Below are 46,985 nucleotides of genomic sequence, written 5' to 3'. Positions count from 1 at the left end.
GAGACCGATGATGTAGCATTATTCATATCATTTTTATTGTTTTTTTAAAGGTATTCATATGTTCGCTGCACTTGGAACGCCTGCGTCGACCAAAATCACTTCATCTCGTTTTGCCCCCGCTCCATCCCGCACACTGCTCTCGCAGATGTCGCCCGGTCTTTCGGAAATGCTACGTCATCGCAGCGCTATGACAGATTGCCATCGGGATAGGATGAGGGGTCACTGGCCGATAACGCCGCTACGGCTTTTCAACGCAACATATCAATACGCTATATGCAATTTATTCACCGTTGCTTGCTTATTTTACGGGTGTTCATCGGTCGCTTTGCTCGGTGGTACACATGATTTTATTCCCAATATAGCCGAAAACAAAAAAATGTTTTCCCTATATTTCCATAAAATAACGTGGACTTCACATAGCGCTGCGTTGGCAATAATTTAAAAAAAATTACAATCAACAACTTAGTATTTTTAAACACATGAAATACTTCTCCGTAAATCTATATAGAAAAATGCTTGATTGTGCCAAAGAGGAAGGCATGTCTGGAGAAGATTTTATGGATTTATCAACACCAATTAATGCCCTAAATCATTTGCAAGTGGTTTCGGCAGAAGAATTCTTAACCTTACATGAATTACTTGCTGATAAACTTGGACGCGGTTTTGCTGTAAGAGTGGGCCAAAAAATGATAATCAAAGATTACGGCGTTTTAGGACTTTCATGGCGCACTTGTTCTAGAGTAGGTGAGATTTTTGAACGTAGTGAACGCTACTTCAAACTATTATCCAATACATTTGATTGGCAAATTAAGAAGGAAGGAAGTGTTTCTCATATAGTACTCAATCGTGAAGCAAATAGAAAAGGAATGGAACTTTCAACTGAAGCTAGCCTTTCTGCTACAGTAGTAGTGCTGAAAGCCATGTCTGAGAAAAACATTTCTCCTATTCAGGTAAGTTTCAAACATAAAGAACCTAAGGATCTTACAAGTCATAAAAAAGCTTTTAATTGTCCTATCTTATTTGAACAATCGCAATACTCCATAAGTTATAGAACAGAAGATTTAAATTTAAGAACTGCTAAAGCAGATGCCAGCATTAATAGTTACCTTTTACAGCAAGTAGATGAAAAAACGAAAGGCATTAAAATTCCAGGCTCAAAATTTGTCCGAGATATTGAATCTCTAATAAAAGACGCTCTACCGACAGGAATTCCAAGTATTCATCATATTGCTGATCTAACTGCTATGAGTAATCGAACGCTGACGAGAAGACTTTCTGAAGCTGGCGTTACGTATCGTGACTTAATTAAAAAGACTCAAGAAACCATTGCAAAAGATATGCTCCGTAATACTACACAAAGCATTGGTGAAATTGCCTTCTTAACTGGTTTTTCCGAGCAAAGTGCGTTCAATCGTGCTTTCAAAAAATGGACAGATCTAACACCTTCAGAATTTAGAAAACCCAACTAAAATTATCCATTTGGCGTAAAATGTCAAAAGGTTGTCTTTAAGTGTCAAAAAAACCTTTTGAACCCTTCTCACCTTTGTACCATCAAATTAAGTAACTCATTCTGATGATGGTAACAATTTTAAAAATCTTAATAGTAATTATTGCAACACTTTTAGTTAATTCAAAGGATACTTATAAATCAATTGAAGCAAATAAAGAAGTACTGCTTCGTACTACTTAAACTATTCAGGTAGAAACTCTGGGGAGAAAGTTTTTCAAATTTTAGAAAACAAATACAACGTTTGCCATCGCAAACGAAACAAAAGACGCGTATTTACTAAAGAAAATATGGATACTTGGGCTAATGACATTTATAAACAAGTCTTTGTAAAAAAACGCATGCCAAAAGGAAGCAAATAAAGCTCCCTTTTATAGAATATCAAGAATTATTAGCCTGGATTTGGACGACTAAAAAATAAACTAAATGGAACTAAATTTTAAACTAACCGTATTGACGCTCAGTATCTTATTTACTGGACTAACCGCAGGATTGTGCTTTACATGGTCTAATTCCGTAACACCTGGTTTAGGTCGATTAGATGACTTAGGGTTTTTAAAAGCATTTCAAGCGATGAACAGGGCCATACTTAACCCAAGTTTTTTAATTGTGTTTATCGGTCCATGTTTATTACTTTTTGTAAATGCATTTGTATTCAAAAACACAAATAAGTTCGCATTTACTTCTTATTTGATTGCTGCGGTTCTGTTTTTTATAGGCGTGGGTCTGGTTACTGTTTTTAAGAACGTCCCACTCAATGAAATATTAGACAAAACGGTATTAGATACTGCCTCTAATGTGGAGTTGGCAGAATTACGAAAAACCTTTGAGAAGGCCTGGAATCGCTGGCATATCATCCGTACCGCATGCTCTTTTACCTCATTTACATTACTGGTTACAGGTCTAATATTCAACAAATAAAAACGAACAATCATGAAAAAATTAAGAGCCATTAGTATTGGAATTATTATCTGGATTATTGGAGTATGTGTATTTACACTCTCATCATATATCTTCATTTTAGAAGATGTAGAACAACAAGCCAATATGCTACTTTTTATTTCGGTAATGCCATTGGTCTGGTATGGAGCTAAGCAGTATTACAAGCAAGATATGAAGACTCATGGATATTGGGTAGGACAAACGTTCTTTTTAACGGCAACAGCCCTGGATGCTTTAATAACGGTTCCTTTTTTTGTCATCCCAAATGGAGGCTCCTATTATCAATTTTTTACAGATTTAGGATTTTGGCTTATTGGTGTAGAAATTATAGCAATAACAGTATTGTATTGGTACATCAAAACGGGAATAATTAAGAAACAAAATCAAACTACATAAAACGCAAATAATATGAAACAGAATATTTTAATTATCGGAGGCACCGGAAAAACCGGTCGCCGAGTCGCAGAAAATTTAAAGCAATCTGGACACAATGTGCGTATTGTAGGTAGAAAAACGAACCCTGTATTTGATTGGGAAAATCCTGAAACCTACGATGCTGCCTTAAAAGATATGGATAGGGCCTACATCGTGTATTATCCTGATTTAGCTGTACCTGGAGCAAGGGATGCCATTAGGAAACTAACTGAAAAAGCTTTAAAAGCGGGATTGGATAAAGTAGTGTTGCTTTCAGGTAAAGGTGAAACTGAAGCTGAAGCCTGTGAGGACATTGTTGCCATCTCAGGATTAAATTACACTTTAGTCAGAGCGTCATGGTTTAATCAGAATTTTAGTGAAGGAGCCTTTTTAGAATTTGTGCAGAATGGTACTGTAGCTCTTCCAATGCCAGAGGCTGAAATTCCGTTTGTAGATGTTGATGATATTGCAGATGTGGTTTCCAAAGTATTGGTAGATGATACTTTTAACGGAAAAACCATAACCGTAACAGGACCTCAAAAAAGGACCTTTAAGGAGGTGGTAGGCATTATGGCCGACGCCATAGATAAACCCATTCAATTTGTACCCATTTCCATTGATGAGTTTAAGGAAGGCATGAGTAAGGCAGGATTGCCTGATTCTTATGTTTGGCTCTTTGGTTATTTATTTAAAGAAGTATTAGGAAATGCAGAAAATCAAGAAGTTTCAGATGATTTTGCCAAAGTACTGGGTAGACCGGCTAAAGATTTTGAAACCTTTGCTAAGGAAACTGCGGCAACCGGAATTTGGAATTAGTGCAAAAAAGAATCAAAATGATATTAAAAAAGAGTACAATCACATTCGTCATTCTTTTGTATGCTATAGCAGTTCCTTTTTTAGAAATTAACAATACCCATGTTTTTAATCCAGATTGGACACCACATGCAAAAATCCATGAGGTATGGCAACTCATTACCAATTCTGCAATAGGAGTTTTATGTTTATGGTTAGTGTGGGTGAAAAAAGAGTTCAGGTTAAGCACAATTTTGAGCATGCTCATAACTGGTGGGTTTTTATTGGCTTACTTAATACAGGATTTCTATGGTGGCTCAATGAAATATTTAGACGGAAGTGAGAAAACTATTCTGGGTATCAATATCGGTGTGCTGGGATTTGGAATCGGGTTTGTGCTTTTGACATTGCTTTATTTCAGAAGTAGAAAAGAAACAAGTTTACAATAATGAAAACAAATTTAAAATTAATAATGACACTCTTATTTGTTCTATCTGCTATTCATTTAGTTGGGCAAAACAAGAGTAATCCTATTAATATCCATCAAATAGGAACTAGAATCGATAGCCTTTTAAATCATTATAATGAGAATGAACCAGGTGTTTCCATTGGTATTGTCAAGAACAATCAATTGATCTATGAAAAATACTTTGGATTGGCTAATCTTGATTATGAGATACCGATTCACCAAGAAACTTCTTTTCATGTGGCTTCAGTTTCAAAACAATTTACCGCATTCGCTATTCTCTTGCTTGAAGATGAAGGGAAACTGTCTTTGGACGATGATATTAGGATCTATCTTCCTGAGATGCATGAATTTGAGCCTAAAATAACCATTGCCCATTTGCTAAATCACACAAGCGGACTTAAAGATAAGTATAACCTATTACGCCTCTCTGGCTGGACGCTGGATGATGTCATTACCAATGAACAGGTATTGGAGCTTATTTTTAATCAAAAGACCTTAAATTTTAAACCCAACGAAAAGCATATGTATAGCAATGCCAACTATGCCTTGTTGGCAGAAATCGTAGCCAGAGTATCGAAGATGTCTTTTGCAGAATTTACGCGTAAGCACATTTTTGAACCCCTACAGATGTATGACTCAAAATTTGTAGATCAAAAAGGACAGGTGGTTAAAAACAAAAGCCTTTCCTATTTCAAAGTCGATTCAACTTACGTAGAAGACCTGTTTAACAACTTCAGTGTGGGTGCTACCAATTTGAACACGACAATTACAGATTTAAGTAAATGGGCCATTAATTATAACACAAAAAAAGTTGGTAGTGACCTCATCTTTAATAAAATGCAAACCTTACAGCATTTGAATAATGGAGAACTCTATGGCTATGCCAATGGTTTGTTTATTAATACCTATAAAGGGTTCAAACGTATAGAGCACAGTGGTCAAGACGCAAGTTATCAGGCCTATTTGGCAACCTTTCCAGAATTGAACTTGAGCGTGATTTTCACAAATATCAATGGTGGAATCAATGGTGCCAGAATGGTGTATGACATCATGGACATTTGTTTAGAACAATATGTTACCGATGAAACGGCTAAAAAGCCAACTGCAGAAAAATTGACTCATCAAAAACCAATATCAAAAACACCTGCAGAGTTAACAAGTTATGAGGGACATTATTGGGATGAAGGAGACAGCTATTCAAGAGAAATAAAAGTAGAAAACGACACCTTGCGTTTTATTACCAAGAATGGCAACACTGCCTTAGTGCCCGTAGGCGAACATGCTTTTGAAATGGATATTCATGACTATGTGGGTATCTCCTTTGCAAACAACCAGATGATTATGACACTGGATGATGGCTATCATATCATTTCAGAAAAATATACTCCTGCACAATACAATGCAACTACTCTTGAAGAATTTACCGGAAGATATTACAGCTCTGAACTGAATGCCTATTACTCGTTTTATGTAAAAGAAAATCAATTGGTTGCAAAACACACAAGACTGGGTGATTTCAAATTAACAGCCATTAAAAATGACTATTTCATCGGCAATAAAGGATCATTTCTAAAAGTGGTTTTTGTAAGAAACTCCTTTAATGATGTCATAGGTTTTGAAGTATCCAGCAGCAGAGCCAAAAATGTAGCGTTCAAAAAAATAAAATAATGAAAACTATATACTATACTTTGCTAATCTTGGTCTTCCTTTGTTTTTCTTGTACGAAAGAAAATCAGTCTAATTTAATGCTTTTAGATGCAAAGATTCCAACAGATACCCCTTTGATTTTTAGAAAAGGAATTATCTCTACCAATAACTACGAGTTTGCTATCACCTTTACTCCAGAAATGGACGAACTCTATTTTACACGGAGAAAACCTGGAGAAAACAACACAATTTATAGCATGCAGTTAGTTGACGATAAGTGGTCCAGTCCAAAACCAGCATTTTTTACAGCAACCGAAGGATGGGATTTTGAACCTCATATCAACCCAAAAGGGGATAAACTGTATTTTGGAAGTACACGACCTCTAAACGATACACTTAAGCTATCTGGATTGCACCAATGGTATAGTAAGAAAGAATCAAAGGGTTGGAGTACACCAATACCCTTGGAAAAACCATTCGTAGATAAATCTATAATCATGTACTTGACATCTACTGAAGAAGGTAATTTATACTTCACAACTGGAGAGAAGGGAGATGCTCCTGAAGATTGGGTTATTTACAACTCGATTCAAGAAGATTGTCAATACAAAAGTATTGATAGAATGGGTAAAGAGATAAACGCAAAGGGCAAATGGATTGCTCATTCATACATAGCTCCAGACGAAAGCTATATGATTTATGATTTTAAGAGTGATTCAGGTTATGGCGAAAGTGATTTATACATCAGCTTTAACAAAAATGGTGCCTGGACAAAGCCTTACAATCTTGGGCCTAAAATAAACACAGATCAAACTGAAATGGCGGCAAGTGTATCACCCGATGGCAAGTATTTATTTTTTCATAGAGGAGATGATACTGAGGGTAACATTTATTGGGTAGAGTTTAAACCAATAAAAGAAAAAATTAAAGAAGATGTGGGAAATAGATAACATCAATAAAAATGAATATAAAGAGGTGGTAAAGCTTTGGGAAGCTTCAGTTCGAGCAACACATGATTTTCTCAATGAAGAGGATATTGAATTTTTTAAGCCTCTAATTTTAAATACTTATTTAGATGCTGTTCAATTAAAATGCATTAGAATTAATAATAAAATAATTGGTTTTCTTGGAGTAGCTGATCATAATCTTGAAATGCTATTTATTCATCCTGATTTTAGAGGGAAAGGAATAGGTAAGACCTTATTGGAGTATGCCATTGAAAATTTAAACGTCACTAATGTAGATGTCAACGAGCAGAATGAACAAGCTGTTTGGTTTTACAAACATTGTGGCTTTGAAACCATAGGGCGCTCTGAATTGGATGCCTCTGGAAAACCATACCCCATTTTACACATGGTGTTTGCTTCAATAAAAAAATAGTTCTCAAATATGAGAAAAATAATTGATTTTAATACAGCAATCCTTGCGACCTTATGTATTCTAGGAATTCTTGCTCTCTTTCATATTGCTATATTAATTGGGATACTATTTTTTGAATATGTAACGCTAGATTTTTTGTGGGGAGGAAAAATAAAAACAGAAGCACAATTATTAAATTTTGAAATAGTTTCATTGCTAACTTCAGTCATATTCTTTTTTCTATTATTAATACGAACCAAGTTGCTAAATATTCCTAAACTATTAGGAATCTCAAGCATTGCAATGTGGGTGTTATTTGTCTTTTTCTCATTAAATACAATTGGTAACGCACTGGCCGCAACTACAATTGAAAAAATGTTTGCAATTGTCTCTGGAGTGTTGGCCCTTCTTTTTTTGAGGATAGCAGTAGAAAAAAAACAGTAAGCTTGATAAAATCATTAAATAAAAAATGAATAAAATAACAGTATTAATACTTTCAATTTTCATCTTATTCTCTTGTAAAAACAGTGACCTTTTAATTTCATTAGAAAATGGGTTGGTTATTGAAAATGCCCGAATTATATCTCCAGAAAATCAAACCTTATCATCAGCAAGCTATATCGTAATCGATGGAGATGATATTGTATTTATAGGAATTTATAAGCCTAATCTCAAAGGGACATTTAAAACAGTAGACGCAAAAGGTAAATATATCATTCCCGGACTTATCGATAGTCATGTCCATGTTACAGTTACTGATGCTTTATCAGATAAAGAGGAATTAGAAAACCCTGAGATTGTAAAAAGCTTTAGAAACCAACTACCAAAAAGCTATTTATATTTTGGTTATACCACCTTAATTGATTTGGGGGCCGCCAACCCCGACAGGTTGGTCGATTTTCAAAAAATGGAAATACGACCAGAGCTATATTATGCAGGTGGCGGTGCTGTAATCGGAAATGGCTATGGGCTGTCCAACTGGAAAGATGAGGTTCCCAATTTTGTTTATCAGGAGAACGAGGCTTATCCCTTTCCGGATAATTACGTAAAAGAAAACCATACCCCACAGGCCGTAGCCAAAAGAATAGCTGAATCCGGTGCAATTGTTTTAAAAACCTATTACGAACCAGGATTTGATCCTACACAACCACGTTTTCCGACTCCTTCCCAAACATTGATGTCTAATTTGAAAAGGGAAGCTCACAAAAACAACTTGGTTTTGGCGGTTCATGGAAATTCGCTGGAAGCCCATAGATTTTTGGCAGAGGCAGAAGTAGATGTTGTGGCCCATGGGTTGTGGAACTGGGGCAGCCACAGGTTAGATTCCACAATGGTACTTCCTAAGGAGATAAAAGACGTACTGGATGCGGAAATTAAAGGCAAGGTCGGTTATATGCCAACCTTGCAAGTAATCAATGGTTTGAGGGAGCTTACGGATTCCAATTACCTGAATGATTCCGAGTTGGAGCATGTATTGCCAAACGAGTTGATTACATATTACAAGGCAAACACCAATATAATGTATGCCAATGTATTTGGTAATGCCCCAAAAAATAGTATTGCAACCAATTTCAACCGTATCTCTGAACAAGGTAAGCTCAGCATGAAATATATGCATGACAATGGAGGAAAGTTATTGTTCGGCACGGATACACCGTCCTCCCCTACCTATGGGAATCCTCCCGGGTATAATGGCTATTTGGAAATGTTAGAAATGGAAAGTGCAGGAATTCCCTTGAACAAAATTTTGGCTATGGCAACCATAGAAAATGCGAAGGCATTTAAACTTGAAAACCTCTATGGTACTGTTGAGCAGGGGAAAAAGGCTAATCTATTGATTTTAAACAAAAACCCGTTTCAAGATATCACAGCATATAATGACATTTCGCAAGTAATTGTTCATGGAAACCTAATAAATAGAAGCGCGTTTTCAGCAAAAGCAATGGAAGAGTAAAATTTAAAAATATCGAAACCATGAAATTCAGAAAGGCGACCTCAGAAAATGTTCAGGCTATTGTAGAAATGATTGCGGACGACCCCTTGGGCAGTAAACGGGAAAATTATACCATCCCATTGCCCAAAACCTATTATGATGCCTTTGAGCGAATCGATGCTGACCCAAACCAAGAACTTATCGTGGTTGAAAACGACATTGGACAGGTCATCGCTGTTTTTCAAATGACGTTTATCCCTTATTTAACGTACCAAGGGGGCATAAGAGCACAAATCGAAGGAGTTCGCGTACATAAAGATCATCGAGGGCTTGGTATTGGAAAAACCATATTCCACTGGGCCATCCAAAGAGCGAAGGAACGTAACGCCCATGTATTGCAGTTGACCACCGACAAAAAACGTCCCGATGCCATTCGCTTTTATGAATCCCTTGGATTCAACGCCAGCCATGAAGGCATGAAAATGCATTTTTAAATAGATAGGAAAACTTTTGCCAACATGGTATAACCGCATTTACTCACCAATGTTGTACATAATGTGGACTTAACCCGAAACTTGTAACAAAGACTTTATCTAGGCTACTTACAACAAAACTATTAAAAATGAAAAAAATAATTTGCCTTGTACTGTTTGTACTGGGGGCTTCTACTCAAGCCACTAGCCAAGAAATACCATTGAGCCCACGAAACAATCCTGCCGATATGAATCTGCTTAAGTCGGAAATTTCGAAAATGTCTTGGTTTATGATTAAGGATTCAATCGAAATTAAAATAGGAGACATCGACACCGAAATTAGGAAAGAAAAGGACAGTGTATTTTTCATAACTACTGTAGTTATGAAACAATCACCTGGTAAATGGGTTGACAGCACTGTAGTTAGAACGCACAACTTTGGGCCTATTTACCATTCCTCATTCAATCAGCAAAGAGATATGGTTTTAAAATTTGACGAGAAAATAACAGGTTATTATTTAGATAAACAATCCAGCACTAAAACACAGATATCCGAAGAAGCGCACAAGCCCTTTTTTGACAGTAATATGTATCCTCAACTTATAAGGCTACTTCCTTTAAAAAATGGTTACTCAAACACTATTTCTATTTTCGACTATAATCCAAAATCAAAAATTGGAGTCATTACAGCAACAATAAAGAATACCGAAAAATCTACCACGGAACACAATGGAGAGTTAAAGCAGGTGTGGAAGGTTGAAACAACAGATGAGATTTCAGACAATTCCACTACAAGTACTTATTACATTGATATGTCAACAAGAAAAATACTAAAACAGGAAATTGATTTTGGTGGTAGAAAAATGATTATGAAGTTGATTGAATAAAATCAATATAAAGAAAGATAATGGTAGAAGAATATTTACAAAACATAAAAAAGCAATTTAAATCCTATAAGGAAGTTGCAGATAAAACTATTTTACAATTATCAGAAAAAGATTTGGGTTGGAAATATAATGAAGCAAGTAATGATATAGCTTGTATTATGATTCACCTATCCGAAAACATGCGTTCAAGATGGACAGATTTTTTTGAAAGTGACGGTGAAAAAGAATGGAGAAATAGAGAAAGTGAATTCAGCAAACAAAATTTAAATGCTATTGAACTAAAAGAAAAGTGGGAATTAGGTTGGAAATGTTTATTTGATGCCTTGGATAGTTTGGACGAAAATAATTTTGACAAAACAATTTTAATACGAAATAAGAAAGTAAAACTGATTGAAAGCATAACGCGACAAATGGCTCATTACCCATATCATATTGGACAAATCACATATATAGGGAAAATGATTTTAAATGAGAAATGGAAATCACCATCGATACCCAAAGGAAAATCTGTTGAATATATTAAAAGAGAATTCGAAAGAAATTTAAAATAAAACGAGCTATAACAAAACGTAACTGACCATTTGTGCACAAGCTGAAAGAACGATTAAAATAAATGAAAAGCATAGAATTTAAAATCGGAGTAGTTCCTAAAACATCAGAAATAATTGAGGTTTATGATAGTTCGGGAATTAAAAGGCCGACAAAAGATAGCGACCGAATAACTAAAATGTATAAAAATTCCAATCTGATTATAAGCGCGTGGCTAAATAATGAACTCATTGGAATATCACGCGCAATAACTGATTTTTGTTATGCTTGTTATTTGTCTGATTTAGCAGTGAAAAGTGAATACCAAAAAGAAGGAATTGGAAAACGACTAATTGAACTAACTGCAAAGGAGATCGGAAAAGAAACTGCGTTGATTTTACTTTCGGCACCGATTGCAATGGAATACTATCCTAAAATTGGGTTTGAAAAAGTTGAAAATGGATTTATCATACGGAGAACTGAATAAATTAATTTAGATACGAAAAAGCCTGATGGACAACACCATATATCCCTCATTGGTTGCTTAATCAAAGTTAAGCCATATACTAGACCGTTAGCAATTATTTTAGAGCCATCTATTCTTACTAAAAATCTTATATGAAATTTTCCTTTTGCAGAAATAAAATCACTTACCCCATCTTTTCTTTAACACTGTTTCTAATTATATCATGTTCCAATGACGATGACAACCAAACAAACGATATTTATTTGAATATTCCAGATATTCATTTTGAAACGAAATTAATTGAGCAAGGCATAGATTCAGACGGCATCGTTAATCAACAAATGTTAAAATCAGACGCTGAAGCAGTAAGCTCATTGGATCTAAACCTTTCTGCCAATTTTGGTGAAATAAGTGATTTAACAGGAATTGAGGGGTTTATAAACATAACATTCTTGTCTGCGGCAGGACAGGAAATCAATGATATTGATTTAAGCTTTAATACCAAGTTGGACACCTTATTTCTTAATGGAAATCATCTTACCAGTATTGACATTAGCAACAATCCAAATCTAATTTTATTGGATGTTCAGTCAAATGAACTTAGTACAATTAACGGGCTATCGAAATTAACAAATTTGAAAAAAATGAATTTATCCTTTAATAACTTTGAAGAAATTAATATTAAAAATGAATCTATTGAAGTGTTACTCATTAGTCATAACTTACTAAAAACTATTGACACTAATGATGCTTTAAACCTAAAAAACGTGCTCCTAATACTTAATCAACTTACAACAGTAGACTTTAGCTCTAATACATTATTAGAGACCTTGGCAATTTCTGGCAATATGCTTCAAAACATAAATCTTGAACATAATATTGGTTTAACGCACCTATATAGTTCAAGTAATTTACTAACTAGTCTTGATGTAAGCAACAATCTGGAATTAATTGACTTAAGGGTGGATAGGAATCCAAATTTAATCTGTATTAAAATTCAAAATAGTCAAGAAATCCCAACAGTTTCACTATCTGATTATCAGCAATTAAATGAAACTTGCAATTAAACATATTACCAACAATGTAACCGTTGCACAAGCCCTTGAACAGCAAAAAAAAGACCTCTTTTAAGCCCTTTTTAGGGGCTTTTTGTTTTTAGGACACTGGGCATTCTAGATTTTTAGGGGGGCCTACAAGTGTTCTTTCAAGTTCTTGGCACCTGTTTTTTATAAAAAATAACAAAGCAAGCATTCCCGCCCCACTTTTCGTTCGTTTTTCGATGAATTTCAGGTATTTCTTCAGGTTGTAGGCGATCGTCAATTAAAAATGGGCGAACCGCTTTTCTTGATACTCCTTTTCCCCCGCATACCTAAAGTTACGATCCATTTCCCGATCGGCAATGATCCACAATGACTTTTTTCTTAACTTGTGCAACAGGCACACCGTATATAATTTATTGCTAGTTCTAGCCTACTTACGAAAATCCTCTCGGATTTTCAGTTTGGTGTGTACTTGCAAAGTTAAGTGCTAAACCACGCAACAAACCATATACAAACACGATGATGTAGCATTATTCATATCATCTTCATTGATTTTTATAGGTATTCCTGTGTTCGCTGCGCTTGGAACGCCTGCGTCGACCAAAATCCCTTCATCTCGTTTTGCCCCCGCTCCTTCTCACACACTACTCTCGTAGATGTCGCCCTGTCCTATGGAAATGCAACATCATCGCAGCGTCATATGCAATTTAACATCGCTGCTTGCTTATCTTACGGGTGTTCATCGGTCGCTTTGCTCGGTGGTACACGTCATTTTATTCCCAACATCGTAGAAAACTTATAATGGTTTTCACTATATTTCCATAAAATAGCGTAGATTTCACATAGCGCTGTGTTAGGCATTAATTATGAAAAAAATTAATCTCCTTATAATCTTTGTAGTGGTAACAAGTTTTTCGTTGCCAAAAAAAATATTTCATCCATATGCAATAGCAATATCAGAATCGGAACTAATTATCGACGGAACAATTTCAAATGTTAGTTCTGACGAATACACATTTGAAATTAATGAGTTTGTGAAAGGAAAATCTCCTGACAATGTTAACGTGAAAATCTGGGAGGAATGGAGTTGTGATGCTAGAGTTGGAAAAATTGAAAAAGGACAACGTTTGTTACTTTTTCTTAAAAAAACGGACGGAAATGAGAATTGCTATTATCCCTTTAATGGCAGTACGGGTGAATTGTTTGTTTCTCACAATGGGTCGGTCAAAAGTTTTATAAGCAAATCTTTACCAAATGTGGAGCAACTAAAGAAAGGAATCAAAATGTTTCAAAGTGCGTATAAATTCAACGGGGATTTGAAACAAATCTTTGAGAAAGACAGGCACTTCGAAAAACTAGTCGAACAAAAAGAAATTGACCAGATGAAAACGGAAAATAAGTTCTTTAAATTCATTGTGGAAGAAGAACTTAAGTATTATCAAATCAAATAACTAATATCAACAACACCTATAAACAATAAGGGCTTCCGGCTTAATCGATAAGTCTGTGTATATTTATAAAGTCGCTAAATTGAATATTTCGCTGTCTCGTAATCTTTAATTTTAACTTTGGAAAAAAGAAAGAAAAAGCAAAACAAAAAGCTTTGGCTTCTTCGTCAAACGGAAACTGGCCAGCGCCCAACTCGCCCACTGCTAACGCAGACGGCGTAGCACTGTACTACGCTTATCCCAAACGTTATGTGCAATTTGACTACGTTACCAAGATTTGGTATTTTTTGGGTAAAATCATAGTCAAAATGGGAAAAAACACATCAATATCACGCGGCAATCATTTTGAGGATTTTATCAGAGAAGAAGTGAATTCTTGTAGATATAGATCGGTTAGCGAAGTTATTCGTTCCGCACTACGTTTGTTAGAACATGAAGAAAAAAAAGAAAGAGAACTTATAAAAGCCCTCGAAGTTGGAGAAAACAGCGGATTTGATGAAAACCTTGACCCACAACAGCATCTGAAAGAGTTACATCACAAACACTTATGAGTAAAAACAAGTATCGCATAAGCAAATAAGCGATAGAGTATTTAGACAAAATTTGGTTATATACACTTAACAAATGGTCTAAAGAACAAGCAGACAGATATTACGGTTTAATAATAGCAGAAATTGAATATATTTCGGATAACTCTCTCATTGGAAAATCCGCAGAGCAAACTCGAAAAAATTATAGAGCAACGAAAACCAAATCGCATCTAATTTTTTACAGAAAAGTTGAAAATGAAATTGTTGAAATCGTTAGAATTTTACATCAGAGAATGGATATTAAAAAACGACTGGAATAAAAAACTCCTCACAACATGAACTGGGCTAAAAAACAACTAAAACTTAGCTCAATCTGCCAGTATTCTCCCTATCATCTTCATTGATTTTTAAAGGTATTCATGTGTTCACTATGCAAGAACGTCTGCGTCGACCAAAATCCCTTCATCTCATTTTGCCACCGCTCCCTCCCGCACACTGCTCTCGCAGATGTTGCCCGGTTTTTTTGGAAATGCAACATCATCGCAGCGCTATGACAGATTGCTATTGGCATAGGATGAGAGGTGATAAGCGAATAACATGGACTACACATAGCACTGCGTTGTGCCTAATTAAAAAATTCCGTTTCATAAAATAATTAAGATCAAATGATTTTATCTTTGATAGTATCAAATGATAGTATCAAAAATAAAACCGCGCTACCGATTACATCTTCCATATTAAAATAAATAATTTCTATTTCAGAAAAAATAGGAGAAGTAATGAAGATGTGAAAGATTCACTGAAAGCAAGTAAAGGTTCTATTAATGGAAATGTAAACTTGTTACTAAATCGAAATAGCATTGAATAATCTTGGGAATATTTTGGAGAAAGGATTGCAATTTGATTTAGATACAGACAGTTTAAAGAAACAAAACCTAAATGAAATTCCAAATTATTATGAATTTATTGAAAATGAAATACCACTACTGAAAATTAAATGGGAGTAAAAAAACAAATAGAAATATGACCTTAGAAAAACAAATAGCTAAAATATTCAAACTTGATGGGGAGAGTTGGATGAAGCATACCAATCCTTGGTCTATATGGACAAGGTTTGCTACATTACCTTTTATAATTCTAGCTGTATGGTCAAGAATTTGGATTGGATGGTATTGTCTAATTCCGATTGCTATTCTTATTATTTGGATAATTATAAATCCAACCTTATTTAAGAAGCCAAAAAGCATAGAGAATTGGGGTGCAAAAGCCGTTTTAGGAGAAAGGTACTGGGCTGAACGAAAAACAGTATCAGTACCAAAACACCACTCTACACCAATTCTCATTCTAACCATATTACAAACTGTTGGCGGAATTATTTTAATGATAGGTTTATGGAAACTAGAAATAAACTTGACAATAATTGGTGCGATTACGGCTTATATGTCTAAAATGTGGTTTCTAGATAGAATGGTTTGGATATTTAGAGAAATGAAAACGAACACCCAACAACATATATAATTTATTGCCTCTTTTTGCTTACTTAAGAAAATCCTCACGGATTTTCCATTCGGTTTGTATTTGCTAATTTAGACACTGAAAAGAGGTCACGAAATCAAATACAAACACGTTGGAAAACAATAAAGCAGAACCCCTTTAATAAGCAAATCATGAAAAATATACTATTGTTTTTTGTTATCGTAATTCCATCATTGGTATGTGGACAAAAGCAGGAAACTTTAAGTGGGGTTTTATGGGGTAGGGTGAATAATTGTTACTCCATGTTTGAAGATATGGACGATGATGGGGTTCTTGATTTCAACAAGATCGATGACTCCCAAAACGGTTACCTAAAAATCTCTGGTAGCTGGCCAACTTGTGGATGTTCGTGTAATTCTACGGTTGGAGCCTATAAAAACAGTGAGGGTAAGTATGTAATCCTTCAATCAGATCAAGTAGAATGCAGTTGGGAAAGAAAAATCTCATCCAATCTGGACCTAAAAAAAGTTTTACCCATTGATTTTGGTATCAATAGTTTTACATCAGAACATATCGATAGCGAAAGCGACTATTCGGTTTTTTTTATTGACATTGAAATTCCTAGGATTGGAACAGATACCAAAGTTAAAATTGAATTGGTCCCCTTTGGATTAAGACCCAAAGGTGAAAATTTAATTTGTTATGGATACAAAGTAGAGGAACCTTATAAATTTCTCTATGGCATTAGAAATGTAGCAAAAGGAATATCAGACCCAAATACCATATCTTATTTATTAAACGGCTCTTTTGATAAAATATCATCTTCGGACAACACACTAATATCAAAATTACTTGGACCTGAAGATGATCGTTTTGAATCTATGGAAGAGTTGAACGAATATTTAAAAGAACTAAAGAATATTTATGATCTGTATTGCAAACTGAAAACCAATGAATTGATTCTGGGGTGGAATAGAAATGAATCAAGGTTTTTCATAAAAGGTACAGGAGAAAAAATACCTGAAATATCATTTAGGGAATTCTTGATAAATAATAGCTATTGGAGCTGGATGTGCTAAAAACACTATATAGGAATGCGCCTTTGGGGTATCGCTTGTGCAGACCCCGAACGTTGTCCATAGTTACACAATATGCTACCCCTACTTCAAAACCAATGAACTTTTTGCTTTCACGTCATTCGTATTAAAGTAAATTGAGTAAGATTTTGAGAAATATAGAAACTAGAAATTTGGCTACACGTACATTGGAAGTAAGCACCTTCTCCCCAAATCCCTATGAATTCTACTAAAATTCCGTTTTCTTTATCTAAATTAGTTTCACGACGGGTCTTGCGGCCCACCAAACCATGACATATACTTATGAAAAATGTAATACTAATTTTCATCTTATTGATAAGTACTGTTACGTATGCCCAAAAATCCAATCTTTCAATATTCAATAATCTTGTGGGAAAATCTTGGAAAGCAAGTGGAACTTGGGGAGACGGAAATAAATTCGATCAAGAAATCAGGTTTCATTTTTCATTGGATAGCACGATAGTCATAGCTGAATCGTATGGATACATCAATAAGGAACAAACTAAGACAGGATTGCGAAATCATGGAATAAGACAGTATGATAAAAATACCGATAGTATAAAATTTTGGGAATTCGATGTTTTCGGAGGATTGACCAAAGGAAGCGTTTATTCCGAAGGAAAGAATATTATATATCAATATACCTATGGAACCTCAACTGTTACCGATATGTGGGAGTATGTTGATGACTCCACCTATAATTTCAAAGTCGGATCTTATGAAAATGGTGAATGGAAACAAGTATATCTGAGCACTAAATTCAAAAAGGTCAAATAAAATCATGTTAAACGGTTATTCTTCATAGCCAATCCTAACCTATATCCTAATTTAGCGATGTCGGAATCTGCTGATTTTTAATTGGTTTGTATGCCAATTAGGTGTTAAAAAACACCTAACCTAACCACTTACAAATACATAATCCCTTATTTTTAAAAAGGCATTTTGTCATAATTACACCACGTCACCATTGGAGAAAAAATTTGGACTATCGCTACTATTGATCATATTGACTTCTATTTCAGGAATGGGTCAAGAAAGACCAAGAATATTGAAAGGTGCGGTAAAAAGCCTTAGGAATGATGTTTCCAATTTATTGATCGTCAACCTGAATTCTAAAAAATCCACGATTACCGATACTTTGGGCCTGTTCTCCATTGAAGTAAAACTGAAAGATACACTACAGGTTAGTGCGGTTCAATATCAAACGAAGGAATTCATTATTACCGATACGATCATTAATCAGAATTTAGTCGTCATAAACCTTTCAGAGAACGTTATCAATTTAAATGAAGTCACGGTTACCCCTTATAATCTAACAGGGAAAATAGACCTTGACATTGAGAGGCTTGGCCTTAAACCTGTTGTTACATCATCTTCATTAGGGTTACCAAATGCCAATATAGAGGTAATGACCCAAAGTGAACGTTTGCTCTTGGAAGCCGATAGAGGAAAATATGTTTATTATTATGGTATAGCACTAGTAATAAATACACATAAAATAATGAACAAGCTTTCTGGTAGAACCAAATCTTTCGAGGATATGATCGCACGTGATGAAAACATGGAACTGGAGAAGAAGATCATATCTAAGTTCTCAAAGAAAACACTATCGGAAAGTTTCGATATCCCCGAGGCGAACATCGACGGATTTCTTACGTATTGCCTGATCCAAGAAGATTTCCCAAGTCTGTCTAACAAGAGCACAACAGAGGTCTGGAAATATCTGAAAACAAAAAGCATGGCTTTCAAAGAAGCGGATTAATCAAAAGGCAGATTAGGTATATGATGAATTGTTCCGTAAAAAAAGGGGAAACAACACTAGCAGTTGTAGATGTAATTAATTCCCATAAAACAGATTTGCAATAAACAAGTAATCATTTCAATTTAACTTCCATTATTTAAATGAAACTAGGCCTTATCACAACATAGTCCGGCAAGAATGATCCATTTATGAACCGATAACCTAAAATATACCTAACCGAACCTCTTTACCCCTTATTTTGATTAAATCTATTGAACTAATGTGGTATCTTTATTTATAAATCAAACATACAAGCCGTTACCTTTAAAATATGGATTTAAAAACCGGTATCACTATACATCAAATTAGGAAGATAGTTTTGTTTGCAAAAGATTTTCAATAATGAATTCAACGTTCAAACTTCTGTGGACAACACCATAAAGGATTACAAATTTATATCTATCTAGCTCGTTTTTAATTTTCGCCCAATATGAAAAAAGCAACGGTTTTATCACTTTTAGTACTACTATTTTCAGCATGTAATTATGGTTTCAGCCAGGAATTGAAACTCAATGACCTAGAATATTTTGAGACGCAAGGTGTGAATGTACTAGTGTACAGCAACCTTTTTACAGGAGGTTTCAATGATGAGAAGACCGCCGGCATTGAATTGATTCATCATGGTGTCAGAACAGCACAAGGTGGGGCTGTTAGACTTTCCAGTACTCCAGAGCAGTGGGATCTTGTTCCTGAAATACCAACCCGAAAGGTAGATAAAGAATCGAAAAGCATTGAAGCTACATTAAGGTATGGAGATTACGATTTTGATTCACGCGTAGTTGTTACGGCTAAGGGTAAAGGTGTTGAGATTGCCATTTTCCTGGACAAACCGCTTCCTAAGGAACTTGAAGGGAGTGCCGGATTCAATCTAGAGTTTCTACCCTCTCAATATTGGGCAAAGACCTATCTGATGGATGGCCGTATAAATCGGTTTCCACGCTATGTGGTAGGCAACACTATAACGAGGCCCAATAGTGAAAAACTTAAACAATTCAAAGGGTACGTAACTTATGACGACAGAGGAACGGGCAGATTTATAGAGCCCTTACCCCTCGAAACCGGCCGTTCCATTATCCTTGCACCCGATAAACCAGAACGTTTGGTGAAAATCACCTCACATGAAGCAGATCTTATGCTATTCGATGGCCGCGTATTGGCCCAAAACGGATGGTTTGTAGTACGCAGTTTGCTTCCAGCAGGGAAAACAGGCAAGGTGTTGACCTGGACCGTTGAACCAAATGCCATAAACGATTGGGTAAGGGATCCGAATATCGGTTTCTCTCAGGTGGGTTATCTCCCCTCGCAACAAAAAGTAGCCGTCATAGAACTCGACAAACATGATAAACCCCTTGAAAAAGCATCGATTTACAAAATCGGTAACGATGGTAAGGCAACTGAAGTTTTCAGTGGCAATATCGCAACATGGGGAGACTATTATAAATACCACTACGTTAAATTCGATTTTTCTTCAGTCAATACTCCCGGTATATACTATATAAAGTATGGAAATTTTAAAACAAACAACTTTTTAATTGAAAACAACGTTTACGACAATATCACTGATGCCACAAGTGATATATGGATCCCCATACATATGAATCACATGTTCGTCAACGAGGCGTACAGGGTGTGGCACGGCGAGCCATTCAAGGAGGGTTATCTCCAGGCTCCACCGAATACCGATCACTTTGACCTGCATGGTCAAGGGCCAACAACCGATACAAAGTATAAGCCAATGGAAACGATTCCAGGGTTAAACGTTGGCGGTTTTTTCGATGCCGGGGATTTTGATATCGAGACAGGATCTAACATTGGTGTGGTACAGAACTTTGTTAAAACATGGGAATATTTTAAACCCTTGCGCGATCAGACTTTTGTTGATGAGAAACAGCGTTATGTTGATCTTCACCGTCCGGATGGAACCCCTGACATATTACAATTTATTGAGCATGGAACTCTGAACCTAGTGGCCCAGGCAGAGATTATCGGCCACATGGCACAAACACTTTCGAACTCTGTTTTAGATAATTACCATCACCTCGGTGACGCAGCATCGATAACAGACGGTCTCCCTTATAATCCGAACCTTGGTCCTTACGAAGTGGCCCCTGATGGCCAGTCGAGCGGAGTCAAGGATGATATGTGGGCATTTACAAGTCGTAATGCCGGTCTCGATCTTAGGGCAGCAACTATGTTTGCAGCGACAAGCCGGGTGTTGAAAGGATATAACGACGATCTTTCTGCAAGGACATTGCAACAATCAAAAAGACTCCTGAAGGAGGCTACGGAATTACTAGCCGAACAGCCGCAGGACAGCCTTGGGTGGAGAGCCATTTCAGCAAATATGACCACCAACTTGCAACTGTACATCTCAACCAAAGAACAACAATACAAAGATAAATTCCAGGAACTTTTATGGCCTGCACTTGATAAAAACGTAAGTTTTACCATATTGACCGCTTTGGAGGCCATACCTCACATGGATATCGCTTTTAAAGAAAAACTGCACCCATATGTAGTAAAATATAAAGAATATATAGACGAGCTTGAAAATGACAATCCATATGGAGTACCTATTGGCCTGGGTAATTGGGCACGGAGCGGAACCATAGTCAGTTTTGGTACCACCATCTGCTTTGCCAATAAATATTTTCCGGATATCATTGACGCCAGTCATGCTTTCAAGACTTCCAATTGGCTTTTTGGCCGCCATCCGTACCACAATTACTCCTTAGTGGCAGCGGTAGGTGCAGCACGTCCAAAAAAAGTGTTTTATGGTAATAACAGGGCAGATTTCTCATTTATTCCAGGAAATGTAGCCCCAGGAATATTGTTCAGAAAACCCGATCACTTTGAAAATTATGACGATTGGCCATTTCTTTGGGGACAAAACGAAGGCACAATTGGTGGTAATACCAACTATCTGATTTTTGGGTCGGCTTTTAAGAATTTAGTCAAATAACGGGTATTTCTTAATACTATATCAATCCTTGGACCAAAGACCGAAGTTGTTTTAAATTCGTAGATTCCATTAAAAAAGACATCATACGTTTTATTGCTGACCGTTACCAACGATAGATCATAACCACTTTATAAAAGCATTAAACCAATCGAAACCCATATTGCCCCCAAACTAATTGCTCCTGTACGGTTACAAGAGTATGGCGTAGGAATTTTCAATTCAGTACCGACAAAATCGGCATTAAAGAAGGCGATAAAAAAACAATTGGTAACGGTCAATGATGTTATAGCCACAACGGCAACTTATATCCATGGTGGGGAATATATACGCCTATCAATACCAGAAGTACAGGTGCCAAGAAAAAAACTGGTATTTCCCCTGCAGGTCCTATTTGAAGATGAATACCTAGCAGTAATCCATAAACCTGGTGGTATCCTTGTCAGCGGTAACGGTTTTAAGACCATTGCCCATGCTTTGGCACAGAACTTAAAAGAAAGTAACCTTCCCGATGCCACTACTCCCCAGCCCGTACATAGATTGGATTTTGCCACAACGGGCATTCTATTAGCAGGCAAAACAAGCGGCAGTATACGTGCTTTGAATAAATTATTTGAACAAAGTGCCATAATAAAAACCTACTATGCCGTTACTATTGGCGAAATGAACCAAAAAGGAATAATAACTACAGATATCGATGGCAAGAAATCGCGATCGAATTATACCCTTTGTAAATCCGTAGCTTCAGAAAGGTTCGGTACACTCAACTTGGTTAAACTTGAACCCCAAACTGGTCGTAGACATCAATTACGTAAGCATTTATCGAGTATCGGCAACCCGATATTGGGAGATAAGGATTATGGGATTGAAAATTTGATCCTTAATGGCAAAGGGCTGTACCTGCATGCTTATTCCCTGCAATTCATCCATCCGTTTACAAAGAAAGAATTGTACCTAACAGATGGCTTTCCCGAAAGGTTCAAAAAAATCTTCGGTCAATTGGAATAACTCAATTGATGTCCGAAAACAAATAGTAAAAACATTCCTTTTCAACATGTCATAAAAGCCAAGACGGTATAATATTCACTAAATTTGGTTGTCATTTAATCCAACTAAATCATGACCAAAATCCAATTTTTATTTAAATGTCTCCTACCCTATTTCCTGTTTTCAGTACCATTTCTGTTATTCTCCCAAACTACCGATAAATGGATTGACAAGAACGAGAATGAGAATTACACCGCACGCCATGAGTGTTCTTTTGTACAAGCCGGTGATTCCTTTTATTTATTAGGTGGAAGGGAAAATGCACAAACGTTGGAGGTGTACGATTTTGGGAATGATTCATGGAAAAAAGCGGGAAACAAAGTGCCGAAAGAATTCAATCATTTTCAAGCGACTTTTTATAAAGGTTTTGTATGGGTGATCGGTGCATTTAAGACCAACTCCTTCCCAAGGGAAATTCCTGAAGAAGCCATTTGGTTGTACCATCCTCCTACCGATCAATGGATACGGGGACCTGAAATTCCTGAAGACAGAAGAAGGGGTGGTGCCGGACTGGTCGTTTATAACGATGTTTTTTATTTGATTGGGGGAAATACCATAGGTCATGACGGTGGATACGTAAATTGGTTCGATGCCTACGACCCCAAAGAAAACAGCTGGACGGTTTTAGAAGATGCTTCCCAAAAACGGGATCATTTTCATGCTGCCATTATCGATGATGTGCTTTACGCCGTAGGTGGAAGACAATCTGGTGGTGAAGGCGGGGTTTTTTCACCACTGATCAGTATCGTTGACGTTTATGATTTTAAAACCAACAAATGGTCGACGTTGAAAAACGATTTACCTACACCTAGGGCTGCTCCGGGTATTATCGCGTTTAACAACGAATTATTCGTCATGGGTGGCGAAGGGGAAAAACAAGGTCCTGCGTTCAACATTGTGGAAGCCTATAACCCTAAAACAGAAAGTTGGACAGATAAAGCCCCCATGCACTACCCACGACATGGCACGCAGGCCATTTTATCCGGGGAAGGTATATATATTGCTGCCGGCTCCCCAACCAGAGGCGGGGGAAACCAACACCATATGGAGGTGTATCATAAAGACCAACCCTATGGCCAAAAATTAATCGCTTCCGAATTGGTCGTACCTAAAAAAGTAAAAATTGCGGAAGGCAACACCAAATCGATCACTGTTCACAATAAAAACGGTAATACGGGTAGTTTTGTCACTTCCATAAAGATATCCGGAGCGGCAAAAGACAATTTTGCTATTAAATCAAAGTCCGATAACTTTTTAGTTGACCCCAACGGTAAATTTGAGATTGAAATAGAACATCGGGGAAAAGTTGAAAACGGGAAAGCCTTTCTAGAGGTTTACTATAATGGTAACCTAAAGGAAACCATGGAAATACGAACAAAATAAATTTAATTATAACGTTAACAATCAATATCCAATGCACTATAAACTCATTTTCATTCTTATAATTTGCGGCTATTCCCTAGTAGGTCAGGAAACTAAAATTGAATGGAGTCCGGATTACCAAATAACGATCGAGGATTTCAAAGGGCCAAAATCGAAAATAAACCAAATAGGGAGTTCGGTTTATGTGCAATCGGGCGTTAGTATGGAATTAGCCGTACAAATGAGCAACTTTGAATTTATGTTCACTAAAAATTTCAATTCAAAAATAACATGTACTTTTCAAAAAGATGCCGCAACTCTAATAGCCCCCGACAGCATTAGGGCCGTACAATTGGCCAATCTGGTCCAATATGATTTTGACCTGTCTGAACTATACACCAGAAAGATCAGGAAAGAACTGTTCGAGAACAAAAAAACGTTCTCCAATGTCACCTTCTTTCAGCCATATTTTGACAAAATGATCGCGGAACGTAATAAAGTGAGCTCCAAGATTTATGCGGATACCGACTTTGGCACCAATACGGCTCTTCTAGAAAAAGAACATAAAGAAGTACTCAAAGAAATAGATTTACTATCCGATTATTGCAAAGCATGCAAACCTCCTAAGAAAAAGAATTAAAAAAAACACCAATGGAAATAAAAAATCCCATACTTCCGGGTTTCAACCCAGATCCTTCGATATTAAGGGTAGAAGATGATTACTATATTGCAACATCAACGTTCGAATGGTTTCCAGGTGTCCAGATCCACCATTCCAAAGATCTGGTCAATTGGAGGTTGTTAACCCATCCTCTTAATCGCACTTCCCAATTGAACATGGCCGGGAATCCAAATTCCTGTGGTGTTTGGGCTCCATGCCTTTCCTATGACAAGGGTACTTTTTATCTCATTTTTTCCGATGTGAAGACATTTAGGAGTCCGTTCAAGGATGTACATAATTACCTGGTTACCACCGACGATATCATGGGCGATTGGTCAGACCCCATTTATCTGAACAGTTCAGGTTTTGACCCTTCATTGTTCCATGACATCGATGGTCGAAAATGGTTGACCAACGTACTTTGGGACCACCGAAAAGGAAAGAATCCGTTTAGTGGAATCTTATTACAAGAGTATTCAACGGAGGAAAAAAAACTCATCGGCCCCATAACCAATATTTATCAAGGTACTGAAATAGGGCTGGTAGAAGGTTCACATATATATAAGAAAGACGGCTATTACTACCTCATGACCGCTGAGGGTGGCACGGTATATAAACATGCCGTTACCATGGCACGTTCAAAACAACTTGCCGGACCTTATGAAACCGATCCGGAAAATCCAATCTTAACATCATACAACAATCCGTCATTGGAATTACAGAGGGCCGGACACGCATCATTGGTAGAAACACAGACAGGGGAATGGTATTTGGCCCATTTATGTGGTAGATACCTTCCTTCTAGGGGAAGATGCATCATGGGACGTGAAACCGCCTTACAAAAGATGACATGGACACCCGACGGATGGCTGCGTTTGCAATGTGGTGGTAACGAACCCCAACTAACGGTCGCGGCCCCAAAACTTCCTGAATGCAAATGGGATGCCCTTCCTATAAGGGATGATTTTGATGATGATAAACTCAACATCAACTTTCAATTCCTAAGGGTAAAACTGGATTCTGAAAGTTATTCATTGACCGAACGACCCGGATATTTACGACTTAAGGGGCGGGAATCGATAAATTCGCACCATACCCAAGCATTAATAGTAAGACGACAACAAGCGTTTTGCTATTCTGCAGGCACATGTCTCGATTTTAACCCGGAAAGCTTTCAACAAATGGCAGGTTTAACCGCTTTTTACGATAATGAAAACTTCTATTACCTATATGTGACCCACGATGCCGAACATGGTAAATGTCTCGATATTATGAGCAGCGTAAAAGGGAATATTGATTTTCCGTTGGAAAAAAAGATTCCTTTGAACGAACATAAGGAAAGCTATCTTCGTCTAAATGTACGCTATGACAAACTGAATTTCCAATACTCGGAAGATGGTCAAAATTGGAAAGGCATAGGTCCCGATCTAGATTGCAGCACCTTGTCCGACGAATTTCAGGAAGGCGATAAGAATGCCACATTTACAGGGGCTTTTGTAGGTCTGTGCTGTCAAGATCTTACAGGAAGGAGACTACCGGCCGACTTTGATTATTTTGATTATAAAGAAACTAAAGCTTAGAAAAAGGTCTTGAAGTCACGATTTATCTTTTCAGGGATCGGCTGTCATGGAGACTAATGACAGGGCGTTTAAAATTAACGACACAAATTAGAACCACTTTTACTATCTTGTTTCCGCAACACATTGTTAATGTGTGTTTTTTAACCAATTATGCCAAACCCTTTGTGATAACCCGCCTAAAAAATGAATATAAACAGTATTCCTATCGATTTAAAGAACATAATCGATCCCGAACAACCAGATTTCATAGTAAGGACCAAAAGGAACTATCCGCGTAAGAAAGGTATGTCCATGCTGTTTTTTTCCTTGTTCTGGAATGCCTTCATCAGCATTTTTGTCATAGCCTTTATCGTTCCGTTGGTTTCTGGCCAGGAAGTACATTTCAAAACCAACGATGTACCCACCTCTGGTAGTTTGGAAAATTGGGAACCTGTATTGGTACCTAGTCTTATTATTGGTCTTTTTGTCGCTGTGGGCATTGGTATGCTCATTTGGGCGCTGGTCATGCTGTTTCAAAAAGGTGCATTTTTTGCTGGTACCGAAACCAGGCTTATAAAATACAGGAACGGAAAATTGACCGTAAAGGATTGGGAGCAGTTTTCAGGGAATATTGAAGTGAAGCAAAAAAATCTTTATGGAGACCTGGAAATGGAAATGAGAACGGGCAAAATGAAAAGTCGAAGTAAGGGTTCCGACAAATTCGTTCCCGATATCATTTATATCTCCGGAGTGAAGAATGTTTTCGATATCGAAAGGAAATGTCGTATCAGAATAAAGGAAAACGACCCAACTCCGGTAATTGCGGTTGATAACACAACCCCATAACCAAACCTTTAAGAATGGAAGATAAATACCAAGAAACATTCGACACTTGGAATAAAGTAGCCCCATTGTACGAGGAAAGATTCATGCAGCTGGATTTATACAATGACACCTATGATGTTTTCTGTGGGTTATGGTCCAAGCCCAGGGCTAGGGTTCTTGAAATTGGTTGTGGCCCCGGTAATATCACCCGTTATGTGAAAAACAACAATCCTAACAGTCATATAACGGCCATAGATGTTTCCACGAACATGGTAGAATTGGCAAAAAAGAATATTCCCGAGGTTGATTTTCGAATCATGGATTGTCGCAATTTACGGGATATCGGGAATTCGTTTGATGCTATCATTTGCGGATTTACAATACCGTACCTATCAAAACCAGATTGTTCCAAATTAATTTCTGATTGTAAGGAATTAATGAACAAAGAGGCGGTTCTCTATTTAAGTTTCGTACCTGGGGACTATGATAGATCGGGGTATATTACAGGTAGTAGTGGAGATAGAACCTATTTTTACTATCATGACCCAAAAGCCATCATAAAAGAATTGGACAAAAACTTTTTTTCGGTAATCCATAATATTGAAAAAGAATATCCCAAATCCGATGGTTCAACTGAAACACATACGATTATTATTGCCAAAAAATGAAAATGGCAGTCAACCATATTTAAATCAATCCCCATTTCAAAGATGCCCGCATTACGGTAAAATTTATGGTTTTCTTGTTAATTATACTACTTTCAGGCTCGCTTAGACTTTATGTTCTACGCAGATGGCTAGATGATTTAAATAATAGAAACAATAAACACCGATATAAAGGAAATAGGTTTTATCAATAAATTAAATGCCCTGTTTGCCCTTGTTATGGCGCTAAGTTTATAAATTTAGCCTCCCTTAAATGAATACGCGCTGATTTTCAACGATTTCTTCCTTACAAAGGTTCGTTGGCGAAAAGCTTAATCAAGAACCCTTAGTCAATACGAAGTGGAATGATCACACATACAAGCATCGAAAACGGTCTTTTCAAAGTAGAAACCGGACTTGAATCTTTGAATAAAAATATCTTCTGGATAGATTTGATCAATCCGACCAAGGAGGAAATAGAACGGATTGAAGAGTATTTTGGGGTAGAATTATTCACTTCCCAAGAAAGTGAAGAAATCGAATCGAGTTCCAAATACAACGAAACTGAAAATGAAATAGGGATCAACCTGAACTTTTTAAGAAAGGAAAACAACAAACATATTAATGATCCAGTCTCTTTTATCCTAAGGAAAGACTTTTTGATTACCCAGCGCGAACATGAATACAAAACCTTTCAAGACACTTATAAAAAGGTAAAATCGATACGGCCAAAAACCGGGATCGATGTATTTCTTACCATACTGGACACACGGATAGATTTTGATGCCGATTTAATCGAGAATATTACCGAACAGATTACCGGAATCAGTAGGGGGTTGGTTAAGGACAATACCATTGAGCGTGAAGTTTTACTGAAAATAACCACCTTTCAAGAATCCACCATTTCAATACGTGAAAACATCATTGAAAAACAACGCATACTTTCTGCCATATTGAAGAGTAAATTCTTTCCGCAAGAGGATTATGAAAATATCAGGGTAATGATCAAGGATGTTGGTTCTTTGTTAGACCATACCAGCTTTAACTTTGAACGCCTTGAGTTTCTACAAAACACGTTTTAAGGCTTGGTGGATATGGAACAAAACCGGATCATTAAGATCTTCACGGTGGTAACGGTAATTTTTATGCCCCCTACCCTGATCGCCAGTATGTATGGTATGAACTTTAAATTTATGCCGGAATTGGGTAAGACCTGGGGTTACCCTTTAGCAATAGGTTTAATGGTACTATCTTCTGTTTTGACGCTTTTGTTCTTTAAACGTAAAAGATGGCTCTGATACATGGCCTTTTTTAAATAAACCCTTACGGAAGAATAAAAAATATTGTGAAATTCTGAAATGGGTAGGACATTTTCAAGAACTTAACACTGGTCTAAAAATACACTTATTGCCAAAAACGATTGAACCCCGACTAATTACATCAAAACACCTTTCTACAAGGCTGTTACGTCTTTTCCTTTATCTCGTTTTCAAGTAGTTCACGACATTGTTTTCAATACGCTCCTGAATATTCGAAATATTGGCTTTTTCAAAAGATTCCCCGGTAATATTCTCGTAGAGTTCAATATAGCGCTCAGAAACCGTTTCAATATAGGCATCGGTCATTTCGGGTAAGGTTTGTCCTTCCAATCCCTGAAAACCATTACCGATCAACCATTGGCGAACAAACTCTTTCGAAAGTTGTTTTTGGGCCTCTCCCCTATTTTGTCTGTCCTGATAACCCTCGGCATAAAAATAACGTGAGGAATCGGGTGTATGTATTTCATCTATCAAAACGATTTTACCATCCTTGGTCTTTCCGAATTCATATTTGGTATCGACCAAAATCAATCCCCTAACGACAGCAATCTCGGTTCCCCTTTGGAACAATGCTTTCGTGTATTTCTCAAGCACAGCATAATCAGCTTCCGAAACAATTCCCCTTTTCAGGATATCCTCCTTTGAAATATCTTCATCATGATCGCCCATTTCTGCCTTTGTCGCCGGGGTAATTATGGGTTCGGGAAATTTATCGTTCTCTTTCATACCATCGGGCATGGGAACACCACAGAGCATTCTTTTGCCAGCCTTGTACTCCCGGGCCGCATGACCCGATAGATAACCACGTATAACCATTTCTACCTTAAAAGGCTCGCAAGCATGGCCCACGGCCACATTAGGGTCTGGGGTAGCCATTAACCAATTAGGAACAATATCGGCCGTATCTGCCATCATTTTAGTGGCGATTTGGTTTAAGATCTGTCCTTTATAGGGTATTCCCTTCGGCATTACCACATCAAAAGCTGAAAGTCTATCAGTGGCTATCATAACCATGATGTCATTTTCAAGACGGTACACCTCCCGCACTTTGCCTTTATAAACACTTTGTTGTCCTGGAAAATTGAAATTTGTATCGGTTATCGTATTACCCATAGTGAATGCTTAATTTTGATGTTCTATGCTTTTGTAAGCATCAATTACTTTTTTGACCAATTTATGACGGATGACATCCTTGTCATCTAAATAGATCATGGAGATTCCGTTGACATTGCCAAGAATCAACAAGGCCTCTTTTAACCCGGAAATCACCCTTCTAGGTAAATCTATCTGACCTGGATCACCTGTAATCAGGAATTTGGCATTTTTACCCATACGCGTAAGGAACATTTTCATTTGCGCATGTGTGGTATTCTGGGCTTCATCCAAGATAACAAAAGCATTATCCAAAGTTCGCCCCCTCATAAAGGCCATCGGTGCTATTTGAATGGTTCCGTTTTCAATAAAATGCGCTAATTTTTCAGCCGGGATCATATCTCTAAGAGCATCGTACAAAGGCTGCATATAGGGATCTAATTTTTCCTGAAGATCACCGGGCAAAAAACCTAGGTTTTCCCCTGCCTCAACTGCTGGGCGGGTCAAAATGATACGTTTTACCTGTTTTTCCTTGAGTGCCTTTACGGCCAAAGCGACTCCGGTATAGGTTTTACCCGTTCCTGCGGGACCAATGGCAAAGACCATATCGTTTTTAAGTGAGGCATCTACCAATCTACGTTGGTTAACGGTCTGGGCCTTGATCAAGCGACCGCTAACCCCATGTACCAGAACAGCTCCACTATTTTCAGGGGATTCATAATCCTCTTTTCCGTTACTGGTCAAAAGGCGTTCTATACTATTCTCGTCCAACTTATTGTATTTTATGAAATGTTGGGAAAGCATGTCGAACCTTTTGTCGAATTCCTCTAAAAGTTCCTCGTCTCCGTATACTTTTATTTTATTTCCCCGAGCTACTATCTTCAGTTTCGGGAAATACTTTTTAATGATATCAATATTTTCGTTTGCCTGTCCAAAAAACTCCCTTGGACTAATCTCGATAAGTTCTAGAATAAGTTCGTTCAAAAAATGGTGGGGTGTTAAATTAATGCCTGTAATAATAATTTCACTTGGCTGTTTTTTTGTTTAATTTTGTTTAACAAACTTAAGTAAAATTTAGGTTTGACGAATCAAAAACATATCAACATTGCTGTATGGCAATCATAACATTAACGACCGATTTTGGATTAAAAGATCATTTTGTAGGAGCTTTGAAGGGCGCTATCTACAAAGAACTCGCCGATGCAAGGATTGTTGATATTTCGCATAACGTTAGTCCGTTCAACATTCAAGAATGTGCATATATTCTTAAAAACTCTTATCAAAGCTTCCCAAAAGGCACCATTCATATCGTTGGTGTAGATTCGGAAGCCACTCCGGAAATAAAACATATTGTCGTACTTATCGACGGTCACTATTTCATTACGGCGGATAATGGGGTGATCGGTTTGATCATTTCCGAGATAAAGCCCCAAAAAGTCTTTGAGATCAACTTACCCAATACCGAAAATGGCCCTTTTCCCGTGTTGGATGTTTTTGTGAAAGTGGCCTGCCATATAGTTAGAGGGGGTACCTTGGAGGTTGTTGGCAAGTCGTTGGATACTTTGAAAGACCTTAGGGACTTTTCACCACGTATCGCCGATGATGGTAAAAAAATCATAGGCAGTATCATTTATATAGACAACTATGGCAATGTGGTGACAAATATTCAAAAAAGTCTTTTCGAGGCCTATAGAAAAGGACGCTCCTTCGAATTGCACGCAAGAACCAGTTTGATTACTAAAATCCTCAATAATTACAGTGAAATCGTTAATTATGAATTAGATCGTAACAGAAGAAAAGGTGCCGGTGACCTGCTCGCGCTTTTTAATTCTTCAGGGTATATTGAATTGGCAATCTATAAAAGTAACCTGAAAACCGTTGGTGGGGCCTCCACTTTATTAGGGTTGGATTATAGGGATACCGTGACGATAAATTTTTTATAAATGCTGGTACGTATCGTAAAACTGACATTCAAGACAGAACATATACACGAATTTGAGGGAATTTTTGAAGCTTCGAATGAATTGATAAGCAATTTTGAAGGATGTATTTCTGTTGATTTATTACAGGACATTGCAAACCCCAACGTCTTTTTCACCTATAGCCATTGGCAAAGTGAAGATCATTTGAATGCCTATCGAAATTCGAAAGTATTCAAAACAATTTGGGGCAAAACCAAAATATTGTTCAGTGACAAACCGGAAGCATGGAGTTTGCAAAAAAGGCATTGAGAAAAAAATGTACCATATATTCGGGGTTTGGCAATTTGGATTTCTTAGACTTATAAACATTACAAATGAATGGGGAATAAGATTTTTTTTGTCCGATATTCGATACCGTGTTTTTAAAATATGACCCACTGTACTATTTACGGTCGATACCAACGTTTTTACCTGCATGCGGATCATTGTTTTATTTTAATTAAGGGACATACATACGGAAAGGTGAGTGTTGATAAGTTTGTTTCCTTAAAAAGGACAATTAAAATATCTTTGTTTGATTGCGTAAGGCATGTTCAATAAAATTTAAGGGTGCATGGCCAGTAAAAAAAAATCGAACAAAAAGTAATTCAGAAAAAAAGAACATCGAATGAAATTTATAGTATCCAGTACTTATTTACTAAAACAACTTCAGGTTTTAGGTGGGGTCATCAATAACAGTAACACCCTTCCGATCTTGGACAATTTCCTTTTTGATTTACAGCAGAATAAATTGACGGTTTCAGCCTCCGATTTAGAAACCACAATGAGCACTGTTCTCGAAGTAGATTCTGACAACGAAGGAACCATTGCGGTACCCGCAAAATTATTATTGGAGACCTTAAAGACCTTTCCGGAACAACCATTGACTTTTGTTGTGGAAGATAACAACACTGTTGAAATAAGCAGTAACCATGGTAAATATGCCTTGGCATATGCAGATGGGGCAGAATTCCCCAAGGCTGTTGAATTGGCCAACCCCAGTTCTACCGTTATTATGGGCGATATTCTGGCCACCGCCATCAATAAGACCATTTTCGCTGCCGGGAATGATGACCTTAGACCGGTAATGAGCGGTGTGTTCTTTCAGTTTTCCCCTGAGCATTTGACCTTTGTGGCCACAGATGCCCATAAATTGGTGAAATACCAAAGAGCGGACGTTACCGCTTCCCAAGTGGCAGAATTCATCATGCCCAAAAAACCATTGAACTTATTAAAAGGGATTTTGGCTGGTAGTGAATCCGAAGTTACCATTGAATACAATGACAGTAATGCCAAGTTCAGTTTTGAGAACACCGAACTGATCTGTAGATTGATAGATGGAAAATACCCGAATTATGAAGCGGTGATTCCAAAGGAAAATCCCAATAAATTGACCATTGCCAGAAATCAATTCCTAAGTTCAGTTAGGCGAGTATCTATATTCTCTAACAAAACCACACACCAGATCAGGTTAAAGATCGCTGGTGCGGAATTGAATATTTCAGCCGAGGACATTGATTATAGCAATAAGGCCGAAGAACGTTTAACCTGTTCTTACCATGGAGATGACATGCAGATCGGCTTCAATTCAAGGTTTTTGACCGAAATGTTGAACAACTTGAATTCCGATGAAGTATCCTTGGAAATGAGTTTACCCAACAGGGCAGGTATCCTAACCCCTACAGATGGTTTGGATGAAGGCGAACATGTGACCATGTTGGTTATGCCGGTAATGTTGAACAGCTAAGAAATCATCGACCACATTCCAAATAAGAAAGACCACTGAGATAGTGGTCTTTTTTTATTTTAAGTAAAAATGTTTCTTAAGCAATAAATCGGATCGTTCCGAAGTAACTTGGTGATTCCCCATTACTGGCCCGTACGGCATTCACAATGGGCATGATCAAGGAAAGCATCCCTGCGAAAACCAACAGTAATATTCCCAGACCCAATAAAAGGATACTCGGTATACCTATTACCAAATAAAGGATAAGACTCAATTGTAGGTTAATGACAGATTTACCATGTTCGTTCATTCCAAGAACCGCATCCTTATTGGTAAGCCAAAGGATCAGGGGTACAATAAGACCTCCAAACCCCGTTACATAATCTAAATATTGGGTCAAATGTGTAATGACCAAAAGTTGCCGATCTTCTCGAAAAGTGATGTTTTTGCTTATAATTTCCATTTTTTTGATTGATTTTAGATGAATAACTATATATAAGACGCAAAAACAAAGTTTTTGTTACAAAGAACCCTAAGGCTATTTATCCTTATTGAGTTTATTAAGTTTTACCTTATCCTTGGCTATTGAAGCCTTAAGTTTTTCTTTCTTAGCCTCCATCTTCTCAATATCAACAGGAGATAATTTACCTTTTGCCTTTCCTTTTTCCAATTTATCCTCTAAGGATACTATTTTACGTTCATTTTTAGCAATGGCTTTTTGCTTTTCCCTTATACTTTGATCCAATTTATCGGCCTGTTTCTTTTTCTTGGCTTCCTTTTTCGCTTCTTTCTCTTTTTTAGCGGCTTTCTTTTCTTCTTTTTCGACCTTTTTGATTACCGCTTTCCGCTCTAACTCGGCCTCCTTTTCTATATCGGAAGTGTTACGGACTTCGGTTTGTGCCGATGATACCTGAAAGGCAATGACAAATAATAAAGTGAAGATAATCTGTTTCATTCTAATAAAATTATATGGTTAATGTTGGGGCGAATATATAAAATTCAATGATTGCTATTCAATATTATAACACGACGTTAACAGCCATGAAATATAGCCTTGATTTGCCTATTTTTGCCTTAAAATAACATCTCATGAATTCTATGGATACTATTGTTGCGTTAGCGACACCTGCAGGTGCTGGGGCCATTGCCGTAATTCGGGTATCGGGCAAGGATGCCATTACATTGGCCAATAGTGTATTTACATCCATTCATGGGAAGGATCTTACCCAGCAGAAAAGTCATACGATTCATTTAGGCCATATTATGGATGGAAAGAAAACCTTGGACGAGGTCTTACTTTCCGTGTTCAAAGGCCCTAATTCCTATACAGGGGAAAATGTAATCGAAATATCCTGTCACGGATCACCCTATATTCAACAACAGATCATCCAATTGTTCCTTCGTAAGGGATGCCGAATGGCCGATGCGGGGGAATTTACCCTTCGTGCCTTCTTGAACGGAAAGCTGGACTTGAGTCAGGCAGAAGCCGTAGCCGATTTAATTTCAAGTGAAAACGAAGCATCACACCAAATAGCCATGCAGCAAATGCGTGGTGGTTTCAGTAACGAAATCAAAATGTTGCGGGACGAACTATTGAATTTTGCCTCCTTGATCGAACTCGAACTCGATTTTGCCGAAGAAGATGTTGAATTTGCCGACCGTTCCCAATTCAAGGCACTTTTAAATAGGATCCAAGAAGTCCTGAAAAGATTGATCGACTCTTTTGCTGTCGGTAATGTGATCAAAAACGGAATTCCCGTGGCTATTGTCGGGGAACCCAATGTAGGTAAATCAACGCTACTGAATTCCCTGTTGAACGAAGAGCGCGCCATAGTTTCCGATATTGCAGGTACGACCCGCGACGCCATTGAGGATGAAATGAACATTGGGGGTATTGGTTTCCGTTTCATTGATACCGCAGGTATTCGCGAGACCAAGGACGTGGTCGAAAATATCGGCATAAAAAAAACCTTTGAAAAAATAACCCAGGCCCAGGTAGTCCTGTTTCTTCATAGTGCCGAAGAATTCAAAAAGTCGGAAATAGACCTTAAAAGCCTACAGACCGAAGTTGGTAAAATAGCCACCAAACATCCAGATAAACCTTTAGTTATCCTAGTGAATAAAATCGATATTCTAAGTGAAAAGGAAAGGGAATCCCTAAAGCAACTCCTTACCAATGTCGATGGTACTACCTTTCAAATGATTTCTGCCAAAACCGGTGAGGGAGTCGAAGCCCTAAAAAACCAACTTCTGCATTTTGTGAATACCGGTGCCTTGCGAAACAATGAGACCATTGTCACCAATACCCGCCACTATGATGCCCTTTTAAAAGCATTGGAAGAAGTACAAAAAGTTCAATTCGGACTCGATAATGGGATATCCGGAGATCTTTTGGCCATAGATATTCGCCAAGCCTTGTACCATTTTGGTGAGATTACCGGTGAGATCACCTCTGATGACCTCTTGGGAAATATCTTTGCAAATTTCTGTATCGGGAAATAACCATTACAAAAAAATGCCTTGGAATCGCTCAATTTATCAATACTTTCAACCAATTAAATTATAGTATGCCCAAAAAAGTAATAACATTCGGAGAAGTAATGATGCGATTGTCCCCACCGGGGTATTCAAAATTTTCCCAAGCAACTTCTTTTGATCTTGTTTATGGGGGTGGCGAGGCAAATGTAGCCATATCATTGGCCTATCTTGGTATGAAAGCGGCCCATGTAACCCGTTTCCCTGATAACGCACTTGGTAAGGCGGCCACACAATTCTTACGTAAACATTGGTTGAGCTCCGAACACATTATCTATGGTGGAAATATGATAGGCAAGTATTTTCTGGAAAAAGGTGCCGTTCATAGATCTAGTGAAGTCATTTATGAAAGGGAAGGGTCTTCCTTTTCTTTAATAGAACCTTCGATGATCGATTGGGAAGTTGTTCTTAAAGATGCGGATTGGTTTCATTGGACAGGAATAACACCGGCCATTTCCGATGGGGCCGCAATGTGTTGTTTGGAAGCCATTAAAACCGCGAACAGAATGGGCATAACCGTTTCAGGGGATATTAATTCCCGTAAAAATATGTGGAAGTATGGGAAAACCATGCAAGAAGTAATGCCGAAATTGGTAGAGCATTGTGATATTGTAATCACTAGCAGTCGGGGCATTCATGAGATGTTCAACATTGGACAAACCGGGGACAAATTTCGGTTTATGGCCAAACAACTAATGGAAACCTTTCCAAGAATCAAAAAAGTAGTGGGAAAGACCAGAAGATCCATAAGTGCATCACACCAACAAATTCAAGGTAAAATGTGGAACGGTACGGAATATATCAAAACCGAGACCTTGAACGTTACCCACGTTGTGGATCGTGTGGGCACGGGAGATGCATATGCAGCCGGACTAATTTATGGTCTATTGCATTATGGGAAAGATATGCAAGCATTGGACTTTGCCACTGCGGCATGTGCCCTTAAACATACAATTTTGGGCGATGTGAATATCGTATCCTTAGACAACGTAATAAGCTTGATGAGGGGTGATACTTCTGGGGCCATTCGAAGATAACAGGGCACTTTCATTAATTGGGAAAGAACAGTATACCCAAACCTAATTCAACGATCTAAATTCATTGGGGGAATACCCAACCCTTTGTTTAAAAAGTCGGCTAAAATGCTGTGGATATTTAAAGCCAAGTTCATAAGCCACCTCACTTATTGACTTTGCCGGATCAAAAACCTTCTCCTTGGCAACCTCTATCAATTTATCCTGAATATATTCCTGTGCGGATTTCCCGGTTTCCTTTTTGACCATATCCCCAAAATAATTGGAAGAAAGATGAAGTTGATCGGCAAAATATCCTACAGAAGGTGTACCATGTTTTTGTGGTTTGTCCGATGTAAAATAGTTCATCAACAAACTGTCGAACTCCTGTAAAGAACCCTTATTTACATTCTCCCTTGTAAGGAATTGACGGTCATAAAAACGCACACAATAATCCAGAAAAAGCTCAATGTTGGCCACAATCAATTTTTTACTGTGCTTATCTAGATTCTGATCAAGTTCAAATTGAATTTTTTCGAATAGCCCCAATATCACTTTTCTTTCCCTTGCAGAAAGATGGAGCGCCTCTTTGGTCGAATATGAGAAAAAATTATAGTTGTCCATTTTTTTTCCTAAATCGGTTCCCAATAGCAAATCCGGATGAAATAACAATGCGTATCCTTTAGGTACGTAATTGGGATCATAATCACCTAATTCAATCGTTTGGTTAGGACTCAAAAAAACAAGGGTACCCTCATCATAATCATAGGGTTTACCTCCATAGGTGATCTTACACCCCATAGCATCCTTTAAAAATATGGCGTAACACTTATAATGAAAGGCATCATATCCATCATTGGTATATCCTTCTTCGCCCAAATCATTAAAATCGATTATCCCTACCAACGGGTGCAACACCACACATCTGCGCAATTTAAAATAATCGGCAACCGAATTTACATGTAAAATATTAGCCATAACCCAATTTAATTTAAGTAAATATAAGATATTGGATATCAGTATTTAAAACAACAATCGTAAAATCCGTAATAATGGTATGAACATCCGTAATCTGGGTATTACTTAACGGGTATCCAATCAATACTTTTGGAATATGGTTACGGACAAATCCAGAATAACATATAATCTAAATCTAAAAAAGGTTCTTTTAACAGGTGCCCTATTGTTTGGGTTTAATATTGCCTTAGGCCAAAATGTCCAAAAAAGCCATATGGCCAAATACATCACGGAAGAAATTGTATTGGACGGTAATATGAATGAAGCTGTTTGGGAAGAAGCTGAAACAGGTGGGCACTTTTGGCAATACTTTCCTTCCGATAACGAGCAGGCCAAATACCAATCAAGTTTCAAAATTCTTTATTCCAAAAAAACCCTCTTTATAGGCGTTCGTGCCGAAGCGGCAAATGGCAACTATGTGGTTTCCTCTCTAAAAAGGGATTTTAGTGCATTGACCAATGATAATTTTTCTTTGTTGTTCGACACTTTCAGTGATGGCAATACGGCTTTCTTTTTTGGGGTTACCCCTTACGGAGTGCGACGGGAAGGTTTGGTCTCTGCAGGTGGCGATGATTTTAACAACACCTGGGATGTAAAATGGCAAGCAGAGGCCCAGCGCTTCGATGACCATTACACTATAGAGATCGCCATACCCTTTACCTCACTAAAATTTGCGGAGGGTTCTACAAAATGGCGCTTTCGTCCCTATCGCTGGAACCACCAATCTAACGAACAAACCACTTGGAACCGTATACCCCAACAGCAAAAACTCTCAAGCTTGGCCTATATGGGGGAACTCAGATTTGAAAATCCCCTAGGCAAATCGAGAACCCCCTTCGCCTTAATACCTTATTTTAATACACTCAGTGATAAAGACTATGTGACCGATGACTCCAAAACAGATTTAAAAGTCGGTGGTGACGCCAAAATTGCAATTGGTGATGGTATGAACCTTGACCTTACATTTAACCCCGATTTCAGTAATGTCGAAGTAGATGATATTTTCACCAATCTAACACGTTTTGAAATTTTATTACCTGAAAAACGACAATTCTTCATTGATAATAGTGATCTATTTTCTTCTTTTGGAAATTACTTCAGTGAAGGCAGTCCGTTTTTTTCTAGGCGAATTGGATTGGCAAGGGATCCTTCCGGGAATTTAATCCAAAATCGAATAATTGCCGGTGCCCGTCTTAGTGGAAACTTAAACAAAGATTGGCGGTTAGGATTTTTAAACCTTCAGACCGAAGAAGACCCCGATAATGAAATTGCCTCTGACAACAATATGATGTTCGCCTTGCAAAGAAAGTTGGGAAGCCGCTCCAATATTGGGGTTTTCATAGTGAACAGACAGACTTTTGGAGACTATGTTTTCTTGGATGACAGTGAAAGATATAACAGGGTAATCGGGGCTGACTATAATTTGGCGACCCAAGATAATACATGGGCGGGTAGGTTCTATGTACATAAGTCGTTTCAACCAAACGATTCTAAAGGTAATCTTGCTTCACAAGCCGCCTTGGTTTACAACAAGAACAATTGGTATATCGGAAGTGAGGCATTTTATGTAAATGAAGGTTTTCAGGCAGATTTAGGGTATATGCCCCGAAAAGATATTTTTAAGTTCGGAACATTGGTCCAACGGTATTTGTATCCCAAAAACAGGGATTTTTTGAACAGACATAGTTTTCAGGTTATTTATAACGACTACTGGAAACCAAGCAGTGATTTTAAAAAAACGGACAATCGAATAATCGCATCTTGGATTGCTGAATTTAAAAATCAATCCGATTTAACCTTAGGTTATTCCAATGAATACATTTTTCTTTCCAATGAATTTGACCCAACCCGTTCAGAGAATGCCGTACCATTACCCATCAACTCTGACTATCGCTTTAACCGATTCAATTTTGAATACCAATCAAACAACACTAAACTGCTCACCTATGGGGCCAATGCCACTGTGGGTAGTTTTTACAATGGGGATATTGTCTCTTTAGGAGGACAAATTGCGTATAGAATACAACCTTGGATGCAGTTTAGCATGGCGATTGATTATGACGGGATTCGACTACCAGAACCTTATGAAAGTGCCGATATTTGGTTGGTTACGCCCAGAATGAACGTGACCTTCAACAAAAAGCTGTTCTGGTCTACATTGATACAATACAGCAATCAACGAAACAATCTGGGTATCAATTCTCGCCTCCAATGGCGTTTTGCTCCGTTGTCAGATCTATATTTGGTCTACAACGATAATTATTTCACCGAAATTTTCGCCCCTAGGTTTCGGTCCATCAACCTAAAACTTACTTATTGGTTGAATCTTTAAAATAATCGATATGGATAAAAAAGCCTAATTTGTAGTTTGAATAAATCCTAAGTATTGCCATCATGAAAAATACGTTAACGTTAAAATTGCTAACCTGTCTGATCTCTCTGATGAGCCTTACCCTTTATTCAAATGTAGGTGAACCCAAAGTCCTGACAGCGAAAGAAAAATCAATAGTTACCATTTCGACACTGACCGCAAATGGAGATTTGGAAAATCTTAAAACGGCCATTACCGATGGACTAGAAGTGGGTTTAACAGTAAATGAAATCAAAGAGGTTATCGTGCATATTTATGCCTATTGTGGTTTTCCACGAAGTATTAGAGGACTCCAAACGGCAATTGCGGTTCTGGATGAACGAAAGGCGCGAGGTATCATCGATGATATGGGAAAAGAAGCTTCCCTTATCAAGGACAATAGGCCTAAGTATGATCGTGGTAAAGAAAACTTGGAAAAACTGGTCAATGCAAAGTTGAACGGACCCCAAAAAGCATATGCCCAGTTCTCCCCAGAGATAGAGGTTTTCTTAAAAGAACATCTCTTCGCCGATATATTTGAACGCGATGTACTCAATTTTAGACAACGTGAACTTGTCACGGTAGCAGCCCTCATTGCCGTAGGCAAGGTAGAACCCATGATACGCTCCCATATGAATATCTGTTTGGTACAAGGAATAACCCCGAATCAACTATCTCATTTGGTTAAAATTACGGAGCAATACATCAAAAAGAATAAAACAAGCGCAGCAAAACAAGTATTGGATCAATTACTCGATAGTCTTAAACTTTCTATCGAAGATGCTGACGAAAACAAAAGGGACAAACCAAAAGAAACCAAATCGGAATTCATCATCCGCATTTCAGAAATAGAAGTACATCCCGAATTTCTTAACGAGTACAAGGCTATTTTGAAGGAAGAAGCAGCAGCTTCAGTAGAATTAGAGGCCGGGGTCATCTCTATTTTTCCCATGTTTGAGGAAGAAAAACCTTGTCATTTAAGGATTTTGGAAATCTATGCCGATTTAGGCGCATATGAATCCCACCTGCAAACACCGCATTTCAAACATTATAAAACCTCAACGGTTAAAATGGTAAAGTCATTGCGGCTAGTGGATATGGAAAGTTTGGATGTAGAAACCATGGATGGAATATTCAAAAAATCAAAACAATGAAAAAACCAATTGCACTACTTGGAATAGTACTTGCTTCATTAGTACCTCTTAATCATCTAAGGGCACAAACTTCCGAAAAGCAAGAGCCGATTATGATAGAGAGACAAGGTAGCTTTGCCATTGGTGGTTCGGTCATAAAGAATCCTGGCACGTTTGACCCTATAGAGCGAACACCGGAAGGTCAGACTTTTCATGGTGACCATGCCTACGTTTTTTACCAAATACCTGTAGAAACCCGAAAATACCCCTTGGTCATGTGGCATGGTTTCGGTCAATTTTCGAAAACATGGGAAACTACACCTGACGGACGGGAAGGCTACCAGAACATATTTTTACGACGTGGTTACAGCGTTTATTTAATGAACCAACCAAGAAGGGGAAATGCAGGCCGAAGTACAGAACAAGCTACCATTATACCTACCCCGGATGAGCAATTCTGGTTCAATATATTTCGAATTGGTGAATGGCCTAACTATTTCCCAGAAGTACAGTTTGCCAAAGATGAGGAAACCTTGAATCAATATTTTAGGCAAATCACCCCTAATATCGGAGGATTTGATAAGGAGGTGGTTACTGATGCCGCATCCCAACTTTTTGATAAAATCGGGGAAGGTATTCTCGTTACCCACTCACATTCAGGAGGTTTCGGATGGGCAACCGCTATAAAAAACCCGAAAATAAAAGCCATTGTTTCTTATGAACCTGGCTCGGGTTTCCTTTTTCCAGAAGGTGAAGTCCCTTCCCCTATTGCAAATTCAGCAGGTCAATTAGAAGCTCTCGGTGTTCCCAAGGAAGAATTTTTAAAACTGACGAAGATCCCTATCATTATATACTATGGCGACAATATTCCTGAGAAGCCCGATCCAAATCCTGGAATCGATGGCTGGCGTGCAAGATTGGAAATGGCAAGACTATGGAGCGACACCGTAAACAAACATGGCGGAGATGTAACGGTTGTACACCTACCGGAAATCGGAATCAAAGGCAATACCCATTTCCCGTTTTCCGACTTGAACAACGTGCAAATTGCGAACTTAATGTCAAGTTGGCTACAAGAGAAAAAACTGGATTAATATCCATAAAATAAAACAACAATGAAAAAATCAAAGACAAAAGTATTTGTGTTTATGTGCATACTAATCAGTCTTCAATGGTCCGTTGCACAAGAAGTTGACACAAAAAAAGAAATCAAAGAACTTTCAATGAAAAAGTGGCAATGGATGGCGGACAAAAATGCTGACAGTCTTGCCATTCTTTTCCATGATAAGGCCAAATTCGTTCATATGGGAGGCACATGGGGCAAGGACCGTGAAGTGGATATCATCAAAAGTGGAGGCATTCATTACAAAAAGGCAGATGTACATGAAGTGATGATAGAAGTGCTGAATGAATTCACCGCAATAATCTGGAACCGAATTACCCTTGTGGCCGTTGTCGGGGGTAATGAAGTAACAAATCCGTTTATGGTAACAGAAGTGTATACCAAAGAAAACGATACTTGGAAACTGGCCGATTTGACCTTTAGCAAACTTCTGGTTCGGGAGTAAGTGGGTGGAATAATATCAAAGAAATAAACAACCCTATGAGATCTAATGTAATCATACTGTTAATGGCCACTACCCTAATTTTGAATATAGCCTGTAAAATCGATTCCCCAAAAAACAAGGATTCAACTATCGAATCTTCCGCTTTACTATATGATAAAGGAATGAAGATAGAAAATAGCAATTTTATCGGCAATGCTTTTTTAACCGGATTGGTCAAGGCGGATAGTATCAATACCAATGCAGTGGGTAATGTTTATTTTGAGCCCGGAGCTAGAAGTAACTGGCATCTTCACCCGGCCGGACAAATTCTACTTGTAACTGATGGCGAAGGATACTATCAAGAAGAAGGAAGCCCCAAACGGATATTAAAAAGGGGTAATGTGGTCAAATGCCCTGCAAATACCCCTCATTGGCATGGTGCCAGTATTGATAGGGAATTTGTACAAATAGCAATAACGGGTAGACAATATGGCCCTACGGAATGGCTACGTCCTGTTACCGACGAGGAATATAATTCACTAACAAGTACAGAATAATCAATTGCCTCATATACATTGTATAATATAAACATTCAAAATTAAAATTGAACACAACCTGTTTACGCTAAGGGGTTGATTATTAATTCAATAAGTATTTAACATTTTTTTAATCAACACCTTAACAATCCTACTGGTTTATCTAGGATTATATTTCGTAACTTCAACTCATTCATTCACTTATACTTAAATCATGGCTAGTTTTAATTTGAATATCAACGGAAAATCGCAACAAGTGGAAGTTGACCCCTCTACCCCTATTCTTTGGGTACTGCGTGATCATCTTGATCTTGTCGGCACTAAGTACGGATGCGGCATTGCCCAGTGTGGTTCGTGTACCATACACGTAAATGGAATGGCGGTAAGATCCTGTCAATTGCCTGTTTCCGCTGTCGGCAATCAAGAAATCACTACAATTGAAGGCTTATCGGAAAATGTTGACCACCCCGTTCAAAAAGCTTGGTTAGAACATGATGTTTATCAATGCGGGTATTGCCAAGCCGGACAGATAATGTCGGCCACCGCATTATTGAACAGCAATCCGAATCCCACCGATGAGGAAATCGAAGGTTCCATGAATGGCAACATCTGTCGTTGTGGTACATACACCAGAATAAAAAAGGCTATAAAAACAGCGGCATCCAATATGGAAAACGCTTAAAATTACCTTCTACAACCTAAAAAAATAAAAATGACACGTATTAAGACCTCCTATAATCGACGCTCTTTTATGAAGATATCCGCAGCCGCAAGTGGGGGAATGCTCATCGGCTTTAGCTGGCTCAATGGTTGCGTACCTGCTACTCCGGATAAAAAAACCGGATTGGCCGTTCCTAAAGAATGGTTTGATATCAATGGCTATATAAAAATAGGGGATACCGGAGTGGTGACCATTTATTCCCCCAATCCCGAAATCGGTCAAAATGTAAAGACCTCAATGCCCATGATCGTTGCAGAAGAACTCGACATACCTTGGGAAAATGTCATTGTTGAACAGGCACCTCTGAACACTGGGTTCTATCAAAATCAATTCGCAGGTGGAAGTCTTTCTATACGATTGAGCTGGAACGCCCTTCGAATGGCAGGTGCTACAGGTAGGAGAATGCTAATGGAGGCTGCTGCCAAAGAATGGGGACTAGCAGTTTCCGATGTGGATGCCAAGGATGGAATGATTCATGAAAACAATGGTGAGCGCTCCGTCTCATATGGTGAAATAGCTTCGAAAGCAGTAGGTATTGAAATTCCCGAAGAAGTTGAACTTAAGGAAATAAAAGATTTCAAACTGATAGGTACCAGCAAAAAAAATGTAGATGGCAAGAAAATATTAAAAGGTGAACCTTTATTCGGATTGGATTTTAAGAGGAAAGGCATGAAAATTGCCATGATACAGCACCCACCCGCGTTTGGTATGACAGTGAAGGATTTCAATGTCGATGAAATCAAGAACATGCCAGGGGTTACCGATGCATTTATTATTGACACTACGTTGCCAGAACCAGGAATGTTCGATGAAAAAGGGTTTTTACAACTTATCGCCATTGTCGGGGAATCCACTTGGCCATTGATGCAAGCCAAAAAGGCCATTAAGGCCAATTGGGAAACCGTTGGTGCATTGGAAGATTCCGAAACCCACACCAAACGCTTGGAAAAAGCCCTGGAATCGGGGAAAGCAAGTGAAATACGAAAAGACGGTAATCCAGATGCCGCCTTCAAAAAAGCAGCCAAAGTTATAGAACGAACCTATAGCGCCCCTTTCATTGCCCACAACACGATGGAGCCTATGAATTTCTTTGCCCATGTCACCGAAAATTCCGCGGAGCTCATTGGTCCTACCCAAACCCCAGAGGCAATGGAGAAATCGGTATCAAAACTTTTGGATATGCCCATCGAGAATATTACGGTGAACATGACCCGGATCGGTGGTGGTTTCGGAAGAAGGCTCTATGTAAATTTTGGGGTCGAGGCTGCTGCTATTTCCAAGAAAATCGGCGCTCCGGTAAAATTGATATATACCAGGGAAGATGATATGTCCCAAGGAACGTACAGACCCACCTATAGGTCCAGGTATAAGGCCGGATTGGATGAAAACAATAACCTTATCGCTTTTTCCGTCAAAGGTGCGGGATTACCAGAAAGCCCAGTATTTCCGAAACGTTTTCCTGCAGGAGCAGTTGAAAACTATGTAGCGGAAAGAATTCATGGGGAAACCAATATTACAACCGGGGCATGGAGGGCCCCAAGATCTAATTTTACCGCAGGGGCCGAACAATCGTTTTTAGATGAAGTAGCAGAACTGGCCGGTAAGGACCCTATAGATTTTAGATTGGAACTGTTTGAAAGGGCCATGAACAATCCCGTTGGTGAAGAACATGATTATGAGGCGGAACGCTATGCCGGCGTTTTGAAAATGGTAAAAGAAAAATCGAATTGGGGAGAAGAAAAACCAGGGGTATACCGAGGCGTGGCCGCCTATTTTTGCCATTCCAGCTATGTTGCCGAAGTCTTTGACATGATAATGGTAAACGGACAACCGAAAATCAAAAAAGTGTGGTGCGCCGTTGATTGTGGTATTGTCGTGAACAGGGATGCGGCCAAGAATATGGTCGAAGGAGGGGTTATCGATGGTATAGGACATTCAATGTTCAGTAAACTGACCTTTGCCAATGGTGCGGCCAGTGAAATGAATTTTGATAGGTACCAATTGATACGCCATTCCCAAGTACCCGAAGAAATCGAAGTGTTCTTCGTGGAGAATGAAATAGCCCCGACCGGATTGGGAGAACCAGGTCTTCCCCCTGCAATCGGAGCATTGGCCAATGCCATGTACAAAGCCACGGGACAACGGTATTACCATCAACCTTTTGCAACG

The 46,985-nt window shown here is 38.0% G+C and carries 46 protein-coding genes and 1 pseudogene (1 of these 47 cut by a window edge); 42 read left to right on the top strand and 5 right to left on the bottom strand.

Annotated elements, in window-relative coordinates; translation table 11 throughout:
• Nucleotides 1-479: 479 nt before the first annotated feature.
• The 30 genes and pseudogenes from R3X28_RS14920 to corA all read left to right on the top strand — a co-directional run bounded on the left by R3X28_RS14920 (nucleotide 480) and on the right by corA (nucleotide 29,164).
• The gene (locus tag R3X28_RS14920; protein WP_317665337.1) at nucleotides 480-1,469 is read left to right on the top strand and encodes an AraC family transcriptional regulator; all 990 of its coding nucleotides are present in this window, start codon (nucleotides 480-482) and stop codon (nucleotides 1,467-1,469) included.
• Nucleotides 1,470-1,933: 464 nt separating this feature from the next.
• Nucleotides 1,934-2,428: a DUF1772 domain-containing protein gene (locus tag R3X28_RS14915; protein WP_317665335.1), complete on the top strand. Its 495-nt coding sequence runs from the start codon at nucleotides 1,934-1,936 to the stop codon at nucleotides 2,426-2,428.
• Nucleotides 2,429-2,440: 12 nt separating this feature from the next.
• Nucleotides 2,441-2,845: a DUF5367 family protein gene (locus tag R3X28_RS14910; RefSeq protein WP_317665333.1), complete on the top strand. Its 405-nt coding sequence runs from the start codon at nucleotides 2,441-2,443 to the stop codon at nucleotides 2,843-2,845.
• 12 nt (nucleotides 2,846-2,857) lie between these two features.
• On the top strand, nucleotides 2,858-3,679 hold the full coding sequence (locus tag R3X28_RS14905) for an NmrA family NAD(P)-binding protein (protein WP_317665331.1): 822 nt from the start codon (nucleotides 2,858-2,860) through the stop codon (nucleotides 3,677-3,679).
• 17 nt (nucleotides 3,680-3,696) lie between these two features.
• Nucleotides 3,697-4,104 carry a hypothetical protein gene (locus R3X28_RS14900; protein WP_317665329.1) on the top strand — a complete coding sequence of 136 codons (408 nt, stop codon included), beginning with the start codon at nucleotides 3,697-3,699 and terminating at the stop codon, nucleotides 4,102-4,104.
• Between the two features lie 23 nt (nucleotides 4,105-4,127).
• The gene (locus tag R3X28_RS14895) at nucleotides 4,128-5,792 is read left to right on the top strand and encodes a serine hydrolase domain-containing protein (RefSeq protein WP_317665327.1); all 1,665 of its coding nucleotides are present in this window, start codon (nucleotides 4,128-4,130) and stop codon (nucleotides 5,790-5,792) included.
• Nucleotides 5,792-6,721 (top strand): hypothetical protein, encoded by a 930-nt coding sequence (locus tag R3X28_RS14890; protein ID WP_317665326.1) that lies wholly within the window; start codon nucleotides 5,792-5,794, stop codon nucleotides 6,719-6,721. Before R3X28_RS14895 ends, R3X28_RS14890 begins: the two co-directional genes overlap by 1 nt.
• On the top strand, nucleotides 6,705-7,151 hold the full coding sequence (locus R3X28_RS14885) for a GNAT family N-acetyltransferase (protein ID WP_317665325.1): 447 nt from the start codon (nucleotides 6,705-6,707) through the stop codon (nucleotides 7,149-7,151). The genes R3X28_RS14890 and R3X28_RS14885 overlap by 17 nt, the downstream gene beginning before the upstream one ends.
• A gap of 9 nt (nucleotides 7,152-7,160) precedes the next feature.
• Nucleotides 7,161-7,574: a hypothetical protein gene (locus tag R3X28_RS14880; protein ID WP_317665324.1), complete on the top strand. Its 414-nt coding sequence runs from the start codon at nucleotides 7,161-7,163 to the stop codon at nucleotides 7,572-7,574.
• 25 nt (nucleotides 7,575-7,599) lie between these two features.
• Nucleotides 7,600-9,084: an amidohydrolase family protein gene (locus R3X28_RS14875; protein ID WP_317665323.1), complete on the top strand. Its 1,485-nt coding sequence runs from the start codon at nucleotides 7,600-7,602 to the stop codon at nucleotides 9,082-9,084.
• Between the two features lie 20 nt (nucleotides 9,085-9,104).
• The gene (locus R3X28_RS14870) at nucleotides 9,105-9,557 is read left to right on the top strand and encodes a GNAT family N-acetyltransferase (RefSeq protein WP_317665321.1); all 453 of its coding nucleotides are present in this window, start codon (nucleotides 9,105-9,107) and stop codon (nucleotides 9,555-9,557) included.
• Between the two features lie 128 nt (nucleotides 9,558-9,685).
• Nucleotides 9,686-10,423 carry a hypothetical protein gene (locus R3X28_RS14865; protein WP_317665319.1) on the top strand — a complete coding sequence of 246 codons (738 nt, stop codon included), beginning with the start codon at nucleotides 9,686-9,688 and terminating at the stop codon, nucleotides 10,421-10,423.
• 20 nt (nucleotides 10,424-10,443) lie between these two features.
• The gene (locus R3X28_RS14860; RefSeq protein ID WP_317665317.1) at nucleotides 10,444-10,974 is read left to right on the top strand and encodes a DUF1572 family protein; all 531 of its coding nucleotides are present in this window, start codon (nucleotides 10,444-10,446) and stop codon (nucleotides 10,972-10,974) included.
• Between the two features lie 62 nt (nucleotides 10,975-11,036).
• Entirely contained in the window at nucleotides 11,037-11,438 is a 402-nt protein-coding gene (locus tag R3X28_RS14855) for a GNAT family N-acetyltransferase (protein WP_317665315.1), read from the top strand.
• A gap of 131 nt (nucleotides 11,439-11,569) precedes the next feature.
• A complete protein-coding gene (locus R3X28_RS14850) occupies nucleotides 11,570-12,484 on the top strand; it encodes a hypothetical protein (RefSeq protein ID WP_317665313.1) in 915 nt (304 codons plus the stop codon).
• Between the two features lie 839 nt (nucleotides 12,485-13,323).
• Nucleotides 13,324-13,908: a hypothetical protein gene (locus R3X28_RS14845; RefSeq protein ID WP_317665312.1), complete on the top strand. Its 585-nt coding sequence runs from the start codon at nucleotides 13,324-13,326 to the stop codon at nucleotides 13,906-13,908.
• A gap of 152 nt (nucleotides 13,909-14,060) precedes the next feature.
• Nucleotides 14,061-14,456: a type II toxin-antitoxin system ParD family antitoxin gene (locus R3X28_RS19390; RefSeq protein WP_411556618.1), complete on the top strand. Its 396-nt coding sequence runs from the start codon at nucleotides 14,061-14,063 to the stop codon at nucleotides 14,454-14,456.
• A 32-nt stretch (nucleotides 14,457-14,488) separates the two neighbouring features.
• Nucleotides 14,489-14,755, top strand: a complete 267-nt coding sequence (locus R3X28_RS14835; protein ID WP_317665347.1) for a type II toxin-antitoxin system RelE/ParE family toxin — start codon at nucleotides 14,489-14,491, stop codon at nucleotides 14,753-14,755.
• 703 nt (nucleotides 14,756-15,458) lie between these two features.
• Nucleotides 15,459-15,953, top strand: a complete 495-nt coding sequence (locus R3X28_RS14830; protein ID WP_317665311.1) for a DUF6653 family protein — start codon at nucleotides 15,459-15,461, stop codon at nucleotides 15,951-15,953.
• Between the two features lie 149 nt (nucleotides 15,954-16,102).
• Nucleotides 16,103-16,990, top strand: a complete 888-nt coding sequence (locus R3X28_RS14825; RefSeq protein WP_317665309.1) for a hypothetical protein — start codon at nucleotides 16,103-16,105, stop codon at nucleotides 16,988-16,990.
• A gap of 300 nt (nucleotides 16,991-17,290) precedes the next feature.
• Nucleotides 17,291-17,785, top strand: a complete 495-nt coding sequence (locus R3X28_RS14820; protein ID WP_317665307.1) for a hypothetical protein — start codon at nucleotides 17,291-17,293, stop codon at nucleotides 17,783-17,785.
• A 190-nt stretch (nucleotides 17,786-17,975) separates the two neighbouring features.
• Nucleotides 17,976-18,770, top strand: a complete 795-nt coding sequence (locus R3X28_RS14815) for a hypothetical protein (RefSeq protein ID WP_317665306.1) — start codon at nucleotides 17,976-17,978, stop codon at nucleotides 18,768-18,770.
• A 469-nt stretch (nucleotides 18,771-19,239) separates the two neighbouring features.
• Complete coding sequence (locus R3X28_RS14810; RefSeq protein WP_317665304.1) at nucleotides 19,240-21,771, top strand: cellulase N-terminal Ig-like domain-containing protein; 2,532 nt, start codon at nucleotides 19,240-19,242, stop codon at nucleotides 21,769-21,771.
• 174 nt (nucleotides 21,772-21,945) lie between these two features.
• Complete coding sequence (locus R3X28_RS14805; RefSeq protein WP_411556619.1) at nucleotides 21,946-22,776, top strand: pseudouridine synthase; 831 nt, start codon at nucleotides 21,946-21,948, stop codon at nucleotides 22,774-22,776.
• 111 nt (nucleotides 22,777-22,887) lie between these two features.
• Nucleotides 22,888-24,198, top strand: a complete 1,311-nt coding sequence (locus R3X28_RS14800) for a Kelch repeat-containing protein (protein WP_317665302.1) — start codon at nucleotides 22,888-22,890, stop codon at nucleotides 24,196-24,198.
• 31 nt (nucleotides 24,199-24,229) lie between these two features.
• Entirely contained in the window at nucleotides 24,230-24,817 is a 588-nt protein-coding gene (locus R3X28_RS14795) for a hypothetical protein (protein WP_317665300.1), read from the top strand.
• Nucleotides 24,818-24,828: 11 nt separating this feature from the next.
• Complete coding sequence (locus tag R3X28_RS14790) at nucleotides 24,829-26,418, top strand: glycoside hydrolase family 43 protein (protein WP_317665298.1); 1,590 nt, start codon at nucleotides 24,829-24,831, stop codon at nucleotides 26,416-26,418.
• A 183-nt stretch (nucleotides 26,419-26,601) separates the two neighbouring features.
• The gene (locus R3X28_RS14785) at nucleotides 26,602-27,243 is read left to right on the top strand and encodes a hypothetical protein (protein WP_317665296.1); all 642 of its coding nucleotides are present in this window, start codon (nucleotides 26,602-26,604) and stop codon (nucleotides 27,241-27,243) included.
• A 14-nt stretch (nucleotides 27,244-27,257) separates the two neighbouring features.
• Nucleotides 27,258-27,890: a class I SAM-dependent methyltransferase gene (locus R3X28_RS14780; protein WP_317665295.1), complete on the top strand. Its 633-nt coding sequence runs from the start codon at nucleotides 27,258-27,260 to the stop codon at nucleotides 27,888-27,890.
• 341 nt (nucleotides 27,891-28,231) lie between these two features.
• Nucleotides 28,232-29,164, top strand: a pseudogene (gene corA / locus R3X28_RS14775) (magnesium/cobalt transporter CorA).
• A 180-nt stretch (nucleotides 29,165-29,344) separates the two neighbouring features.
• Here corA and R3X28_RS14770 read toward each other — a convergent pair.
• A complete protein-coding gene (locus R3X28_RS14770) occupies nucleotides 29,345-30,298 on the bottom strand; it encodes a phosphoribosylaminoimidazolesuccinocarboxamide synthase (protein WP_317665293.1) in 954 nt (317 codons plus the stop codon).
• Between the two features lie 9 nt (nucleotides 30,299-30,307).
• A complete protein-coding gene (locus R3X28_RS14765; protein ID WP_154364822.1) occupies nucleotides 30,308-31,261 on the bottom strand; it encodes a PhoH family protein in 954 nt (317 codons plus the stop codon).
• Between the two features lie 128 nt (nucleotides 31,262-31,389).
• Here R3X28_RS14765 and R3X28_RS14760 point away from each other — a divergent pair, with 128 nt between their 5' ends.
• The 3 genes from R3X28_RS14760 (at nucleotide 31,390) to dnaN (ending at nucleotide 33,985) form a co-directional block, all read left to right on the top strand.
• A complete protein-coding gene (locus R3X28_RS14760; RefSeq protein ID WP_154364824.1) occupies nucleotides 31,390-32,220 on the top strand; it encodes an S-adenosyl-l-methionine hydroxide adenosyltransferase family protein in 831 nt (276 codons plus the stop codon).
• The gene (locus tag R3X28_RS14755) at nucleotides 32,221-32,508 is read left to right on the top strand and encodes a putative quinol monooxygenase (protein ID WP_154364826.1); all 288 of its coding nucleotides are present in this window, start codon (nucleotides 32,221-32,223) and stop codon (nucleotides 32,506-32,508) included.
• Nucleotides 32,509-32,866: 358 nt separating this feature from the next.
• Complete coding sequence (gene dnaN, locus R3X28_RS14750) at nucleotides 32,867-33,985, top strand: DNA polymerase III subunit beta (protein ID WP_154364828.1); 1,119 nt, start codon at nucleotides 32,867-32,869, stop codon at nucleotides 33,983-33,985.
• A gap of 76 nt (nucleotides 33,986-34,061) precedes the next feature.
• On the opposite strand, the gene R3X28_RS14745 is transcribed toward dnaN, so the two are convergent.
• Together R3X28_RS14745 and R3X28_RS14740 are read right to left on the bottom strand one after the other, a co-directional pair.
• On the bottom strand, nucleotides 34,062-34,427 hold the full coding sequence (locus R3X28_RS14745) for a DUF4870 domain-containing protein (protein ID WP_154364830.1): 366 nt from the start codon (nucleotides 34,425-34,427) through the stop codon (nucleotides 34,062-34,064).
• A 75-nt stretch (nucleotides 34,428-34,502) separates the two neighbouring features.
• A complete protein-coding gene (locus R3X28_RS14740; protein WP_317665287.1) occupies nucleotides 34,503-34,919 on the bottom strand; it encodes a hypothetical protein in 417 nt (138 codons plus the stop codon).
• 134 nt (nucleotides 34,920-35,053) lie between these two features.
• Here R3X28_RS14740 and mnmE point away from each other — a divergent pair, with 134 nt between their 5' ends.
• Nucleotides 35,054-36,466 (top strand): tRNA uridine-5-carboxymethylaminomethyl(34) synthesis GTPase MnmE, encoded by a 1,413-nt coding sequence (gene mnmE / locus R3X28_RS14735; RefSeq protein ID WP_317665285.1) that lies wholly within the window; start codon nucleotides 35,054-35,056, stop codon nucleotides 36,464-36,466.
• 65 nt (nucleotides 36,467-36,531) lie between these two features.
• Nucleotides 36,532-37,536 (top strand): sugar kinase, encoded by a 1,005-nt coding sequence (locus R3X28_RS14730; RefSeq protein WP_317665283.1) that lies wholly within the window; start codon nucleotides 36,532-36,534, stop codon nucleotides 37,534-37,536.
• A gap of 42 nt (nucleotides 37,537-37,578) precedes the next feature.
• On the opposite strand, the gene R3X28_RS14725 is transcribed toward R3X28_RS14730, so the two are convergent.
• Entirely contained in the window at nucleotides 37,579-38,490 is a 912-nt protein-coding gene (locus R3X28_RS14725; RefSeq protein ID WP_317665281.1) for a helix-turn-helix transcriptional regulator, read from the bottom strand.
• Nucleotides 38,491-38,743: 253 nt separating this feature from the next.
• Here R3X28_RS14725 and R3X28_RS14720 point away from each other — a divergent pair, with 253 nt between their 5' ends.
• The 7 genes from R3X28_RS14720 to R3X28_RS14690 all read left to right on the top strand — a co-directional run.
• Entirely contained in the window at nucleotides 38,744-40,861 is a 2,118-nt protein-coding gene (locus tag R3X28_RS14720) for a DUF5916 domain-containing protein (protein WP_317665279.1), read from the top strand.
• Nucleotides 40,862-40,923: 62 nt separating this feature from the next.
• Nucleotides 40,924-42,033 carry a carboxymuconolactone decarboxylase family protein gene (locus R3X28_RS14715; RefSeq protein ID WP_317665277.1) on the top strand — a complete coding sequence of 370 codons (1,110 nt, stop codon included), beginning with the start codon at nucleotides 40,924-40,926 and terminating at the stop codon, nucleotides 42,031-42,033.
• Nucleotides 42,030-43,106 carry an alpha/beta fold hydrolase gene (locus tag R3X28_RS14710; RefSeq protein WP_317665275.1) on the top strand — a complete coding sequence of 359 codons (1,077 nt, stop codon included), beginning with the start codon at nucleotides 42,030-42,032 and terminating at the stop codon, nucleotides 43,104-43,106. The genes R3X28_RS14715 and R3X28_RS14710 overlap by 4 nt, the downstream gene beginning before the upstream one ends.
• Nucleotides 43,107-43,127: 21 nt before the next feature.
• On the top strand, nucleotides 43,128-43,580 hold the full coding sequence (locus tag R3X28_RS14705) for a nuclear transport factor 2 family protein (protein WP_317665273.1): 453 nt from the start codon (nucleotides 43,128-43,130) through the stop codon (nucleotides 43,578-43,580).
• 35 nt (nucleotides 43,581-43,615) lie between these two features.
• Complete coding sequence (locus tag R3X28_RS14700; RefSeq protein WP_317665271.1) at nucleotides 43,616-44,116, top strand: cupin domain-containing protein; 501 nt, start codon at nucleotides 43,616-43,618, stop codon at nucleotides 44,114-44,116.
• A gap of 193 nt (nucleotides 44,117-44,309) precedes the next feature.
• A complete protein-coding gene (locus tag R3X28_RS14695; protein WP_282056683.1) occupies nucleotides 44,310-44,777 on the top strand; it encodes a (2Fe-2S)-binding protein in 468 nt (155 codons plus the stop codon).
• Nucleotides 44,778-44,807: 30 nt separating this feature from the next.
• On the top strand, nucleotides 44,808-46,985 hold the 5' portion of the coding sequence (locus R3X28_RS14690; RefSeq protein WP_317665267.1) for a xanthine dehydrogenase family protein molybdopterin-binding subunit. 21 nt of this gene lie beyond the right edge of the window; the window shows 2,178 of its 2,199 coding nt (coding positions 1-2,178); it begins with the start codon at nucleotides 44,808-44,810; its stop codon lies off the right edge, out of view.

The organism is Maribacter sp. TH_r10 (genome assembly GCF_033101095.1).
Classification (GTDB): domain Bacteria; phylum Bacteroidota; class Bacteroidia; order Flavobacteriales; family Flavobacteriaceae; genus Maribacter_A; species Maribacter_A luteus.
The sequence above is the reverse complement of the archived record's forward strand: the minus strand, read 5'-3'. Positions and strand labels throughout refer to the sequence as shown.

What these genes read in the sequence shown, in the direction of transcription:
- R3X28_RS14920 (WP_317665337.1), top strand. Translation starts at nt 480, where the DNA reads ATGAAATACTTCTCCGTAAATCTATATAGAAAAATGCTTGATTGTGCC.
- R3X28_RS14915 (WP_317665335.1), top strand. Translation starts at nt 1,934, where the DNA reads ATGGAACTAAATTTTAAACTAACCGTATTGACGCTCAGTATCTTATTT.
- R3X28_RS14910 (WP_317665333.1), top strand. Translation starts at nt 2,441, where the DNA reads ATGAAAAAATTAAGAGCCATTAGTATTGGAATTATTATCTGGATTATT.
- R3X28_RS14905 (WP_317665331.1), top strand. Translation starts at nt 2,858, where the DNA reads ATGAAACAGAATATTTTAATTATCGGAGGCACCGGAAAAACCGGTCGC.
- R3X28_RS14900 (WP_317665329.1), top strand. Translation starts at nt 3,697, where the DNA reads ATGATATTAAAAAAGAGTACAATCACATTCGTCATTCTTTTGTATGCT.
- R3X28_RS14895 (WP_317665327.1), top strand. Translation starts at nt 4,128, where the DNA reads ATGACACTCTTATTTGTTCTATCTGCTATTCATTTAGTTGGGCAAAAC.
- R3X28_RS14890 (WP_317665326.1), top strand. Translation starts at nt 5,792, where the DNA reads ATGAAAACTATATACTATACTTTGCTAATCTTGGTCTTCCTTTGTTTT.
- R3X28_RS14885 (WP_317665325.1), top strand. Translation starts at nt 6,705, where the DNA reads ATGTGGGAAATAGATAACATCAATAAAAATGAATATAAAGAGGTGGTA.
- R3X28_RS14880 (WP_317665324.1), top strand. Translation starts at nt 7,161, where the DNA reads ATGAGAAAAATAATTGATTTTAATACAGCAATCCTTGCGACCTTATGT.
- R3X28_RS14875 (WP_317665323.1), top strand. Translation starts at nt 7,600, where the DNA reads ATGAATAAAATAACAGTATTAATACTTTCAATTTTCATCTTATTCTCT.
- R3X28_RS14870 (WP_317665321.1), top strand. Translation starts at nt 9,105, where the DNA reads ATGAAATTCAGAAAGGCGACCTCAGAAAATGTTCAGGCTATTGTAGAA.
- R3X28_RS14865 (WP_317665319.1), top strand. Translation starts at nt 9,686, where the DNA reads ATGAAAAAAATAATTTGCCTTGTACTGTTTGTACTGGGGGCTTCTACT.
- R3X28_RS14860 (WP_317665317.1), top strand. Translation starts at nt 10,444, where the DNA reads ATGGTAGAAGAATATTTACAAAACATAAAAAAGCAATTTAAATCCTAT.
- R3X28_RS14855 (WP_317665315.1), top strand. Translation starts at nt 11,037, where the DNA reads ATGAAAAGCATAGAATTTAAAATCGGAGTAGTTCCTAAAACATCAGAA.
- R3X28_RS14850 (WP_317665313.1), top strand. Translation starts at nt 11,570, where the DNA reads ATGAAATTTTCCTTTTGCAGAAATAAAATCACTTACCCCATCTTTTCT.
- R3X28_RS14845 (WP_317665312.1), top strand. Translation starts at nt 13,324, where the DNA reads ATGAAAAAAATTAATCTCCTTATAATCTTTGTAGTGGTAACAAGTTTT.
- R3X28_RS14830 (WP_317665311.1), top strand. Translation starts at nt 15,459, where the DNA reads ATGACCTTAGAAAAACAAATAGCTAAAATATTCAAACTTGATGGGGAG.
- R3X28_RS14825 (WP_317665309.1), top strand. Translation starts at nt 16,103, where the DNA reads ATGAAAAATATACTATTGTTTTTTGTTATCGTAATTCCATCATTGGTA.
- R3X28_RS14820 (WP_317665307.1), top strand. Translation starts at nt 17,291, where the DNA reads ATGAAAAATGTAATACTAATTTTCATCTTATTGATAAGTACTGTTACG.
- R3X28_RS14810 (WP_317665304.1), top strand. Translation starts at nt 19,240, where the DNA reads ATGAAAAAAGCAACGGTTTTATCACTTTTAGTACTACTATTTTCAGCA.
- R3X28_RS14800 (WP_317665302.1), top strand. Translation starts at nt 22,888, where the DNA reads ATGACCAAAATCCAATTTTTATTTAAATGTCTCCTACCCTATTTCCTG.
- R3X28_RS14795 (WP_317665300.1), top strand. Translation starts at nt 24,230, where the DNA reads ATGCACTATAAACTCATTTTCATTCTTATAATTTGCGGCTATTCCCTA.
- R3X28_RS14790 (WP_317665298.1), top strand. Translation starts at nt 24,829, where the DNA reads ATGGAAATAAAAAATCCCATACTTCCGGGTTTCAACCCAGATCCTTCG.
- R3X28_RS14785 (WP_317665296.1), top strand. Translation starts at nt 26,602, where the DNA reads ATGAATATAAACAGTATTCCTATCGATTTAAAGAACATAATCGATCCC.
- R3X28_RS14780 (WP_317665295.1), top strand. Translation starts at nt 27,258, where the DNA reads ATGGAAGATAAATACCAAGAAACATTCGACACTTGGAATAAAGTAGCC.
- R3X28_RS14770 (WP_317665293.1), bottom strand. Translation starts at nt 30,298, where the DNA reads ATGGGTAATACGATAACCGATACAAATTTCAATTTTCCAGGACAACAA.
- R3X28_RS14760 (WP_154364824.1), top strand. Translation starts at nt 31,390, where the DNA reads ATGGCAATCATAACATTAACGACCGATTTTGGATTAAAAGATCATTTT.
- R3X28_RS14755 (WP_154364826.1), top strand. Translation starts at nt 32,221, where the DNA reads ATGCTGGTACGTATCGTAAAACTGACATTCAAGACAGAACATATACAC.
- dnaN (WP_154364828.1), top strand. Translation starts at nt 32,867, where the DNA reads ATGAAATTTATAGTATCCAGTACTTATTTACTAAAACAACTTCAGGTT.
- R3X28_RS14745 (WP_154364830.1), bottom strand. Translation starts at nt 34,427, where the DNA reads ATGGAAATTATAAGCAAAAACATCACTTTTCGAGAAGATCGGCAACTT.
- R3X28_RS14740 (WP_317665287.1), bottom strand. Translation starts at nt 34,919, where the DNA reads ATGAAACAGATTATCTTCACTTTATTATTTGTCATTGCCTTTCAGGTA.
- mnmE (WP_317665285.1), top strand. Translation starts at nt 35,054, where the DNA reads ATGAATTCTATGGATACTATTGTTGCGTTAGCGACACCTGCAGGTGCT.
- R3X28_RS14730 (WP_317665283.1), top strand. Translation starts at nt 36,532, where the DNA reads ATGCCCAAAAAAGTAATAACATTCGGAGAAGTAATGATGCGATTGTCC.
- R3X28_RS14725 (WP_317665281.1), bottom strand. Translation starts at nt 38,490, where the DNA reads ATGGCTAATATTTTACATGTAAATTCGGTTGCCGATTATTTTAAATTG.
- R3X28_RS14720 (WP_317665279.1), top strand. Translation starts at nt 38,744, where the DNA reads ATGGCCAAATACATCACGGAAGAAATTGTATTGGACGGTAATATGAAT.
- R3X28_RS14715 (WP_317665277.1), top strand. Translation starts at nt 40,924, where the DNA reads ATGAAAAATACGTTAACGTTAAAATTGCTAACCTGTCTGATCTCTCTG.
- R3X28_RS14710 (WP_317665275.1), top strand. Translation starts at nt 42,030, where the DNA reads ATGAAAAAACCAATTGCACTACTTGGAATAGTACTTGCTTCATTAGTA.
- R3X28_RS14705 (WP_317665273.1), top strand. Translation starts at nt 43,128, where the DNA reads ATGAAAAAATCAAAGACAAAAGTATTTGTGTTTATGTGCATACTAATC.
- R3X28_RS14700 (WP_317665271.1), top strand. Translation starts at nt 43,616, where the DNA reads ATGAGATCTAATGTAATCATACTGTTAATGGCCACTACCCTAATTTTG.
- R3X28_RS14695 (WP_282056683.1), top strand. Translation starts at nt 44,310, where the DNA reads ATGGCTAGTTTTAATTTGAATATCAACGGAAAATCGCAACAAGTGGAA.